Consider the following 57042-nt stretch of genomic DNA (forward strand, 5'->3'; position numbering starts at 1 on the left):
GGAGGCTGAGACGCCCAGAACGCCCGGCTCGGCCAGCGGGTTGCGCAACAGCCCCTGCATCAGCGCGCCCGACGCGCCCAAGGCCGCGCCCACGCCCAGCGCCGCCAGGGCGCGCGGCAGACGGATTTCCCACACGATGATGCGCGCAGTCTCGTCCCCCGCCCCGACCAGGGCGCCGAACGCCTGAGCCAGAGACAGTTCCGAACTGCCCAGAACTCCGGACAGGATCAGCACAAGACCGCCGCCCGCCAGCAGCGCTGCATTCACCCCCAGCCGGGTCATGGCATGGCCCCTTCAATCGCACCGAACAGGGCGTTCGCTTCCTGACGCGCGCGCAGTGCCTCATCAGCCATGAACCAGGCGCCGCACGACAGGGCCGCCGCATCGAGATAGATCACCGGCGTGGTCTCCATCATGCGCCGGAACACCGCGTGGCGACTGGCCGACCAGCTGTCGATCGGTGCGGTCTCGCCATCGAAGAAGGCCGCCAGAATGACATCGGGTTGCTGGGCGTGAAGCTGTTCCAGCGGCAAGGTCACCCAGCCGCTCTTGCCCTGGCTGGCGATGACATTGTCAAAGCCCGCAGCCGTCATGAAGGCGTCCATCAGGGTGCCCGACCCGGCCGTGAATCCGGACGGGGTCATGTAGAGCGCGTTGAGACGCGGCCCGTCCGCCGCGCGCGCCAGCTGGGTGCGCATATGGGAGATGCGGGCCTCCCCGCTCCCCGGCCGCCCCAGCGCCGCCGCCGTGCGCCGGATCATGGCTTCCACATCGTCAAAGTCCGACGCGTAGCCCAGCTCGAAGGTCTCAAGTCCCAGACGCTCGAAATAGGCGGCGGCGCGTCCGCCGGCGTCATAGCCGCGCACGATCAGATCGGGGTCGAGCGCCAGCACATCCTCCGCATCATCGCGGATCTGGGGCACGCCCTGCGCCTGGGCTCTGAGATAGGAATGCCGATCATCGGCATGATCGGACACCGCAAGCACGTGATCGGGATCCGCCAGTCCCAGCACATACTGATCGGCGCAATAGTCGAGCGAGACCACATGCGGCTCGGTCGCCGCCGCGTCAGACGCGATGGCGACGCCCAGCATCAGGGCGAGAAAACCGGGCGCCGCCCCGGCCATTACGGACGCAACCGCAGGCCGAAGGTCACCGCGCGGGGCGCCCCTGCGAATCCGGCGACCGGCTCATAGGTCTCATCGAGCAGGTTCCGAACACCCAGCACAAGCTGGAGCCGGTCGTGGACATCCAGCGTCCCGGTGAGGTCCACCGTGTCATAGGATGGGGTCTGGCCCGCCCCGCTGGCATAGAAGCCGGCATCGTCATAGGTGGCGTCCAGACGCTCGCCCACATAACGCCAGGTGGCGCTGAGCGACGCGATCTCGGTGGGTCGCCATGTCCCCGTCACGGCAAAACTGTCCTCGGGACGACGCAGCAATTGCGCGCCCGTCGTGGCGTTTTCAGCATCGGTATAGGTGTAATCCACCCGCAGGCTCGCCTGATCGACCGGGGTCCATTCCGCGAAGATTTCAAACCCCTGCAGGTCCGCTTCGCCGACATTGCGGTTCTGGCCGATGAACAATGCGCCGTCATAGACATACTCGATGAGGTCTTCGATCTCGCTGTCATACCAGACCGCGCCGAACCGCAGCGCCTTGTCACGCCCCGCGAGCGACACGGCGCTGTCAAAACCGATCTCAAAGGTCTCGCCCTGTTCCGGCTCCAGGTCGGGGTTCGCCGCGACAAAGGCCGAACTGGAATAGCGTTCGGACAGGCTCGGCGCCTTGAAGGACGTGCCATAGCTTGCGCGCAAGCGCGTGTTCAGCGCGTCCAGGCGATAGACCGCGCCCAGATTCCAGGTGGTCTGATCGCCAAAGGCTTCATAGTCATCCAGACGGATCGAGCCGGTGACGTCAAAGCGCGCCGTCAGGCCGGCCTGAACTGCGGCATAGGCCGACCACAGATCCTCGCTGACAGACAGGGGCGCGTTGAACGCCGTGTCGGTCTCGGCGGTCTCGTCCTGATACTCGACGCCAAAGCTGATGACCGGATCGATCAGGGATGTCAGGCGATCCGGCGTCCAGACATTGGACCACTGGACGAAATCGCGCGCACCGTCATACGTGTCGGTTCGCGCACCGTCATTGAAGCTGTCGAGCGCCATGTCCACGCGGCCCGCGCGCAGACGGCTCTCGAAATGGTCGGCCGGACGGGCATAGACGAGCCCGAGGCTCCACAGCGTATGGCTGTCTTCGCTGCGCAGATCCGGATCGTCTGCGCGTTGAAAGCCGGACGCACCGCCCGAAAAGGTGTCGAAGTCCACTTCGGATTCGCGGTGACGGATCAGGGCTTCGACGCTCAGAGCCTCGGTCAGCGCAAACCCGCCATTGGCGGACAGCACCGAGAATTGAGACGGATCGGGATCCCCGGTCGCCGTGGAGATGCGGTCAGGAGTGACGTCATAGCCGTCGCTTTCCTGGTATTCCGCCGTTGCGGCGACATGGAAGCGCCCTTCGCGCACCCCGCCGCCCAGAAGGGCGCGATAGGTGTTGAAATCGCCCACAGACGCTTCGCCATAAACCTCAGACCCGCTTTCCGGCGCCTGGCGCGGCAGGATGTTGATCACCCCGCCCACAGCGTCAGACCCGTAGAGCGATGAGAGCGGGCCGCGCACGATCTCGATCCGGCCGGCATCGCCCACAAGGTCGGAGCCGAAATTGAACGCCCCATTCGAGGCCGCCAGATCATTGATCCGGATGCCGTCATACAGGGCGAGCACGTGTTTGGAGTTCGTGCCACGCACAAAGACACTGGCGGTAGAGCCAGCGGGACCGGACTGGACCACGGCCAGCCCCGGCGTCGCGGCCAGCGCCTCTACCAGCGTATTCTGGTTCTTGAGATCAATCTCGGCGCGGTCGATCACGTCCAGCGTGCTCGGCAGGCGCTCTAGAAGGCTGGGTGCGCGCACACCGGTGACGACAATCGTGTCGTCGGTGGTTTCGGTTGCGTCTTGCGCCAGGGCGGGCGCGGCGGACAGGGCAGCGGCCAGCGCTGCGAGAGAAATCCGGGCTTTCATCTGAAGCCTCCGTTAGCGCCGGGACGCGAGCGGTCCAGGCGGCAGCGAGTGCAACGGCGCTTCGCCCCGACACAATCGGGACGACGCTCGACGCGCCGGACGTCGCTGCAAACGGAAGCATTCCGCGTTCAGATGGTGTGTTCCCGCACCGTGAACGAGCGACCGCGTCGGCAGGTCTCCTGGCTTGCGGGTCATTGCGGTGCGCCGCCTTCCCAGATCTGACGATCCAGTGGCCGTTGACGCCTCGCTCGCCGCTCACAGTTGCGGGTACAGCCCCGGACCAGACGCTTGCGCGTCGCACCGGTGTTCCCTCTTCGCTCCCTCGCGGGAGAACCGTCGCGTGTCAGGGTGTGTAGTCGGGGGACGCGCCCCCGGTCAAGCCAAGCTAGCCCTGCTCTTCGGGCAAGCGCACCACAAGGCCGTCCAGTTCGGCCGTGACCTTGATCTGGCAGGACAGGCGCGAGGTGTCTTCCACATCGCTGGCGAAGTCGAGCATGGACTCTTCCATGGAGGACCGTTCGCCCGTCTTGTCTGCCCAGGCGGGATCCACATAGACATGGCAGGTCGCACAGGCGCAGGCTCCGCCGCAATCGGCGTCGATGCCCGGCACCATGTTGCGGATCGCGCCTTCCATCACGGTCAGCCCGTCCTGCACATCCACTTCGTGGCTGGCGCCGTCATGCTCGATATAAGTGATCTTGGCCATGTCAGTCGTCTTCTCATTCGATGGGGTGCAGGCCGGGGCCCGCCTTCGGGCGCTATTTAGGACAGGAAGTCGCGCATCGCCACTCCCGGATCCCGCAAACGGTCCGGATCCGGCGTCGCGCCCTGGGCGATCATGCGCTGGGCGGCCATGTATTCAGGGCCGGAGTTGACCGCCTCGCAAGCCACGATGCGCCCGCCTTTGAGATGGAAAAGCGCGAACTTGCCCTCTTCGGGATCGCCCCGGCGCACCATTGTGTCCGCGCCTTCGATCAGGCCGGTGATCTGCAGCTTCATCTCGTACTGGTCCGACCAGAACCAGGGCACGGGATCGTAATCGACGTCCATTCCGCAAATGGCCTGGGCCGCCGCCTTGCCCTGATCAATGGCGTTCTGGACCGATTCCAGCCGGATCGAGCGGTCATAGCGCTTGGAGTGAAAGCGCGCGACATCGCCGATGGCGTAGATGCGTTCGTCCTCGGTGCGGGCGGTCTCATCCACCAGCACGCCGTCCTCGCACGCCAGACCCGCCGCACGCGCCAGATGATCGTTCACGGTCAGACCGGCGGCGACCAGCACCGTATCCGCCTCGACGCGTTCGCCGTCAGCCAGCTCGACGCCCGTGACCGCATCACCCTCTCCGAGAATAGCCTTTACGGGCGCATTGACGCGCAGATCGACGCCATAGCCGCGATGGATGGCGCCGAACCAGCCGCCCAACAAGGGGCTCGCCGTGCGGCACATCGGCCGTTCAGCGGCTTCCAGCACGGTCACGGCCATGCCGCGTTTGCGCGCGGAAGCGGCCACTTCCAGCCCGATATAGCCCGCGCCGATAATGGCGATGGATTTCGCAGTCTGAAAAGACGCTGACAGGTCTTCGGTCTCCGACAGGGTGCGCAGCACATGCACGCCGGTGAGCTCCGCCCCCGGCACGGGCAGGCGACGCGCCTCCCCGCCCGTGGCGAGGATCAACCGGTCATAGGCGATGCGCTCGCCGGTCTCGGTAATGACATTGGCCGCGCTGCGATCGATGGCGGTCACCCTGACGCCGGTACGCAGATCCACATCCGCCTTATCGTACCATTCGGCGGGCTTGAGCCAGAGCCGGTCCACCGGCAGTTCGCCCGCCAGATAGGTCTTGGACAGGGGCGGTCGCTGATACGGCGCCGCTGCCTCGCCCGCCAATATGGTGATGGGCTGATCATATTTGCGCTTGCGCAGCTCGGCGGCTGCGGACAAGGCGGCCTGGCCGCCCCCGATAATGACCGTTCCGGACACTGCGATCCGCGCTCCCTGTTGTCTCGTTCTTATCCCCGCATGGCGCCGCGCCCTCGGGTGCAAGTCAAGCGCCTGGCTGCGCAATCGTGGGCGCTGTGAAGTCTTGCCGCCCTGCGCAAGCCGTCCTATCAGCGTTCCCATGACCGTGCTGACCCTCTCCTTGCCAGACCCGGCCGCCAACGCCCGCCTCGGCGCGCGTCTGGCCCGGATGCTGAAGCGTGGAGATGCGGTCCTGCTCGAAGGCGGGCTGGGCGCGGGCAAGACCACGCTGGCGCGTGGCGTGATCGAGGCGCTGACCGGCATCGCCGATGCGCCCAGCCCCACCTACACCCTGGTGCAGCATTACGAGACCGCCGACGGCCTTGTTCTGCTGCATGCCGATCTGTACCGGCTCGAACACCCTGATGAGCTCGACGAGCTGGGTATCGATGAGGCGCTCGATCATGGCGCGGCCCTGATCGAATGGCCCGACCGCATGGGCGACTGGCGTCCTTCAGACCGGCTCGACATCATCCTTGAAGACAGCGAGGCGGGCGGCCGTACCGCACGCCTTCACGCCCATGGAAGCTGGGAGACGCGCCTTGGCGGACTTGCAGACTGATCCGCGCGCCCAGGCGCGCACCGATTTCATCACCGCCGCCGGCTGGGACGACGCCAAGGTCGAGCCCTTTCCCGGCGACGCCTCCACGCGCTCCTATTTCCGGCTCAGCCGGGGTCAGGAGACCGCCATCCTGATGGACGCGCCCGGCGCCAGCGAGGCCCCCGCTTGCCCGGTCGACGCCAGTGAAGAACAGCGCCAGTCGCTCGGCTACAACGCCGTGGCGCGGCTGGCGGGCAATAACACCACCGCCTTTGCGGCGCTGGCGGGCGCGCTGACGGCGCGCGGCTTTTCCGCGCCACGGGTGCTCGAAGCCGATCTTGATCAGGGCTTTCTCATCATCGAGGACCTGACCGACGCCCTGTTCGCGCGGCTCATTCCGTCTGTCGCCCATGAAGGCGCGCTTTACGCCACCGCCGTGGAAACACTGGGCGCGATCTACCGCTCGTCCTTCGAGCGTCAGCCCACCGCCTTCGGCAAGCGCTGGACGGTTCAGGACTATGACGCGCTGGCGCTACACGCTGAAACCGAACTGTTCACTGACTGGTACACGCCGCATCTGGGCAAGGCGCCCAGCGACACGGACAAAAGCGACTGGCGCACGGCCTGGTCCCAGGTCCTGCCGCTCTTGAAGGCGCACGCGCCCGGCCTGGTGCTGCGGGACTTTCATGCCGAGAACCTGATCTGGCTGCCCCAGCGCGAACACGAAGCCAAGGTGGGCCTGCTTGATTTCCAGGACGCGCTCTTTGGCCATCCGGCCTATGATCTGGTGTCGCTGATCGAGGATGCCCGCCGGGATGTGGCGAGCGATCTCGCCCAGCCCCTGACCGACCGCTTCTTCAAAGCGGCGGGCCTGGCGGACCGCGACGCCTTTGACGCGGCGGCGGCGGTGCTGGCCGCCCAGCGCAACGCCAAGATCCTCGGCATTTTCGTGCGCCTCGCCAAACGCGACGGCAAGCCGAAATATCTCGATCTGTTGCCGCGGGTGGAGCGCCATTTCATTCGCGATCTCGCCCATCCCGCGCTAGCGCCGGTCAGAAACGCCGTCATGGCGCTCACCCCCGCCCTGTTCGAAGAGGCCTGATCATGATGCACGCGCCCCAACGCGCCATGGTGATGGCGGCCGGGCTTGGGACCCGTATGCGCCCGCTCACCGATGATCGCTGCAAGGCGCTGGTGGAGCTGGGCGGCAAGACTCTGATCGACTGGATGCTGAATCGGCTGGCCGAGGCGGGCGTTGAAGAGGCCGTGGTCAATGTCCACCATTTCGCGGACCGATTGGAAACCCATCTCGAGCAACGCACCGCGCCAGCGATCCTGATTTCCGACGAGCGTGACGAACTTCTCGAAACCGGCGGCGGACTCGCCAAGGCGGCGCCCCTGCTGGGCAAGGATCCAATTTTCGTGGCCAATATCGATTCCGTCTGGCGTGAAGACGGCGCGGAAAGCGAACTGCGCAAGCTGGCGCGCGCCTTTGATCCTGAACGCATGGACGCGCTTTTGCTGATCACCCCCACGGCGAACACGCTGGGTTTTGACGGGCCGGGCGACTTCTTTCTCAAGCAGGACGGCCAGCTGGAACGTCGCGGCGAGCGGGCGAGCGCGCCCTATGCCTATACCGGCGTTCAGATCCTGCACCCACGCGTGCTCAAGGGCCTGCCGGTCGAGCCGTTTTCCACCAATCTGATCTGGAACACCGCGCTTGAGGCCGGCCGCATCTACGGCTGCGTGATGGACGCGTTCTGGATGCATGTGGGCGATCCTCAAGCGCGTGAAGCGGCTGAGAATCGGCTACGCTCCTCATCATGAGCGCTGATCGTCTGTTTTCGTTTCCTTCGCCGCGGGTCTTCACCCTGCCGCCGGCCGCCCCGTTCCTGACTGAGCTGGCGCGCGGGCTCACCGAGGCGTTTCCTGATCCCGAAGCGCTGAGCCGGGTCACGGTCCTGATTCCCACCCGCCGCGCCGGACGCGAACTGGCCGAAGCCTTCACCCGCCTGTCGCCGGGCGCCGCGCTCCTGCCGATGATCCGTCCGATCGGCGATGTGGACGCGGACGAGCCGCCATTTGAACCCGGTGAACTGGCGGAGATCGCCCCTGAAGCCGTCTCCCCCGCGCGTCGCCGTTTCGAGCTGGCGAGCCTGATCCTGCAGAAGGAAGAGGCGGTGGGCCGATCAATGGGCGCGGGCGGCGCTTTGGCGCTGGCGGATGATCTGGCGCGACTGCTCGACGATCTCGCCACCGAGGATGTGGACGATCTGGGCGCGCTGACCGAAGAGGTGCGCGCCAACCTGCCCGCCCACATGCAGGAAGCAGCGATGTTTCTCGACATCGTGCTGGTCGCCTGGCCCGAGCGCCTGAAAGAGATGCAGCGGGTTGATCCCGCCCGCCGGCGCTCCCTGCTCCTGAAAGCGCTGGCCAAGCGCTGGCGCGACAATCCGCCTGCTGATCCGGTGATCGCGGCGGGCTCGACCGGTTCCATTCCCGCGGCGGCGGAGCTTCTGGACACGGTCGCCAGCCTGCCCAAGGGCTGCATTGTCCTGCCCGGCTTTGCGCGCGACATGGATGAAGAAGGTTGGGCCGCGATTGATGACGGCCACCCCCAGCGCGCGATGAAGACGCTGATCGACACGATCGGCATGGCGCGTCACGACGTCCGGTTCTGGCCGGGCGCTGCGGAAGGCCGTCAGGATGCCCCCCGCGCCCGCGTGATCGCCGAGGCCTTGCGCCCGGCCGAGGCGACCGCGGACTGGCTGCGCCGGGTGGACGATCTGCGTGAAGCCTGGGGGCAGGACGTGTTCGAGACGGCCCTTGAAGGCCTTAGCGTCATTGATGCACCCGCCCCCGCCGAGGAAGCTCGCGCCATCGCCCTGATGCTGCGCGAAACCCTGGAGACGCCAGGCGCCAGGGGCATCCTCGTCACCCCCGACCGGAACCTGTCGCGCCGGGTCATCACCGAAATGGCGCGCTTTGGCGTGACGGTGGACGATTCCGCCGGTCAGCCCTTGTCCGACACGCCCTCGGGCGCCTTCCTGATTCGGGTGTTGCAAGCCGCGCTCGACCCGGGGTCCGCCCTGGCCTTTTCAGCGCTGGCGACCTCGCCGCTGTTTTCCCTGGGAGAAGAACGCGCCCCCTTGCGCGGGGTGCTGGGCACGATGGAGCGCCGCGCCCTGCGGGGCCGACGCCCCGGTCATGACTGGGACTCGCTGTACGAGCATGTGCGCGACGCGGCGGGCGATGACGAGGATCGGCGCCGGCGCTGGGGCGGGATCATCGAAGCCATGGCCCAGGCGCTCTCGCCCTTGAGCGCGCTTGAGGGTGACCAGCCCATGGCGGTCTGGACCCGCGCGCTGGTGGAAAGCGCCGAAGCGCTGGCGCGCAATGATGAAATGGCAGGCGCCGATCGGCTCTGGGCGACCGATGCTGGTGAGAACGCCGCCCAGCTGATGCGCGACTTCATTGAGGAGGCCGACGCCCTGCCGCCGGTCAGCCTGCATGATTTCACACGTGCAGTGCTCGAAACCGCCCGTTCGCGGCTGGTGCGCCCGCGCTATGGCGCCCATCCCCGGCTTCAGATCCTGGGCCCGCTCGAAGCCCGGCTCGCCGAGGCCGACCGGGTGATCCTGGCCGGGCTCAATGAAGGCGTCTGGCCCGCCGCACCCAAATCCGACCCGTTTCTCAGCCGCGGCATGCGCATGGCGGCGGGCCTGTCCGCGCCTGAAGAGCGCTTCGGCCTCGCCGCCCATGACTTCGCCCAGCTCGCCTGCGCCCGCAACGTCACGCTGACCCGGTCGGCCAAGGTCGATGGCGCGCCCACCGTGGCGTCGCGCTGGCTGTGGCGGTTGCAGACCCTGGCGCGCGGCGCGCTTGGGGATCGTGCGGAAACAGCCCTCGCGCCCACCCAGGACTATCTGGCCTTCGCCGATGCGCTGGACGCCACCGCCGAGCAGACCCTGATCCGTCCGCCCGAACCGGCCCCGCCGGTGGAGGCGCGACCGCGCCAGCTCAGCGTCACCCAGATCGAGACCTGGATTCGCGATCCCTATTCGATCTTCGCGCGCAAGATCCTCAAGCTCGACAAGCTTGATCCGCTGGATCGCCCGGCGGGCGCCCCCGAACGCGGCACCGCCTATCACGCGGCCCTGGAGCGTTGGGTGCGCAGCCTTGGGGACACCGAAATCCTGCCACGCGACGCCTTGCAAAGACTGCGCGCGCACGGCCAGACCGCCCTGTCCGAAGCCGGGTTCAGCGACAACGCCCTCGGGATCGAGATGAAGCGTTTTGAGCGGGTGGCCCAGTTCATGGTCGCCTTCGAGGAAGCGCGGCGCGAGGATGGCTTCACGCCAGCCGCGCTCGAAGCGCTCGGAGATATCAGCTTTGAAGCGCCCGGCGGCCTGTTCACGCTGACGGGCCGGGCGGACCGGATTGATCTGCGCCCCTCGGGCGCGCTCGACATTCTCGATTACAAGACCGGAATGCCGCCTTCGGCCAAGGAAGTTGCGGCCGGATTCGCCCCGCAATTGCCGCTCGAAGCGGCGATGGCCGCGCGCGGCGCCTTTGAGGACGCCCCCAGCCATGAGCCGGGCGATCTGATGTATGTGCGCCTGTCGGGCGGGCGTGTGCCGGGCGATCCCAAATCCATGGTCCGCAATCCCGACGGCGATGATGCGGGCATCCTGGCCGAACAGGCGCTGGAGCGCCTGGTCAAATGGGTCGCCGCGTTTGACGATCCGCGCCGCACCTATCCCAGCCAGCCGCGCGTCAAATTCATCAACAAATGGGGCGATTACGATCATCTGGCCCGCCGCAAGGAATGGGCGAGCGCGCCGGGCGATGACACAGGGGATGGAGGCGCGTCATGAGCCAGCCCGGATTTGATCCCGCCATCGTCGTTGGCGCCAGCGAAGCGCAGGCGACCGCCGCCGACCCGTCCGCCAGCGTCTTCGTCGAGGCCAATGCCGGGTCGGGCAAGACCCGCGTCCTGGTGGACCGCGTCGCGCGGCTTTTGCTGGCCGGCGCCAAGCCTGACCGCATTCTGTGCGTCACCTTCACCAAGGCGGCCGCGGGCGAGATGCAGGCGCGCCTGTTCAGAAAGCTCGGCGACTGGTCGACCCTGCCTGATGACGCGCTGACGAAAGAGCTCGACGCGCTTGTCACCGAAGGCCAGCGCCCGCCGCTCGATGAAGCGCGGCGTCTGTTCGCACGCGCGCTGGAAACCCCGGGCGGGTTGAAGATCCAGACCCTGCACGCTTTTTGTGAAAGCCTGCTCAGGCGCTTCCCGCTGGAAGCGGGCCTGCCGCCCGGCTTTGAGGTCCAGGACGATGCGTCCGGGCTGGCCCTGCAGGCCGAGGCGCTGGACGCCCTCTCCGGACAGGCCCATCGCGACCCTGAGGGCGAGATCGCCCAGTCCATCGCCGCCCTGATCGACGGCTCGGGCGCGGATGCGCTGAACAGGCTCTCCGCCTTTGTGATGAACAAGCGTCATGACCTGCTGGCGGCCCGCGCCCAGGCGGGCTCGCTGGACGCGCTGCTTGATCAGGCGAGCGCGCTGTTGGGCGTGGCGCCCGATCTGGATGTCGATCAGGTGCTGGCCCAAGCCTGGGGCGACACCGATGTGGGCGCGCTGGAGGCGGCCCTGAGCGCGCTTCAGACCGGCGGGACGAAAACCGATCAGGCCAGCGCCGAAATGCTGCTGGAGATCCTCGACGTGGCCGAGGAAGATTCGGCAGAGGCCTTTGACTATTACATCGATTTTCTGACCACCAAGACGGGGGCTCTCAAGAAGCCCAAATCCATCTTCTCCAAGAAGACGGGCGAGAATTACCGCATTCTGGTCACCCTGTTCGGCGATGAAGGTGCGGAAATCCACCGCGTGGGCGATGAAATCCTGCCCCGGCTCGCCGCCGCCACCGGCAACCGGATGACCCGCGCAGCGTTGCGGATCGCGGACGCCCTGCTCAACGACTATCAGGCACGGCTGAACCGGCTGCGCCGCGTCGACTTCTCCGATCTTGTCGAGCGGGCCCGCACCCTGCTGACCGATTCCGAAGCGCGCGGCTGGGCGCTCTACAAGCTTGATCAGGGGCTTGATCATGTCCTGGTCGATGAAGCCCAGGACACCGCGCCCGAGCAATGGTCGGTGATCAATGCGCTGACCGAGGAGTTCTTCGCGGGCGAGGGCGCCCATGAAACCGGCCATCCCGATGCGCTCAAACGGACCGTGTTCTGCGTCGGCGACGAGAAGCAATCGATCTACTCGTTCCAGAACGCCGACCCGCGTGAATTCCTGGCGCAACGCCAACGCCTTCAGACCGAGGCGCGACTGGCGCGCCTGCGCTTTGAAAGCCCGCCGCTCAATGTCTCCTTCCGCTCGAGCCCCGAAGTGCTGGCGGCGGTGGACGCCTGTTTCGCCGCTGAAGCCTCGGTCCTCAACTCCGAGCGCAAGGACATGGTGGAAGGGCTCGAGACCAAGCTGTTGATGAGCGATCCCGAAACCCTGCAGCGTCGCGATCCTCTGGCCTTCCATCGCTATGACGGCCATATCGCGGCGCGACGCGATGCGCCGGGATGCGTCGAGATCTGGCCGGCCGTGCCCAAGCCCGAAGGCGGGCAGGAGGACGAGCTGGAGCTGCGTCCTGTAGATGCCGAGCGCAAGGACTCCGCCCGCAACCAGCTCGCTGAAGCGGTGGCGAGCGAGATCGCCGACATCCTGACCCGGGGCGACGGCGTGTGGGAGGAAGGCAAGCCCTGGCGCCTGCGCCCCGCCCATGCGGGCGACATCCTGGTGCTGGTGCGCCGGCGCGGCGGGCTGTTTGAAGAGATCATCCGGCGGCTCAAGCTCAAGAATGTGCCTGTGGCGGGGGCAGACCGGATGACCCTGCCCGACCAGCTGGTGGTCGAGGATCTTCTGTCGCTGGCGCGCTTCGCGCTCTTGCCCGAAGACGACCTGTCTCTGGCCGAAGTGCTGAAAAGCCCGTTCTTCCATCCGGTGAAGGCCGCCGCGCCACCCATTGATGATGACGCCCTGTTTGACCTCAGCCGTCAGACGGGTGCGCGGCTCTGGGACAAGTTGCGCCGCTCGGACGACCCGCGCTTCCGCGATGCGAAGGCGGCGCTGGACACCGCCCGGGCAAGAGTGGAGACCGATGCGCCCTACGCCTTCTTTGCGCGCTTCCTGACCGAAGCCAGCCCCACCGGGGAAAGCCGTCTGGCCCGGCTCTATGCGCGCCTGGGCGAAGAAGCGCGCGACCCGGCGGAAGAGTTTCTCAATCGCGCCCTGGCCCATGAAGTGGAAGGCGCGCCTTCGCTGTCGCGTTTTGTCGCCGAAATGCAGGCCGATGAAGTGGCGATCAAGCGCGAGATGGAGGCCGGGCGCGGCGAAGTGCGGGTGATGACCGTGCACGGCGCGAAAGGCCTGGAAGCGCCCATCGTCTTCCTGCCCGACACGACCCAGCTGCCCAAGGATCGCTCAGGGGGGTTGTTCGCCCATGAAGAGGCGGGTCTTCTGTGGTCGCCGGACATGAAGATGCCGCCGCCGCTTCTGGCCTCGATCGCCGAGCGCAAGGAGCTGGATGCCGACGGCGAGTATCAGCGGCTTCTCTATGTGGCGATGACCCGCGCCCGCGACCGCCTGATCGTGTGCGGTCACACCCATGGCGTGGCGGGCAAGGTGGATGCGGGCAGCTGGTATGATCGCTGCCAGCACAGCTGGACCGGTGAGGACTGGCGCCCGGTGCGCACCGCGCTCGATCCGGTGTCGGAGGAAAATGGCTGGCGCGCCCAAAACGGCTGGCGCTATGGCGCCGATCCCAAACCGCTCAAGGCGAGCGCGGCGCCCGAAGCCGCGCCGGTCGTGCTGCCGGACTGGGCGGTCATGCCCCCGCCGGCGGACCCGGCGCCGGTGCGCTCTGTCGCGCCCTCGCATCTGCTGGGCGAAGAAGAGGGCGGCTTCGAGCCCGCCTCGCTCTCGCCGCTGGCCGAAGGCGGCCAGTTGCGCTTCCGCCGCGGCGAGCTGATCCACAAGCTGCTGCAGACCCTGCCCGACATTGAAGAGTCCCGGCGTGAAGCCTCGGCCCTGCGCTATCTGGAAAATCAGACCGATCTCAAAGACGCCCAAAGGCGCGAAATCGCGGCTGAAACCCTGCGCGTGATCGCCGATCCGAGCTTTGCGCCCCTGTTCCAACCAGGCTCGCGCGCCGAGGCGGCGGTGGCGGGTCAGGCGGCGGGCCTGCCCGGCGGCATGGTTATCAATGGTCAGATCGACCGGCTCGTGGTCACCGATCACGAAGTCCTGATCGTCGATTACAAGACCAACCGGCCGCCGCCCGTGAAGGTGGAGGATGTGCCCCGCGCCTACCTTGCCCAGATGGCGGCCTATCGCGCGCTATTGCAGGGACTTCACCCCGACAAGCCGGTGCGATGCGCCCTGTTGTGGACGGATGCGCCGCGCCTGATGGAACTTCCCCCCGACCAGCTGGACGCGGTGCTCAATCGCGCCCAGCGCCCTTCGGACGCTTGACCGATGCGCAATGGCTTCCTAGGTGTCCGATCAACTCAAGACCCGCAGCCGCGTCGATTCCGGGCGGTGGCGTGTTGTTTATAGGTAAGGAGCAAGGCTCATGGCGACCCAGGCGGTTACCGACGATACTTTTGAAACGGATGTGCTGAAGGCTGACGGCCCGGTGTTGGTGGACTTCTGGGCGGAATGGTGCGGCCCGTGCAAGCAGATCGGCCCGGCGCTCGAAGAGATCGCCAACGAGAAGGCTGGCGCGCTCACCATCGCCAAGGTCAATATCGATGAGAACCCGATGGCCCCCAGCAAGTATGGCGTGCGCGGCATCCCGACCCTTCTGATCTTCAAGAATGGCGAGGAAGTCAGCCGCAAGGTCGGCGCCATGGCCAAGTCCAAGATCGAGGAATGGATCAACGAAGCCGTCTAGGCTCTGATCTTTTCTGAAAATCAGAAAACCCCGGAAGCGATGCTTCCGGGGTTTTTCTTTTGCGACACACGTTCTCTTTTTATTCCGCCACACCTATCGCTTGTGCTAGCCTTAGCATGCACGTTCTGATTCTACCGAGAAGGTCGTTAAGGGGCGCGCGAGGAATGCGGACGGACATCGAAACCTCACCTTGAAGGCGGGCCCATGGAAGAGCTTTTAATCGATCCATGGCTTCATTTTCATCGTGTGCCCAGATCTCCAGCCCCCATTCCGCACCATCGTAGCGGTACTCAAACAGATACCGTTTCATTTTGTCTTCGGGCATAGGAGTTACTCCCCGATGTACTACGTTCTCTACAAAGATGTGCAGGGTTACTGGCGCTGGACCCTATACGCAGCAAACAATCGTAAGATCGCAAACTCAGGTGAGGGATACTTTAACAAACAAGATGCCTGCCATGCGATTGATTTAGTTGCATCATCTAAGGGCGTCCAAATTTTCGAACGCTAGGATAGCTTGGGCCTGACGATAAGATATTGAAGGAGGGCAGGCCCTCTATCTCGAATAGCCTGATCAGGCTTTCGCCATCTCGTCCGCGATGGCTTCTGCGGCGGTGTAGGGGTCATCAGCCTGGCTGATCGGACGTCCGATGACGAGATGGGACGCGCCCGCCTTGAGCGCGGCTTCGGGCGTCGCCACCCGCACCTGATCGCCCAGCGCCGCTCCGGCCGGACGCACGCCCGGCGTCACGATCAGGAAATCATCGGGCACACGGGCGCGAATGGCTTCGGCTTCCTGGGGCGAAGCGACAACGCCGTCCACGCCGCAATCGAGCGCCTGGTCCACACGCCGCATCACCAGATCGCGCGCGCCATAGGCATAGCCCATCTGGGTCAGCATGGCGTCGTCATAGGCGGTCAGAACCGTGACGCCGAGGATCTTGAGATCCGAGCCCTCACGCCCCTCCACCGCCGCACGCATCACCGGCGGCTCGGCATGCACGGTCAGAAGGTCCGCGCCCGCCTGGGTGATCGAGCGGGTCGCCTTCTCCACCGTGGCGGGGATGTCGTGGAGCTTGAAGTCGAGAAAGACGTCATGGCCGCGCGCCTTGAGCGAGCGCGCCAGATCCATGCCGCCAATCGGCAGGAGCTGGAGCCCGATCTTGTAGTGCGCGCACGCCTCGCCCAGCGTTTCCACCAGCGCTTCGGCATCGTTGATGGTGGGCAGGTCCAGCGCAGTGATCAGGCGGCGGTCGGTCATGGTCATCCCCGGAAGAGTAAAGCTCGCAGCGGCCTAGACCGGTGCGCACAAGCGATCAAGGCTCAGGATGCGGCGCTGGCCCGGGCCTTGGCGACCATCCGTTTTTCCTGCAGGCGCATGATCGCCTGTCCCACCGGATCGGGCAGGACACGCGACACCGCGACCAGGAATTTGTACCACGCCCCCGGCACGCGCAGCGGCACGCCGCGCTCCACCGCATCATAGCCGGACACGGCCACATCCTCGGCGGTGAGCATCCAGAAGGACGGCAGGTTGGACACCGTGGTGCGCGCCCCGTTCACGTCATGAAACTCCGACCAGGTATAGCCCGGCGCCACGGCGGTGACATGGACATTGCGATCCTTGAGCTCGAGCCCCAGCGCTTCGGACACCTTGATCAGAAGGCTTTTCGCGCCGGGATAGAGCGTGCCCGAATAGCGCGTATGGGCGTTAGCCGCCGGCAGGAGCGCGGAGACCGAGGCGATATTGATGATACGGCCATAGCCGCGCTCGGCCATGGGTTTGGCGACCAGATGCATGAGTTTGAGATAGCTTGTGACCATCAGCTCCATGAACTGGGCCTGATCCTCCCAGCTCAGATCGACAAAGGCGCCCGGACGGCCCACGCCTGCATTGTTCACGAGCCCGTCAATAATGCGGCCCTGGTCATGGATCGTCTTGACGATGGTCTCGGGCGCATCGGGCTCTGACAGGTCCGCCGCGATCACCAGGCTGTCCACGCCGAACTGGGCCTTGAGCTCCTCGGCCAGATCCTTGAGCCGGTCCTCGCGCCGGGCGACGAGCGCCAGATCCCATCCCCGGCGCGCGAATTCCCGCGCATAGGCGGCGCCGATGCCGGAGGATGCGCCAGTAACAAGAGCGAGACGCCGGGCCATGTGATCTCCAATCCTTTGATCTCTCAGAGTGCAAAGGGTGGCCGCATCGTCTCGCTCTGTCCAGAACTACCGCACGCGATTCACTCCGTGCACGCCTGGTCGATGAGGGCGCGGGTTTCCTCGACCAGAATGGCCTGGGCGGTGGGCGACAGGGCATGGCCCGCCAAGCCGTACTCGTTGGGCAATCCGGTCTCGCTGTCCTCGAAAATATGGTCCACGCCCGGCACGATCACGGTGCGGGTCGGATGGTCGCCCCGCGCCTCCATGAGCGCAGCCTGTGCGTTCTCGGGCAGGACCTGAAGATCATTTTCGCCAAACAACGCCAAAACCGGCGCGTCGAAGGCAGCGGCGGCCGCGGCGGGGTCGCTCGCGAACATGGCCACGGCATAGGGCTGCCCCCACATCGCGCCTTGTTGACGCGCCATGCGTTCTGGCATGCCGTTCTCGACCAGCACGGCTTCAATGGCGGCCGGCGCCTGCCCCGGTTCGGCGTTCGCAATCGCCTCGAACACCAGGCGCTGCAAGTCCCGGTTGGCCTCGACAGCCTCATCGCTCTGACCCGACGCGCGGATCATCGCTTCTGACTGGTCATAGAGCAGGGTTTCCATGTCCTGATGCTGGCCGGCCAGCGAAATCATGAAATCGGCCTCAGACTCGTTGGCGGCCATCAATCCGATAAACGCGCCTTCGGAATGCCCGAGATAGCCCACGCAGGACAGGCCGGTCTGCGCCTTGAGCACATCCATCGCCCTGACCGCGTCGTCGGCGAGCTCGGCCGGCGCCAGAGGCTCGGGCGCCTGGGAGCCGCCCACACCGCGATCATCATAGCGCAGGCTGGCCATGCCCGCCTCGGCCAGCGCATCGGCCATGGCGGCGTAGACCGGATGACCGGCGATATTGCCGTCCCGGTCCTGAGGTCCTGACCCGCTGATCATCACCAGACCGGCGCGCGGCGCGTCCGGGGCGGTGATCACGCCTTCCAGCAGTCCCTCCTCCAGCACCACCTGCACGACCTCGCCTTCACCATAGCGAGCGGCAGGCTCGGCAGAGGCCTCATCCATGGCGTCCTGGGGGCGCTCAAAGACCAGCGACGCACTCAACCCGCCCTGGTCAAATGTCCCAGTGATCACCCCGTCTTCCAGAACGCCGTCATACTGAAGCGCCATGCCGGGCGTTGAGAAATGCACGTTCGCGCCGTCAAACCGGACAATCGACATCGGCACGCGCGCGCCGCCCTGGTCCACGGAAATCAGGATGATGGACGGCGCATCGCCGGTCAGGTCGATCTCAAGCGCCAGCTCGAGCGTCTGCACGCCGGCATCCAGCTCCCCGGTCCAGCTTCCGGCGAATCCCGGATCGGCCGGGGCGGCGGCAACATCCTGGTCATCCGTTTGCATCTCGGCTTCCACACTGGAACCGGGCGGCTGTTGCGCATCACAGGACGCCATCATCAAAGCGAGGGGCAGCACGGCAAGGCCAGCGGTTTTCATAGCGGTCTCCATTCCAGCTCAGCCATGCTTAGCATTGACGCTAATTAGCGTCTAGGCTAAATACGAGATCATGAGTGACGCTTTCTCCGCCCTGGCCCATCCTGTCCGCCGCGAGGTTCTGCGTCTTCTGCGCGATGGTCCGATGACGGCGGGCGCGCTGGCGGACCGGTTCGATGTGGCCAAACCAACCATGTCACGCCATTTCGCCACCCTGCGCGAGGCGGGCCTGATCCAGTCGGAGAAAGCCGGTAACCAGATTCGCTACCGGCTCAATGTCAGCGTCGCCGAAGATCTGATGGCCCTGATGATGGACCTTCTGAATCCCTCCGGCTCTGAAAAAGGAGACCTGAAATGATCCGCAAAGGCTGGCTTTACGCGCTTCCGCCCTTGGTGTTGATGCTGGGTCTATCGCTCTGGGGCTGGATCGGCACGGGCCCTGACGCTGAAATTCCGGTGCATTTCGGCCTGGATGGCGCGCCGGACCGCATGGGCGGCAAGCTCGAAGGCTTTGTGCTCCTGCCCGGAATGGGCCTCTTCCTGTGCGCCCTGTTCAGCCTGATGCCCATGATTGATCCGCGCGGCGAAAACATCCGTCGCTCCGAACCGGCGGTCCTGACCGTCTGGGCGGGCGTGATCTGGGTTCTGGCCGCTGCTCAAGCGCTGATCACCCTGTCCGCGATGGGGCAGGTCGACAGCACCGACAATCCGGGCCCCTTCATCGGCTTCGCCTGCGCCGCCCTGTTTGTTCTGCTGGGCAATGTCCTGTCCAAGACCCGGCCCAACTGGCTCATCGGCATCCGCACGCCCTGGACCCTGTCATCGGACAAGTCCTGGGACGTGACCCATCGCTGGGGTGGTCGCCTGATGATGCTGGGCGGACTGGTTTCGGCTCTGGGCTTTGTGTTTACGCCGCCGCCGGTCGCCTTCACCGTGTTGGGCGTCAGCGTGACGGTCATGCTCGTTGTCAGCCTGGGGCTGTCCTACTGGGTCTGGAAAAACGATCCCGACCGGGACACCTATTCCGCTGCTTCCAGATGAGCGGGCGGGACCGCCGCGCCGAACAGGAGCCGCCGCGCCGTCTCGGTGGCCGCCTTCAGCGCTTCGCGGTCCTCGTCGGTGAAACGGAAGAAGGGCGCCGTGTCCACAATGGCGACAGCGCCAATATTCTGTCCGTCCGGCGACAACAGCGGCTGACCGCAATAGGCGCGCACATAGGGCGGGCCGACCGCCACCGGGTGATTGCACAGCTCGGGATCGGTGGACAGGTTCAGGATCTCGACCGGCCCCTCGCGACAGACGACCTGCGTGCACAGGGATTCATCCAGCGCCACTTCACAGGCATCAAGGCCGAACTTGCCGATAAACGTGACGGTGCTGTCACTGACCAGCGAAATCACGCAGATCGGCGCCTTGAAGGCGAACGCCGTCAACCGCGCCAGTGAGTCCAGATCCTCACGCTGATCGAGATCCTGGTCGAAGAGCGCCTTGACCGCTTCGAGCCGGTTCTGATCCGCGATGATGGAGCAACATGCTTTTGCGGGTGCGTCTGTCATACCCGGACTCCTTATTCTCCCGTCAATCTGCACAAATAGGTTTCTGAACCGGTAAAGCACCTGACGCTTTCGCTGCCCTGCAGCAGGGTCTAAGTTGCCGCCCGTTTGAAACCTTTCATGCCGGGACGCGCCATGAGCCAGAACATCAAGAAAATCGTGCTCGCCTATTCAGGCGGGCTGGACACCTCGGTCATTCTCAAATGGCTGCAAGACGCCTATCAGGCCGAAGTGGTGACCTTCACCGCAGACCTCGGTCAGGGCGAAGAGCTGGAGCCGGCGCGACGAAAGGCGGAAAAGGCGGGCATCAAGGACATCTATATCGATGACCTGCGCGAGGAATTCGTGCGCGACTATGTCTATCCCATGGTGCGCGCCAACGCCGTGTATGAAGGCCAGTATCTGCTGGGCACCTCCATCGCGCGTCCGCTGATCTCCAAGCGGCTGGTCGAGATCGCCCATGAAACCGGCGCGGACGCCGTCGCCCACGGCGCCACCGGCAAGGGCAATGACCAGGTCCGCTTCGAGCTGGGCGTGGCGGCGCTGGATCCCAGCCTGAAAGTGATCGCGCCCTGGCGCGAATGGGATCTCAATTCCCGCACCAAGCTGATCGCCTATGCCGAAGAGAACGGCATCGAGGTGCCATCCGACAAGCGCGGAGAGGCGCCCTTCTCGGTGGATGCGAACCTGTGGCACACCTCGTCCGAGGGCAAGATGCTCGAAGACCCGGCCGAAGAGGCCTTCAACGAGGTCTGCCTGCGCACCCAGCATCCCGAAGATGCGCCCGACCAGCCTGAATACGTCACCATCGGCTTTGAACGCGGCGATGCGGTCAGCCTGAATGGCAAGGCGCTGAGCCCGGCCACCATCCTGACCGATCTCAATGATCTGGGCGCCAAGCACGGCATCGGCCGTCTGGACCTGGTGGAGAACCGGTTTGTCGGCATGAAGTCGCGCGGCATCTACGAGACGCCGGGGGGCACGATCCTGATGACCGCCCATCGCGGCATCGAACAGCTCACCCTGGATGGCGGCGCCATGCACCTCAAGGACGAGCTGATGCCGAAATACGCCAAGCTCGTCTATAACGGCTTCTGGTTCAGCCCGGAGCGCGAAATGCTCCAGGCCGCGATCGACCACTCCCAGCGCCATGTGAACGGGGAAGTGCGGCTGAAGCTGTACAAGGGCAATGTGCTGGTCGTGGGCCGGTCCTCGCCCAATTCGCTGTACTCGCTCGAACACGTCACCTTTGAAGAGGACGATGTGTACGACCAGAAGGACGCCGAGGGCTTCATCCGCCTGAACGCCCTGCGTCTCAAGCTGATCGCCCAGCGCAAGCATCGCCTTGGCGAGAACGACTAGGCTTCAGGCAAGGCCTGGAATCGATGCGTCCCCGGCACCCAGAAGCCGGGGACGCACGCGCCAGCGAGGTCAGAACGATGCGACGGGGCGCCCCTCAACGCCCGGCCAGGCATCTACTCCGCCGGCAGGGTCTGGTTGCGGGGTTTGATCAGCGGCGCGATCAGCGCCGTCCCGCTATCGATAAAGACACGCAGCGCCTTCTCCAGCGGCCCCTGCTTGAAGCGGGAGAGCCAGAGATTGCTGAAGATGATCACGACGGCGCTCGCCGGGATCATCAGCCCCCACAGGGCGACACGGTCGAACTGGCCGTAGAGATTCAGGCCAAAACCGGTGAACAGCCACAGCATCATCAGCGAGCTGCCCATATAACCGGTCAGCGCCATCTTCCCGACCGGCTCGAAGATCACCTTGCTGACCTGGGCGAACATCGGCGCGCGCATGGCGAGCACGAACCCGGCCAGCATGAAGATCACGATGAAGGGTTTGGAAAAGCGCATCACCGGATGCAGGCTGACATCAAAGACAAAGCCCGACAGCGCGCCATGGATCGCGGTGCCCAGCGCCAGCGAGACGCCGATCAGCCCCGAGCCCAGCACCACGCGTTGCAGCGTCTGGCCTGAAAGGTTCAACGCACCCGCGCGCATCAGCCCCAGCCCCAGCAGCATATAGCCGCCCGCTTCGGCGATACGGCCCAGCACCGACGCATTGGTCATCATCATGATCCAGGTCTCGACGGAGGCTTGGACATGCGGCCAATACCCCTCGGCATGGGCGGCCTGGACGGCCATCATCTCGGCATAGCTGGGGGTTTCGGTCCCGATCTCGCGATAGCCGGCATAAAAGACGACCACGGCCCAGCCCACAGCGGCGCAAGCGAACAGATAGCGCGGGGGCAGCCAGGACAGGATCAGAACGCCCATGCCGGCCACGGCATAGATCGCCAGAATGTCCGATGACCAGGCCAGAAGGCTCATATGCAAAAGGCCAAGGATGAACAGGCCGATACAGCGGATCACAAAGCCCGCCCGGCGGGTCAGAGGATCGCCCGATCCAAACAGCAGGATGGACATGGAGGCGCCGAACAGCGCCGCGAACACGCCGCGCATCACCGCGTCAATGAACACAGCCTGCGTCGCCCACAACCCCATCGCCATCGGGCCTTCACCCAAAAGACGCGGATCGGAAAACGCAAAGTTCGTCCCGCCGGTCGAGGGGAAATGGGCAATTAGCAAACCCAGCACGGCAAAACCGCGCAGCGCGTCCAGAACCCGGATCCGATCTCGCATTGGCACACCTCCATAAACGTCTTCACGAATTTGCAAGGTGTGGGCCAGCTCTCTCAAAGGCGGCCCGGCCAAAGAAAACCCCCGGACCAGGCCGGGGGTTGGATCAAAAGGTCAAAGGTGACAGAGCCCCTACGCCACACCGCGCTGGTGCTGGTGATAGAGGGGCATGTCGTCGTCGAGATCGCGGGCGATGTCGCCGGCGAGATCGGGCAGGAGGGTTGTCGCCACTTCGTGGCGGATAATCCCCTCTCCCCGCTGTTTGCGCCAGTAATCCCAATAGGTGGTGAGGTGGGTCAATGAGCCCACATCATCGCCGATCCGGCTAAAGAGGTTCGGCGCCTTCAAAAGCAGCATGCGCATGGCGATGGGGTCGCCGTCATCGAGGAAGGCCGAGACCACGCGATAATAGTTTTCCCGCCCGGCCTTGAGGTCTTCCCAACGCAGACGCACCGACCGGCGAATGCGCTGGATGGGCGCCGCCAGGGGCCGGAAAGGCGCCGAATTGTCTTCTTTTTCCAATCGCGCCAGATCGCGCAGGAAACCCGCCAGCCCTTCGGTGATGACATTCATGCGCCAGAAATAATACAGCAGCCCCTTCCACCCGAAGACGCCGACCGTGAAGTCTTCGGGATCCATGCGCAAGGCGTTGCGCAGGTCTTCGCGCTGGGCGTGGCTTTTGGCGTTGAACAGGACTGCCGCCAGACGTTCGGGCCGCTTGCGAGTGGTGGTTTCACCCAGCGCCTTGGCGGAAATATCGGCCATATGGCGGGCGGCGAACATCTTGAACTCGGCCTCATCGGCCTTGGCCATGGTGAAGTAGCGCGGATCAAGCTCGCGTTCGGGGAAAAGCGCTTCGAGCAGGAACGGGTCGAACGCCGGGGCCGATTTAAGCCGCGACAGCGTGCGCACATCCTCGGAAAACTCTTCTTCGTAGAGATTGCGGTCGCGGCCCAGCGCCTCTTCCAGCCAAGCCTCGAGATTGGGCGCCTCGATGAAAGTCCAGAACGCGCCAGCGCCCGGATCACGCGGGTCGATCGGCAGAACAAGCTTGGTGACGATATTGCGCCCTGACCGCACCAGCGAGCGCTCATTGCGGCGCAGATTGTGCTTGATCAGGAAACAGCGGTTCAGGCCGCGATGGCGGAACAGCGGGTTCGGGGTCTGGGCCAGATCGGGATAGCGCCTGTGCAGGCCGTAAAGATCGAGAACCCGGGGCGAAGCGCCGCCGCGCATGAGGTTTTTCAGATCATATGGACGGCGACTGAACATATCAGAGCCCGGCTCCTATCCCACTCAGCAGTCCAGACTGGGGGAAAGCGCCATGCTGCGCCAGCGAAAGCGGGCAAGAGGGTTAACGACGCGATAACCCGGATCTAATCCCCATGTTCGGGCAGGAAGATCTCGCGTTTGCCGGCATGGTCGGCGGGGCCGATCATGCCCTCATCCTCCATCCGCTCAATCAGGGTCGCGGCGCGGTTATAGCCAATCTGCAAACGGCGCTGGATATAGCTTGTGGAGGCTTTGCGATCGCGCGCGACCACGGCCACGGCCTGGTCAAACAGATCATCGCCCGACCCGCCGCCCGGCAGGTCCAGGCCGCCTTCGCCGCCCTCTTCGTCGAGATCCTCGGTCACCGCGTCGAGATATTCCGGCGTGCCCTGGGATTTGAGGTAGTTGGCCACATCCTCGACTTCGCGGTCGGAGACGAACGGGCCGTGCAGGCGCCGGATCCGGCCGCCCCCCGCCATGTACAGAAGGTCGCCCATGCCCAGAAGCTGTTCAGCGCCCTGCTCGCCCAGAATCGTGCGGGAGTCGATCTTGGAGGTGACCTGATAGCTGATCCGGGTGGGGAAATTCGCCTTGATGGTGCCGGTGATCACATCCACGGACGGCCGCTGGGTCGCCATGATCAGATGGATGCCCGCCGCGCGCGCCATTTGCGCCAGACGCTGGATGGCGCCCTCGATCTCCTTGCCCGCGACCATCATCAGGTCGGCCATCTCGTCGATCACCACGACGATATAGGGCATGGGATCGGGCTCGATCGTCTCGGTCTCGTAGACGGGCTCGCCACTCTCCTTGTCAAACCCGGTCTGGACGGTGCGCGACAGCACATCGCCGGCCTCGCGCGCTTCCCGGGCCTTCTCGTTGAAGCCCTTCATGTTGCGCACGCCGACCTTGGACATTTTCAGATAGCGCGACTCCATTTCGCGCACGGTCCATTTGAGCGCTGCGACCGCCTTTTTCGGATCGATCACCACCGGGCTGAGAAGATGCGGAATGCCGTCATAGACCGACAATTCCAGCATTTTCGGGTCGATCATGATCATCCGGCATTCTTCCGGCGGCAGCCGGTACAGAAGCGAGAGGATCATCGCATTCACGCCCACCGATTTACCCGAACCGGTCGTACCCGCGATCAGAAGGTGGGGCATCTTGGCGAGATCCGCCGTGAACGGCTCGCCGCCAATGGTTTCACCCAGCGCCATGGGCAGTTCGGCCTTGGCCGTCTCGAAATGGCGCGACGCCAGCAGCGCGCGCAGGAACACGGTTTCACGATGCTGGTTAGGCAGTTCGATGCCGATGGCGTTGCGCCCCGGCACGACCGACACCCGGCACGCCACCGCCGCCATGGAGCGGGCGATATCGTCGGCGAGATTGATCACCCGGCTGGTTTTCACGCCCGGCGCGGGCTCCAGCTCATAGAGCGTCACGACCGGGCCGGGGCGGACCTGGACCACTTCGCCCTTCACGCCGAAATCGGCCAGCACGCCGGTCAGAAGCTCGGCGTTCTGGGCCAGCGCCTCGGCGTCCACGGTGTCCGCGCGCGGGGGCGCGGGCGACAAGAGATCCAGACGCGGCAGTTCAAACCCGGAGCCATTGTCGCTGAAGGGCAAAGCGCCCTGCATCTCGCGCGCTTCGCGATCTGATTCCTTCACGCTCTTCTTGCGCGCCACTTTCACAGGGCTCGGACGGGCTGGCGCGCCCGTATCGGGCATGGCCTCGTCATCTTCATCATTCTCGACCGGTTCAGGATCACGGTTGATGCGCGGCGGCGTGCGTGGCCGGTCTTCGGATTTGCGCTCGCGCTTGAGGAAGGCGGGCGCGGTTTCAGCGCGACCGTCAGGCTCGGGCGGGGTCTGGACCTCGATCTCGCCCCGACCCCAGGCGCGCGGAATCGCGCCGATGAGCTGATCAATCCAGACGCGCACCGTCGCCCAGACAAGTTCCGCCGCATCCCGCGCCGCGGTCAGGTCGCGCACGGTCAGGCCAAAGCAGAAGAAGACGCCGAACACCGCAAAGACCAGACCCAATGCACCGGCGACCACCCGGCCGCCCGGCGCGCTCACCTCATCGGTCAGCGCCTGAATGCCCCCCAGCAGCGCATCGCCGATCAGGCCGCCCAGCCCGGTGGCGAACGGCCAGTTGGCTGGCATGGGCAAGGCGGAGACCGCCATTGCGAACCCGCAAATACCGATGACGCCGGACAGAATGCGAAATGTGGACACGGTCTTGGAGCGCCCGCGCGGGCCGCGCGCCAACAAGATCAGCCCCCAGGCCAGGATCGCCAGCGCCGCCGCTGCGCCCGCCCAGCCCATCACTTGCAACAGAAGGTCGGAGGCTATGGCGCCAGGCCCGCCCATCCAGTTGGTCGCAGCGCGGCCGGTGGCGGCGTTCAGGCTGGGGTCCAGAGGATTATGGGTCAGTGCGGACAGGATCAGGAACACGCCCAGCGCGCACATCACAGCGCCGATCAGCGCTGTGCGCACACGGGCGATCAGGCCGGGCTTGCGTCGCACCGGCGCCTCGGAATCAGCAGAAGGGTCCGCAGCCAGGGTCATGGCCACAGACTGCCTCAAAGAGTCTTCCCGACGGGTTAATCCCCGTTAACCGACCGCAGTGTCTACGGGATCGGAACGGCCAGAATTTGCGGCGTGCGACGAGGCCCCTCCGGCGCTGTCCCATCCTCGGGGAACTGGTCCCAGGGCGCATCCGCATTGACGAACAGGCGGCCATCGGACACGCGCACCGTGGTCGGCTCACCGATCCGCTCATCCCCGATCAGCACAGGCTCCATGCCCACCAACTGGTTCTGATCATCAAAGACCAGTTCGAATACGCCCGTTGGCGCAGCGCCATTGCGCACCACGAACAGTCGCCCCAGGCGGTCCGCGATCAACCCATCCAGCCCGATCAGGCTGGCGCTCGCCGGGCTGGGCTGAAGATGGGCATTCCGGGTCACGGGATCGATCCGCCACAGGCCCAGCGCATAGTCCACAACCCAGAGCGCGCCGCGCGCCTGGGCCAGCCCCTGCAAGGAGGCGAAGCGTGTATCCTCAGCGTACAGTTCCAGCTCGCCCCGCGGGCCATCGAGACGGTAAATCCGGCCTGCATCGGCGTCGGAGACGAACACAATTCCGTCCCGCACGGTCAGATCGCCCATGCGCTCGGCGCCTTCAATTGTGTAGCGCTCGATCAGCTCGCCGGTTTCAAGGTCCAGCGCCAGCAGAGCCGTACCCGGCGTTTCGCCCTCGGCCACAGGGGTTTGGGGGACCACGCCCTCCACCGCATAGAGGCGTCCATGACGCCGGTCCGCCGCCAGACCAAAGATCGAGCCGATGGGATCATCCTCACCTGCGAAGACCTCAAACTCGGTCGGCGCAAAGGGTTCCACCCGATAGATCCGGCGCTCGGCCACGCCGCCCAGATAAAGCCGCTCGGTCTCGTTATCGACCGCCAGCGCCTCGATCAGCGCATCCCCCAGAGGCGGCGAACCCACCAGTCGTGCTTGCCCCACTGGCGCGGCATTGGCGACAAACAGCGCGCGCAGACTTTCAACGCGTTCAGGGTCGGCGGCTTCCAGCTCTGGCAGGTTGCGCACATAGCGGTCGAGGTCATAGGTCAGACCCGCCTGCGCAAGGCGCTCGAGCGCCTCGAACTGCCCGTCGGTATCACCTGCGAAGCCGGCCAGCAGCACGGCATTGTTCATCAGCGACAGATGGCCGGGCTGGATCGACAGGGCCGCATGGTTCAGGCGGCGCGCCGTCTCGAAATCCTCGATCTGCGCAGCGGCGCGCATCTCTTCACGCAAAGCGCGGGAGGTGTCGAGCAGGGACGGGCTCTGGGCCAAAGCGGGAAGCGCAACGCCGAGCGAGAGAGCGGCCGCGCAAACAACTGTGATACGTGCATTCATGAGATCAGTTTGACCAAGAGCTGAAGGCGCGAGCAAGGCGCGAACGCGGCAAGGTCGTGCAAAATCGCACGATGTGGCGCCTAGGCCGTCTTGATCATCAGGGCGGTGAGCGACTTGCGCCCTTCCTCGGGGATCGGCGCCGGCTTCTGGCCATCTGTGTTCACAAGCACCGCTTCGCTGGTCCCGATGCACCGCCCATCCTGAAACAGGCCCTGGGCAATGGTGTAGCTCGATCCGCCAATGCGCAGAATGCCAGAACCCACGACCAGGTCGGACGGATAGAAGGCTTCATCCAGATAGGCGATATGCACGTCCGCAATGACCATGCGCATGCCGTGCGCCTTCCTCAGGTCAAGCGAGAAGGCCTTGCGGTTGAGATTGCCCCGGCCCTCTTCGTAAAACGCTCCGATCGCCACATTGTTGATATGGCCAAGCGGATCGAGATCCTGGAACCGGCTCGGAACCGTATGGGTCAGCGGATAGGTCTCAAGCGTCAGGCGATGGGCTTCGGGCTTCATGCGGTCTTCCGGAAACTGAGTTTGCTGCACTGCGTTATGCCGTCCGGCGCGGCTGTTGAAAAGCCGCAGGCTTCAGATGACGCCTTTCATCGGCCAAGTTCGACTTGCGCCACAACACTCTGGCGGCTATCGCCAGCCCATGACCCAGACGCCCAAACCGAAAAAGACCAAGAGCAAACGTCGCCCGCCCGGACTCAACAAGGAGCAGGCCGAGGAGCTCTATGCCCGCCTGGCCGAAGACCGGCCCGAGCCGGAGACCGAGCTCAATTACTCCAGCCCCTACACGCTGGTGGTGGCGGTCGCCCTGTCCGCGCAAGCGACCGATGTCGGCGTGAACAAGGCCACGGACAAGCTCTTCAAGGCGGCGGACACGCCCGAAAAGATGCTGGCCCTGGGTGAGGACGGCGTGCGCGAGCACATCAAGACAATCGGCCTGTTCCGCAACAAGGCCAAGAATGTCATCGCGCTCTCACAGATGATCCTGGAGGAGTTTTACGGCGAAGTCCCCCAGACGCGCGATGAGCTGGTGCGTCTGCCCGGCGTGGGCCGCAAGACCGCGAATGTCGTGCTCAACGAGGCGTTCGGCCAGCACACCATCGCGGTGGACACCCATATCTTTCGCGTCAGCAACCGCACGAAACTCGCCCCCGGCAAGACGCCCGACGAGGTGGAGGCGCGGCTCGAACAGATCACCCCGCCCCAATATCTCAAAGGCGCGCACCACTGGCTGATCCTGCACGGCCGGTATGTGTGCAAGGCGCGCAAGCCCGAATGCTGGCATTGCGCCATCGCCGACATCTGCAAGTTCAAGGACAAGACGCCCGCGGCGAAGTGAGTGGGAAGCCTGTCGGCTTCCGATCCTCGCTATCGCTGCGGGCGCGCTTGCGAGCCTGCCAAAGTCAGTACCCTCGAGCCTGCAAGGCTCGCAAGGCCGAAGGCCGTCCGCAGCGAAGCGAGGATCGACCGAGCGGAGCGAGAGAGACCAGTAAAAAGACGCTTATCACTCCGCCGCCATGGCTTCAGGCTTGGCGCGACCGCCGCTCCAGCTTTCATGGCGCAAGGCGCGCCCCAGAGGCGTGCGGCCCGCCGCCGGGGTGAAGTCGCCGTCATCAAACACCGGCTCTCCGGCGACCAGAACGGTTTTCACCACGCCGTCAGACCGGTTGACCATCTGCTCATGGCCGTAGTCCTCGCGCCAGATAAAGGTGCTCTCCGCTTCTGAATCATAGGTTTTCAGGGCGTCGGGGTTGATCACGGCGATATCGGCGCAATCACCGATCTCGATGCGCCCGGCCTTGACCCCCAGAAAGTCAGCCGGCTCACGCGTCAAACGGCGGATCTGGCTTGTCACCCGCTCCAGCCCCTCTTCCTGCGCCAGTTTCAACGCACGCAGATTGCCGTCATAGAAGGCCATGTTGGTGATATGCGCGCCGGAATCGTTGAAGCCCGGCAGCGTCAGCGGATGATTGATCAGTTCGCGGATCACCTCCGGGTCGCGATTGGCGGAGATCGTCCACCAGCGAAGACCCAGATCAAATTCGGAAAACAGCGCCAGCATGAAGCCGGGCTCGGTTGCGGCGCTCTCAGGAAGCCGTTCGAAAACGCCCTTTTCCTGCGAAGTCCGGGCGAAAGCGGGATCGGCGCGCCAGGCGCGATACCGGTCAAACACCTGCTGGAAACTTTCACCCGTCCAGATATCCGGCCCGCCGGAATGGAAGATCATCTGCTCGAAATCCCGGTCAAAGGCGAGCGTCTCCATCCGCATCATGCGCTTGAGGCGCGCCAGTCCGAACCCGGACTTGCCCGTCATCCACATCTTGGAGAACCGCGCCCTGAAGCCCGGATCCGCCAACAGGGCCTTTCGCCCCTCGATATCTTCAAGATCCAGCTCATTCAGCTCGCGCAGGGCGGGGACTTCCTCGGCCAACGGATTGATCGGCCCGTCCCAGAAGACCTTGAACGGGGCGGCCAGCGCCTGAAACCTGAAATGCCCCTTCAGAAGCGGCGAGTTGAACAGATGAGACAGGATCATCGCCAGCCTCTTGAGCGACCGGTTCGCCGCCACATCGAGCGCGGCCACCGCCGTCACCTTGAGCGGCTTGCCATGCAAGCGCCCCGAGGTCAGCAGGAAGTTCCGGAACACCGCCAGCGGCTTGTCCTTGGGCGGGGTCGCTTGCCAGATGCGGTCATGCTTGCGCAGGATCGCCGTCAGGCGCTTGAGTTCCTTGTACTGGCCGAACTGGGAGGGAATCTTCACCCGGCGGTTCGGGTCTTCTGACAGGAAGTGGAAAGGCAGGGCATCGGTGGAGAAGCCGGCATAGCCCTCGGCCATGGCCTGCTCGAGCAGCGACTCCATTTCTCGCAAATCCGCTTCACCGGCCGTTCGACTGACGGAGCCGTTCAGCCCCATCACCTGGGCGCGCAACATGGAATGGGGGATGAGCGGGATGACGTTCGCGCCCAGCGGCAAGTCATCGAGGTGGGAGAAATATCCCGCCGAACTGGTCCAGCTCGCCTTCTCGGCAATCTTGCGCAAGACCGGCTTGGGCATATTCTCGACCCGGGCGAAGCAATCGACCAGCGGGTCCTCGCCATTTCGCCGTTGATTGCCATAAGCGAGCCCGAGCGAACAGTTCGACATCAGCACGGTCGTGGTGCCGTGGCGCACCGCCTCCTTGAGCGCCGGGTCAAACTCCACTTCGAGATCGAGATGGGTGTGTATGTCCAGAAGCCCCGGCATGACCCAGGCTCCGCTGGCGTCGATCACGCTGGCGGCCTGCGCCTTGTCCAGATCCACGCCGCGTTCGGCGATACGGCCATCCTTGATGGCGATGTCTTCCAGCCGCGGCGGCGCTCCGGTGCCGTCAAACACAAGCCCGCCTGCAATCACCTTGTCCCATTGATGGGCCATCGGCGCCTCCCAATCGTTGGCCCTGTTATCGGGCCTTGGGAATACCGGACTGGAATTTCACAAATCCGTCAAGCACCGCCTTGGGGTCTTCCCAATGCGGATAATGACCGACATGAGGCAAAACCAGAGTGTCCGGGTTCGGAACAAGCTCGCGATAGCGTTCGACCATGTGCGCGCCAGAGACCGGGTCCAGACCGCCATCAATGACACACATGGGCAGCGTGGACTTCACCAGGGCGCCGACCCAACGGTCGCGATGCTCTCGCCGATCATCAATATAACCCAATAGCTTGTGCCCGATCCGGGGCATGCCGCCCTTTTCCTTGGCCAGGGTCCAGAAGGCATCCATCTCCGCCGCATCAGGCTGGGTGTCCGGACCGAACACTTCGCCAAAGCCCTTCGCAAAGCGATGCCGGTTCATCAGACGGGACACGAGCGGTCCGAGCGGAGAGTGAAGCAATTTCTGGGTCGCCGTCGCGCGATGCTGTTCGGGGAACAGGCCGCCATTGAGAAAGCAGACCGACTCAAGCGTCACCGTCGCCTGCTCGCCCTGTTCCAGAAAACGCGCCAGCAATTCCTGTCCGACGGTATCGCCATAATCGTGGACGAAGAGATGGCAGGCGGAAACGCCCAGATGAGCCAGAAAGGCGTCATGCAGATCCGCCTGGTCCATGATGGAATAGGCATAGCGAGCCGGTTTGTCGGAAAAGCCGAAGCCGATCATGTCCAGCGCCGCCACGCGATAGGTCTGGCACAGATCATCCCAGAGCCGGACCCAGTCCCAGCTCGCGGTCGGGAAGCCGTGGATCAGGATCAGGACCGGCTTGTCCGCATCCTCCCACTCGCCGCCCGTGCGGTAGAAAATCTCGTATCCGCGATAGTCGAAATACGCGCCTGCCGCGCGCCAGGCTTCTAGACTGGCCTGCGCATCCATCTACGCCTCCCCATAAAACGCCGCGCTTTGATGGCGGTCTGCGGCCAGCATGGAGCGGCGCCGCGCGGGGTTCAATCTCAAACCGCGCGCACAAAAAACCCCGCTGCACAAGGCGCAGCGGGGTTCATGTCACGGTGTGTGCGCCTTAGCGCAGTACGGCCAGGGTCGCCTGGGTCGACGCCGTATTCAGCTCGGCCCGGTTGACCGGATAGCTGTCCTGCGGCTCGGCGCTCGGATATGCGTCAGCCAGCATGGCCAGCGCTTCACGCAGACGCGCAGCGCCTTCGGGCAGCTCGTCCTCGATCATGGCTTCATGCTCTTCAAAGGCCGTTTTGCCGGCCTTGTAAAAGCCATATCCATCGAGATACGGGCCATAGGCCGGGTTGTCCTGGGCGATCCGGTACATGTCCACGGCCCGGTCGATCTGATCCGCCGCAATACCGGCCGCGATGCGGGCGTCTGACATGCCGTTGTCCGGCGCATAGGTCATCGCCTCGCGCAAGGTGGCGATGATGGCGTCGGTGCGCTCGACGATTTCCTCATGGCTGGCATCATTGAAGACCGCCGCCGAGGCATCCAGGAATTGCCCCTCGAAAGGCTCGACGCCCAGTTCGCGGAAGGTCTCTTCCATATCAAAGAGGACTTCACTGGCCGGGTGCGCGAACATCTCGCCCGCAGCATCCAACTCTCCGACAGCATGCGCGTCACGCGCGGCGATCACATGGGCTTCGGCCACTGCGAGCGCAGCCCCATAGACGACCGGGTCTTCGGACGCGTCTTCGACAGCCACGCCGCCCTCACCTTCCCCGGTCAAGCCCGGAGGCGGAGCCGCCTGTTCGGTCGCCGGCGCTGCCGTTTGAGTGTCAGCCGATGCGACTTCAGACGTCTGTTCGGTCGTGGTGTCGGACGCCGGGCTGCAAGCGGAGGCCAGCCCCCCGGTGAGCACGAGGCCCAGCCCCATGGCCGTGACGCGTTTGAACTGCTGTTTCATGCGAACCCCTGTTCACCCAGATATTGGAAGGATACAGTAGAAACTGCAAATCGTTCGCAGGAAGTCAACATGCATCTGACAATCGGTAGCATTCTGAACGCAGACAGCCTCACCGAGGCGCAAACCCTGCTCGATCAGCTCAGCTGGCGAGACGGCGCAAAGACCGCCGGGCCCGTGGCGCGCCAGGTCAAACGCAACCGGCAGGCGGATCTGAGCTCAGTTGCGGGCAAGAAACTGCGCACCCTGATTGAGACCACGCTGCAAAGCCATGCGGTCTTCAACGCCACGGCCCGCCCCCGGCGCTATTCCAAGCTGCTGATCAGCGAAACCTCAGGCGGCGGCGAATACGGCGCACACGTGGACAATCCCTTCATGGGCCGGGGCGAAGACCGCATTCGCACCGATGTCTCCTTCACCCTCTTCCTGTCCGACCCGGAGAGCTATGAAGGCGGGGAGCTGGTCATCGACCAGGCCGGCTCGACCCAGTCGGTAAAGGGACAGGCGGGCGACATTTTCGTCTATCCCTCCACCTATCTGCATGCCGTGGCGCCGGTGACCAAAGGCGTGCGCCGGGTCTGTGTGGGCTGGGTGGAAAGCGACATCCCCGACGCGGGAGATCGCGAATTGCTGTTTGATCTGGAGAATCTGCACGCCAGTCTCAGCGCGCAATACAGCCCGCATTCACCTGAAATGCTGACTGTTTCCAAACTCTACGCCAATTTGACACGGCGTCTGTCGCGTTGATCAGGCCGGCACCGGGAACCGGCGCAAACCCTCGACGGCCTCGGGCAAGCGCCCGCAACACGGTTCCGGGTTCAGCGTTTCGGCCAGCAGCCGCGCATCTTCGAGCGCCGCCGCCATGAGCGCGCGCCCGCCCGTGTGCGCGGCCAGCCCCATGGCCTGCGTCTGCCTGCGCATGCGCCAGGCTCCGGTCGCCGCGTTGAAATCATATAGCGGCAGCAATTTCGGGCCCTGCTCGGCGACGAACAAGACCGCCTCGATCAGATAATCGATCTCCGCCTCATCCATGACCCAGTGCAGGCTCAAACGGCACCAGCCCGGCCGCATCCCGGCATATCCGGACAGGACGGCGTCGCGATGCGCGCCGGTCGTTGCGTCATCGAGACCGAGCAGATGGTGGGCATAGGGCCCGGCGCAGGAACACCCGGCACGCGCCTGCACGCCGAACACATCATTGAGCAAGGTCGCGACAAAGCGCGGATGCAGAATGCCCTGCGCACCCGCTCGTATGTTGAACGAGACAATACCGATACGACGCTCAGGATCCTGCGGCCCGAGGATCTCGATCCCGTCACAGGCGCGCCAGCGTTCAAAAGCCCGGTCGAGCGCAGCCTGTTCACGCGCCTCGATCTCTTCATAGCCGATTGTCGCAAGCGCCTTCAGAGCAAAGGCCGCCCGCATCATCTGCATGACGCCGGGCGTGCCCGCGCGCTCACGCGCAGTGATGTCGCCGATGAAGTCGTGACTGTCCGGGGTCACATAGGTCACGGTTCCGCCCCCCGGCAAGGTCGGCGGCAGGTCAGTACGGTACAGCGCGCTCTTGAACGCCAGTATCCCGCAGGCGCCGGGCCCGCCGATAAATTTGTGAGGGGAGAAATACAGCGCGTCCGGCGCACTCTCCGGCCCTTCGGCAGGGTTCATGTCCATGCGCAGATAGGGGGCGCTGGCGGCGCAATCGAGACACAGAATAGCGTCATGCGCGTGAAGCAGCCGCGCCAGGCGCGGCACATCGGTTCTGACGCCGGTGACGTTTGACGCGGCCGAGAACGCCCCGATCTTGCGACGCGCCCGGTAGGCCGGGTCCGACAGCGCCTGCTCGAGCTCAACCAGATCAATACCGCCCGCCTCATCCAGACCGATCCGGACGATCTCCGCCCGGCTCTCGCGCCAGGTCAGTTCGTTGGAATGATGCTCATAAGGCCCGATGAAGACGACCTGCGTGCGGGCGCGCATCTCTTCGCGCACCCGAACCGCTTCCGCCTCTCCCAGAACAGCTTCCAGGTCCTCGCTTAGACGCGCGCGCGTCGCAGGGGCTTCGTACACGCCGAGGATCTGCTGCAGATGCGACACCGCCCCCGTCGCGCCGGACCCGCACGCCAGCACCACATCGTCCTCACCCGCGTTCAGGGCTTGCTTGATCATGGCTTCCGCACGATGCAGCCAGCCCGTGGCTTCTCGGCCCGTGGCGCTATCATCCGTGTGCGGATTGGCATACATGGCCTGGAAGCGTTCAAGCTCGGTTTCAATGCGGCGATCCCCGCGCCCCGATGCCGCGTAATCGGCGTAGACCAGGGGCTTGAGACCAAACGGCGTACGCAACACCCCATCCCCGCCCATCAGGGCGGAGCGGGTTTCGGCGATGCAGTCACTGTGGGGCGCTTGTGTCATTCGGGAAGCCTTTCAACTGCCCCCATGAAACGCCAATTTTCGGAGTGATAATCGCCAAATTCGCTCCTATTATCTCGGACAACTAGTGAATTTCACCACAGGAGTCGATTATGGCGACGCTTGATGACTACGATCGGAAACTCCTGCGCCTGATGCAGGATGATGCGAACCGGACGGTGCAGGACTATGCCGACGCCATCGGGCTCAGCCCCACGCCTACGGCCCGGCGCATCAAGCGCCTGAGCGAGGATGGGGTGATCAACAAGCAGGTGACGCTGCTCGATCCCGAGGCTCTGGGTCTGAAGACCACCCTGTTCGTCTTCATCAAGACCAGCCGCCATGACGCAGACTGGCTGGACGCGTTTTCAAAAGGGGTTCGGCGCATGCCTGAAGTGGTCGAGTTCTATCGCATGGGCGGGGATGTGGATTATCTTCTGAAGATCATCCTGCCGGAAATCGCCGACTATGACGCCGTCTACAAGCGCCTGATTTCCATCGCGCCCCTGTCCGACGTCTCAGCTTCTTTCGCCATGGAGGCCCTGAAGAACACGACGGAGTTGCCGGTCTGAGCGGGTAAGGACACAAAGCAAAAGGGCGGGCCGATGGCCCGCCCTTTCGTTTCGTCTGCGCCAAAGCTAGTGGCCGAGGCTCAGCGGATAGCGCAACTGGAAGCGCGCCGTATTGGCCTCGAAATCATCCTGGCCAATGCCGGACATGCCGACCGACAGTTCGAACACAGCCCCGTTCTGCAAGGTCGCGGCGATGCCGATCTCACCGTCTGCGCGCACATCGGATTCGCCGTTCATGAACGTCCCGGTCTCGCTGAGCAGGTCAGCCGGCTGGTAATCCCAGACCGCCCGCAGTTTGGAGCGCAGTTCCCAACGGGCGCCGGACGCACTGTCCTGTCGCCAGATCAGTTCCGGACCCGCGGCCAGACGGCCCAGCGCAATGCTCTGACTGGGAATGGCGATGCCCAGGCTATCGGTATACCCGTCCTGCGTTTCCTCGAAATGCGTCAGCGTGGCTTGCGGACGCACCACGAAGGCGCCCCGGCCATACTCACCCGTGAGGTTGGCCTGGAGCATCCAGCGGTCCGTGTCGAACTCGTCCTCGTAAAGGCCGAGCGGATTGACCGTGTTCGAGCTCGTGCCATAGAGCGCCATGCTGTCCAGGATGACGCCATCCGCCACACGCCAGACCATGTAGGGACCGGCCATCCAGCCCTCCCCGTCCACGCGGGCGCCGGCAATCGCCCCGGCTTCCGCGAAGACCTCGCGTGCGGTTTCATCCATCCAATCGAGCTGCACCATGCCGCCGATCAGAAGGTCGTCGGAGACGGCCCAGTCAACGCCCAGCTGGGCAACGCCGAAATCGCTTTCGGCGCGTTCACCGGCCCGGTTGTCGGTCACGCCCGACAGCTCGGCAGAAAGCCAGACATCCAGACGGCCCACATCGTCACGCATGTGCGACGGCATGCCCGGCGCATCGGAATGACGCGCCTTGGCCTGGTTGCGCGCCCCGGCCAGAGACGCGGTCAGGGACATGGAGTAACGACCGTCATCCATATTGGCCGAATACTCGCCGGCCCCCATGCCCTCGCGTGCGCTCAGGCGGGTGGACAGGTCCGGAGCGGAATCGATCAGACGGTCCGCGCGACGCAGCATGAAGTTGCGGATCGCCCGCTGGGTCGCCAGCTGGACCAAGTCCTCATCACGCACATTCTCGAAGGTGCAGACCAGGTTCTCATTGGGATCAAGGTCAATCTGAATGGACCCGGTCTCCGCATTCACCTGTGAGCCGCCATCAAGATCACCCGTGCAGCTGATCGTCTCGACGCGCCAGCCCGCGGGCAGGTTTTGCGTCACGTCGACACGTCCGGATTCCAGTTCCTCGACGCGCGTCTGCGCCAGTCCGCTGACGGTCGTCAGAGCGAGATCATTGAACACGTCGACATTGGAACTGAAGCTGACATCCACATCTCCGGATATGCCCGACGGGGTGGTTGAAACCAGCTGAACCGTTCCGTTCTGCGTGGTCACGGTCAAGGTCACGGGGATGATGGCGATCACGACCTCTTCGGTCGCCATCGGCGCGGACAGGCCCGAGCGCGATGCGCTTGAACTGCCCGATACCGTTGTAAAGACAGTCACGTCGCCCTGATAGAGGCCCGGATCGAGCTCTAGGGCCTTTTCGGTGACCCGAACCTGATAGTCAAAAGACCCCAGGCTGGGAATGACCCCATCGGAAACGACAGGTTCAAGCCAGCCAACCGACACCCGCGATTGGAAAGGCAGTCGCGCCCTCCCCGGATTGGTGAGTGGCAAGGTGACGATCTGGCCGTTCGGATTGCTATCGGACAGGTCGACGGTCACCGCGACCTCCTGAACCTCGCTGACCGCCTGGACGCTCAGGGTCGCTTCCGAACTTGGATTGCCCAACCCGTCCTGAACAGCGCCTTCGGCGACCGTCATCGTGATCTCGCCAACGGCTTCAGGCTGGATAGAGACCGTATACGTCTGGGAATCCACCCGGGTCAGACCCGTTGCCGTACCGTTTTCCACGGTCAAGGCGCTCGCCGACAGGTCCGAGACATCCTCATCAAAGGCGATGGTGAGGGTGAAGGCGCCCACCACCTCTTCTTCAGGGGTGGAGAGCGTTGGCGTCGGACCGGAATTGTCGAGTTCGATCCGGGACTCATCCGTGTTGGTCGGGCCTTCGCCGGCGAAGGCGTTATCCCAGACATCAACGATATCCGATGGCAGGACCAGCTGGAGCTGAACCTCACCGTCCAGATTCGCAAGGTCGCCGCCGCTGGCGGTCACCTCATAAGACGCTTCGGATCCGGTCACGGCAATGCTGACGCCGCTTGCCCCTTCAAGCGTGAAATCGGAGGCATCCACGCCAGTCACAGTCTCACTGAACTCAACCGTCCAGCTCAGTGCATCGGCCTTGGTCACAGGGTCCGTGCCCGCGACAATGTTTTCGATCACCGGAGCGATGGCGTCGGTGGCGACGGTCAGGGTATTGCTTTGCGCATTGGTCAGCCCCGCCGCATCCCGAACCGCATCCGCTTTCACCTTCAGCGTCACAGCATCGTTTGACCGAGGCGACACCGGCACGGTGTACTCTCGCGAAGACACCACGACCGGATCGCCAATTCGGGCATTTGTCGCCTCGATATCGTTCCGGGTGAAGCCGTTCACATCCTCGTTGAACTCGACCGTCACATTGAAGGTGGCGCCGACCGTATCCACGTCCGTGCTGAGCGTGGCGACAGGGGCCGTGTTATCAAGGCGGATCTCGGACTCATTCGCGCCGGTCGGCGCGCCGCCTTCATAGGTGTTGCCAGCCGCATCCTCGATGGCGCTGGCGTCCGAAATCGACAGAGCGATCACGCCTTCGAAATCGGCCAAGGCGCCGCCAGACGCCGTGATCTGATAGCTGGCGCCCGATCCCGACACGGACAGGTTCGCACCGACCCCGCCCGACAGGGCGAAAGCGGACCGGCTGACCCCCGTCACGGGTTCGGAGAACGTCACGGTCCAGAACACGGTATCCAAGCTGGTCACAGCGGCCACGCCGCGCTGAATGCTGGACAGGGACGGCGCAGTTGAGTCGGTCTCAAACGTCAGGGTTTCGCTTTCAAGGTTTGCGTTGCCCAGGCTGTCGGTGACAGCATCGGCGGCCAAGGCCACAGTCAGCGTTCCGCTGGATCCCGGGGTCACGAGCACGGTGAATTCGTTCTCACCCGCCGTTTGAAGCGCACTCACACTGGCGTTGGTCAGCGTGAAATCGGACAATTCAAGCCCTGTCACCGCCTCGTCAAAGGCCACGCGTACAGTAAACGGATCCGTGGCGTCGCCGGTGAGATCAGACGTCAGGGACGCTACCGGGCCAGTATTGTCGAGCAGATAGGTTTCGGCGCTCGAGGGCAGCCCGCCCGCAAGGTCATTGCCCGCCAGGTCTGCAATGGTGGGGTTCGACAATTGAAGCGCTACGACACCGTCATATTCGGCCAGATCGCCGCCAGATACAGTCACCTGGAACAGCTCGCCCGATCCGGCCACGCCACTGACGACAGCGGTCGTCCCAGACACGGCGAAGTCGGACGCATCCAGGTCCACGACTGCTTCACTGAAGTCCAGAAGCCAGGTCAGGGAATCCGCATCTGTGCGTTCATCCGCCGGGGTGGCCCGGCTGACCACGTCCAGGGTCGGCGCCGTCGTGTCCGCCGGCTGCACATCATCAGTCGTGATGGTGCCGGTCCCCGTCGCGTCGCCGATCGCTGCATTGGAGGGGTTGGACAAGGTCAGGGTAACCGTCTCATCAGGCTCGATCACGCCATCGCCGGACACAACCACGGAAACAGTCTGGGTCGTCACCGACGGATTGAAGGTCAGGGTGCCAGTGGCGGCCGTATAGTCGCTCCCGGCCGTGGCGGTGCCATCGGAGGTGGCGTAATCCACCGTCACGGTTTGCGAGGAGGCCGGCGCGAGCGTCACCGTAAAGGTCAGGTTCGCTGTCCCTGCATCGCCCTCGGTCACGCTGGGATCATCCACGGTCAGGGAGGGCTGGGTGGCCGTCAGCGTCGCGGATGCCGTTCCCGAATTGCCTACGCTGGACGTCAGGGCGCCCGACGTGTTCGCCAGAGAGCCTGCCGAACTCGGGGTCACGTCGGCGGACACCGTACAGCTCGCTCCTGTAGTGACCGACCCGCCTGTGTAAGTAATCGCGCCAGCGCCGCCGGTCGCGGTCAGCGTGCCGCCGGTGCAGGTGGTGCTGGCGTTCGGTGTTGTCGCAACCGTCAGGCCCGCAGGCAGATTATTGGTGAAATCAAGCGAGGTTGCAGTCAGAGACACAGCGCTGTTGTCGATGGTGAAAGTCATCGTCGACGTGCCGCCCGTCAGCACGGAGGACGGTGAAAACGCCACCGAGAACGCCGGCACATCCGTCTCCTTGACGACCGTGTCCGGCGAGCTCTGGTTCGTCACATTGCCTGCATCATCGGTCAGCGTCGCCGTAAGGGTGAGAGTCCCGTCGCCGAGGCTCGACACGTTCACGGTCACATCCTGGGTCGCTGTGGTAATCGCCGCCGTGCCCGTTACCGGAGCGCCGCCGCCTGAAGAGCTGATGGAATAGGCGTAGGTCGTTCCCACTTCCGCGGTGGTGAAGCGGATGTCGGTAGACGTCTCATTGGCCTGTATGATCTGTGAATCCACAAACGCCACGTTAAAGGCGGGTGGCGCGGTGTTATCCACCGTATGGGCGGCGCCGGACGTATAGGCGTTCGGTCCGGAGTTGCCCGACGCATCCTGAATATTGGTGGCCGCATCAAGATCCAGCCGGATCGTGCCGTCGCCGCTGATGGTGTTCACGGTCACGGTGATCGTGGTTCCGGTCGCGGACGAGACGGACGCAATGCTGCCCGAAGCGGTGCCCGTCGTGGTCAGCGAAAAGTCATCGGTCGAGATGTTCTGGGCGGCCTCGGAAAAGGTCACCGTGAAATCGACACTCGTCGCATTACCAGCGGGAGAGCCGGAAATGGCGATCGAGTTGACCTGCGGCGGCTGGGATTCCTTGGTGGTGGTGTCCGTCGCGGCAGAGCCGGCATTGCCGGCGCCATCGGTCAGGGTGACAGACAGGGTCAGCGTGCCATCGCCCAGACCGCTGACATCAATGCCGGTGATCTGGTCTGTCGCCCCCGAGATCGTCCCCGACCCGGTGACGTTCGTGCCGCCGCCCGAAGAGGAAATGGTGTAGTTATAAGCCGCGCTTACTTCGGCGCCGGCGAAGGTGAAGGAGGCCGCGCCTTCATTGCCCGAGTTCACCGGATCCTGGTCGAGGGTGACCGAATAGCCCGACGGGGCGGTGTTATCGAGGGTGTAGGTCTCGTCGGTCGACGGTTCGGTATTGGGCAGGGCGTTGCCCGCCGAGTCCGCGATCGAGGGCGAGGCGGCATAATTCAGACCGACCGTGCCGTTATAAGAGGCGAGATCGCCGCCCGACACCGTGATGTCGATGCTCGTCCCGCTGGCTGCTGACACGCTCTGAACGGTTGCGCTCGTGCCCGTCACGACGAAATCGGACGTATCCACGCCGCTCACCGTCTCGGAGTAATTGGCGGTGAAGACCAGCGTGTCGGCTGATGTCAGGGCGCCAGCCGGCGTATCGCGCACGAACGATGTGGTGGAAGGCGCCGTGCCGTCACGCGTGAACACTTCACGCACGCCGGTCGGCGTCGTGCTGGAAAGCGCGTTGCCGGCCGTGTCGGTGATGCCATGCCCGCCATTGAGGCTGATGGAGAAATCCCCTTCGCCTGACAAGGCGCCAAGTTGCACATTGATCTGGGTCGCACTGCTGGTTCCGTAGCTGGACACAGAGCCCGCCGCCGTCCCCGACACATTCTGGAAGGCATAGTCCGCCTGGTTGGACCCGGCGACCGCCTCTGAATACGTCACCCGGAAAGCGGCATTGGCCGTGGCGGTTCCGATTGTCTGCCCTGTGGGCGTCAGCCGGGTGATGGAATTGATGTCCGGCGCTGTGGTGTCGAGGGTGATCGACAGCCCGCTGGAGGCGGAAGACACATTGCCGACCGAATCTGTCGCTGTCGCCGTGATCGTGTGCGTCCCTTCCGTCAGGGCGCTGCCCGCCGTCACGCTCCAATTGCCCGAACCATCCGCCGTCGCCGAACCGATGGCGCCATCAACGCTGGAACTCACATTGATGGTCGCATTGGCTTCCGACGTCCCGGTGAAAGTCGGCGTGGTGTCATTGGTGATATCGTCCGCAGAGCTGGCGCCCGTATCAGACCCGGCCGCCAGGTCGGGCGTGGACGGCGCCGCCGGTGCGGTATTGTCGACCGTATAGCTCTCATTGGCGCCCGTGGGCGTGGTGTTGGTCAGGGCGTTGGGAGAGGTCGCCTGGTCTGTAATGTTCTGCCCGCCAGCGAAGCCGAGGCTCACCGTACCCGTATAACCAGCCAGATCACCGCCGGAGATGGTTACGTCATAGCTTGAGGACGTCACCGTGCTGACATTGCTGGGCCCACCCGTGGTGCCGCTGGCGGTGAAATCGGTCGTGTCCACATTCTGCACGGGTTCGTCGAAGGTCACGCGGAACACGAGCGAGTCAGCGGCCGTCGTCGCGCCTGCCGGCGTCTGACGCACGACGGATGTCACACGCGGCGCCGTTGTGTCCGCTGCGGTAGGCGCATCAAAGGCGAAGGTATCGAAAAACGCGCTGTCAAAGCCGTTCGCCGATGTGCCGGTGATGATGACGTAATTGACATCGTTAAAGCCGGTATCGGTCAGCGTGAGGGTCTGGGTGCCGATGCTTGTAGTGAATGCCTGATACGCGACCTGGACATCGCTGACGTCATAGCCCCGAACCTCCAGGTTGATGCTGGCGATATTGTTGGCGAAATAAAAGGAATTGAAATCAAACTCATCGCCGGAATAGTCGATTCTCACGGTCTCGTTTTGGTTAGCGCCAAGGCTGGCGACCGCATCGGAGGATCCGCTGCCTTCGTCACCATCGCCGATAAGCGGCGCCCCGCTGAAGGTGAAGGTAAACCCTGAATCCGTCAGGGGAGGCGTGATCAGCTCACCACCGGTGTTGTAGTTGTTGGCATCGAAGGTCGCTGTCGTCGGCGACCCCAGATCCTGCGCCAGCGCGTTAGCGTTGAAGAGGGCGGCCCCTGCGATAAACACAAGTCCGCTGATGAGCCGCTTTGTAAAATTAATCATGTCCCCCAACGCGCCCGAGCGCGCCCTTCGCTAGTGCTGGCCCGCGCACCATAAATAGACTTACGGGACTTGAAAATCCCCTATTAGCCGAAACCCCCGACACCACCGCAGGCCGGAACCCACTGAATTTTATAAATTCTTAATGATTTTGGCGCGGTCACGCGCAACCAACCGCCTCAAATAATTCAACAGTGAGTTGAAACGGGGATGCATTACAAGAACCGTTCAAGCGGCTCAGTCCAGATCAAGATCGGCATCATCATCGCGACGCTGACGCTCATGCTCGAGCCCCATGCCGACAGCGATCCCGGCCCCGGCCGCATCGCGTGGGGTCACATTCGGGCGGGTGCCGCGCATGAGAAACTTGTAAAGCGCGACGGGGGCCAGAACGGCGCCGACGGCAAAGAGCGCAAACACGCCCCAGCCCATCAGCCCCACCGGCTCGATCTGCAAGAGCACGGCCAGCAGAACAACCAGAAGCGCGCCCGACAGGACCAGCGCCAGTATGCGGGTGAAAAATCGCGTCATGAGGCCAGACTAACGCGGTTAACGCGAATTGGCTTCAATTTTCAGGTGGTCGAATTGCAGATCAGGCGCTTTTCTGCGCATCCGCCTGATAGGTCAGCGCCAGGAAGACATCCTCGAGATCCGGCTCTTCGGTGCGCAGATCGGCGATGCGCTGACCCGAAGCGCGATAGGTCTCGATCATGTCCGCCACCGAGGCTTCGCCGAATGTGAAGGTGATGGCGAGCGAGCCGTCCGGACGGATCACCGCTTCCTGCTGTTCGAACCCGGCGGGGACCGCCTTGAGCGGTTCGACCGGCTCGATCACCAGCGTCTTGCGATCCATGCGTTTAAGCAGGTCCGCCTTGGGTTCGCACGCAACGACTTCGCCGTGATTGACGATGGCGATCTGGTCGCACAGTTCCTGAGCTTCCTCGAGATAGTGCGTCGTCAGCACGATCGTCACGCCCAGCTTGTTGAGCTCCAGCACATATTCCCAGAGCTGGCGGCGCAATTCGATATCCACGCCCGCCGTCGGCTCGTCGAGCACCAGCACGGGCGGATTGTGCACCAGCGCCTTGCCCACCAGCAGGCGGCGCTTCATCCCGCCCGACAGCTGGCGCACATAGGCATCGCGCTTGTCTTCCAGCCCCAGCGCTTTGAGGATCTCTTCAGAGCGCCGCTCGGCCTTGGGCACGCCGTAAAAGCCCGCCATCAGCTCCAGCGTTTCATAGGGCGTGAAGAACACGTCCATGTTCAGCTCTTGCGGCACCACGCCGATGGCGGCGCGGGCCTGGCGCGGATTCTTGTCGATATCCAGCCCCCAGATCTTCGCCGTGCCTTCAGACTTGGTCACAAGGCCCGCAAAGATATTGATGAAGGTGGATTTGCCCGCCCCGTTCGGCCCCAGAAGCCCGAAGATCGAGCCGCGCGGGATTTGCAGGTCCACACCCTTGAGCGCCTCCTTGGCGGGCGCGCCCTTGCCGCCGGGATAGGTCTTCTTCAGACCATAGGCTTCAAGGGCGAATTCGGGTTGGGCGTGTGACATGGGCGAGCTCACGATCTGCAAGCGGAACGGGAGGATCACGCGTGCGCAATTGACGCCTGCACACAGCGCGTCTTAAGACGGTGCGGACCCTAGCGGCGTGCGCGGGCCTCGTCCATGTCGCAACGCCGTCTATCTTCTTCAACCGGACCTTCTTTACAGACCGGCAGAGCGCACCATGACCGACACCAACGCCTCCTCCCTGCCCGCCCCCGAAGTGATCGTGGTCGACCAGAAGCGCGTGATGTGCGACGGCGGCGGCGGCGCTCTGGGCCATCCGCGCACCTGGTATGAAATGGGCGACGAGGATTTCGTCGAGTGCGGCTATTGCGACCGCCGTTTCGTGCTGCGCGGTTCGAAAGCCGACCCCAAGGCGTAAGCCTGCCCCGAATGTCATATTCGAATTCCGGTTTCGATTGATCCCGGAGACGGCCTCCCTATACCTGTGAGGACCACAGCAAGGGGGGAGCGCAATGAGCCAGGCGAACACGTCGGTTATGCGTCATCGGATCGGACTGATCACCGGCATCGTGATCGCGGTGGGGTTACAACTCCTGCCCGTGCCCGAAGGGCTGGACCGGTCCGCCTGGCTGCTGGCCAGTCTGGCGCTGATGATGGCGGCCTGGTGGGCCAGCGAAGCCATTCCGATCGCCGCCACCGCGCTGGTCCCGCTGGCGCTGTTTCCCGTGTTCGACATCCTGTCCATGCGCGCCGCCTCGGCGCCCTATGCCGACCCGATTGTCATGCTCTTGCTGGGCGGCTTCATCGTGGCGCTGGCGATCGAGAAATGGAATCTGCACGCCCGGATCGCGCTTAACATCGTGGCCGCCTTCGGCTCGCGGCCGGCGCTGATGATGCTGGGCTTCATGACGGCCACCGCCGTCCTGTCCATGTGGATCTCCAATACCGCGACCACGCTGATGATGATCCCCATTGCGCTCAAGGTGGCCGACGCGCTCAAGGATGAGGGCGTGGACGCCAGCCAGTTCGCCCCGGCGCTGGCGCTCGCGGTCGCCTATTCGGCCTCTGTCGGCGGGATCATGACGCCTGTGGGCACGCCCACCAACCTGATCGCCATGGGCTTCATGCAGCGCGAATACGACGCCATGATCAGCTTTCCCCAATGGATGATGCTCGGCCTGCCCGCCGCCCTTTTGATCATCCCGTCCATGTGGCTGATCCTCACCAAATGGGTGTTCCGGGTCGATGGCCACGCCCCCAATGAGGCCGGGCGCGAGATCATCCTCCAGCACAAGGCGGAACTGGGCCGCATGACGACGCCCGAGCTGCGGGTCGCGCTGGCCTTTGGCGTGGTGGCGATCCTGTGGATGGGGCGGGTGCTGCCCGGCTTCCTGATCGGTCAGCCCGATATCAGCTTTGGCTGGAATCCCCTGCTCGCCTGGATCAGCACGCAGCTTGAACTGCCGATCACGCTGAGCCTGGGCAATGCCCAGATCGCCATGGCGGGCGCGCTCGCCATGTTCCTGATCCCCGCTGGCGGCAAGACCGGTCAGGCGCTGATGGATTGGGAGAGCGCCAAGCGCCTGCCCTGGGAAGTCATCCTGCTCTTCGGCGGCGGCCTCTCGCTCGCCGCCGCCATTCAGGCGACCGGGCTTGCCGAATGGATCGGCTCTCACCTTCAATGGGTCGCCAGCCTACCCCTGCCGCTGACCGTCCTGATCCTCGCCTTCATCGTGGTCTTCCTGACCGAGCTGACCTCGAACGTCGCCACCATCTCGGGCTTCCTGCCGGTGCTGGGCGCGGTCGCCATCTCAGCCGGCGTGCCGCCCGAACATCTCATCGTGCCCGTGGCCCTGTCGGCGAGCTGCGCCTTCATGCTGCCCGTCGCCACCGCGCCCAACGCCATCGTCTACGCGTCTGGCGCGGCCAGCATGACCCAGATGATCAAGGCCGGCTTCCGCATCAATCTCGTCGCCGCGCCGCTGATTGCGCTGGTGTCGAGCCTGATCAGCGGCTGGGCGTTTCCGGGGTGAAATGAAAACGGGGCACCACAAGGGCACCCCGTCTTTTTTACGATCCTAACCCCAGAAGCCAGCGAAGAGCCATCTTCAGGTCAAAGATCGCACACAGGCGGAATTCAAATTCGCCTGCACTGGCTTCGAGAACAAAAGCTGCGCGCATACGCATACCCTTTCATCTCGTGAGCGGGGGTCCCTTGGTGTGGAAGTCACCACTCATTAGGCCAGATCGCCAGCGTCTAAGCTTTGAAGGGGAGGCTTGGGAGCTGGCGAGCCACTTCCCCCTTTCCCTGAAATGGGGAGTGCAGTTTCCACGCACAAGTAGTGTTATCACTTTTCCCAACGCACCCGCCCGATTGCCCCCTCCCCCAACGCCGCCTAGGTTAGCGCTCCCTCGCTGAACTGCCGCCGGAGCGCTGTCATGGCCGTCACTCGTCCCGTTGATTCTTCCAGCCATGTCTATCTGGTGGACGGGTCGGGCTATATCTTCCGCGCCTATCACGCCCTGCCGCCGCTGACCCGCTCTGACGGCACGCCCGTGGGCGCGGTTCAGGGCTTCTGCAACATGCTGTGGAAGCTCTTGGAAGACCTGAAGGGCGAGGACCAGCCAACCCATCTGGCCGTGATTTTCGACCATTCGTCGAAGACCTTCCGCAACGAGATCTATGACCAGTACAAGGCGCACCGGCCCGAGCCGCCCGAAGACCTGGTCCCGCAGTTTTCCCTGATCCGCGAAGCCACCCAGGCGTTCGAATTGCCCTGCATCGAGATGGAAGGGTATGAGGCGGACGACCTGATCGCGACCTATGCCCGGCTCGCCGCCGAACAGGGCGCGCGCGTCACCGTGGCGAGCTCTGACAAGGATCTGATGCAACTGGTCAATGACCAGGTGACGCTGCTCGATCCGATGAAGTCCAAGCGCATCGGCCATGATGAGGTGGTCGAGAAGTTCGGCGTGGCGCCCGACAAGGTGATCGAGGTGCAGGCGCTGGCCGGCGACAGCGTGGACAATGTGCCCGGCGTGCCCGGCATCGGCATCAAGACCGCCGCCCAGCTGATCACCGAGTATGGCGATCTCGAAGCGCTGCTGGAGCGCGCCGAGGAGATCAAGCAGCCCAAGCGCCGTGAAAAGCTGATCGAGAACGCCGAGAATGCCCGGATCTCGCGCCAGCTGGTCACGCTGAAACCCGATGTTCCGATCACGGATGAGCTCGATGTGTTCGGCACGGCCGAACCCGACGCCGACAAGCTGGTGGGGTTCCTCAAATCCATGGAATTTCGCACCCTGACCCGCCGGGTCGAGGAAGGGCTGGGCGGCCCGGTCGCGGATGAAACCGGCGACGCCACCGCCCCCGTGGACCGCTCCAAATACGAAACCGTCCAGACCGTCGAGGCGCTGGATAACTGGATCGAGAAGGCGAAACGCGCCCGCGTCATCGCGGTCGATGTGGAGACGGACGCCCTGTCCGCCGTCGCCTCGCGGCTAGTGGGCGTTTCGCTCGCCACGGCGCCCAACGAGGCCTGCTATATCCCGCTCGGTCATGAAGGCGGCGATCTCGCTGATGGCGGCGCCAAGCCTGACCAGATCGAAGAGGGCGAGGCGCTCGGCCGCCTGAAGGCGATCCTGGAGAATGACGCCATCCTGAAGGTGGGTCAGAACTTCAAATACGACCTGGCGGTGTTCCAGCGTTATGGCGTCCGTGTCGCGCCCTATGACGACACCATGCTGATCAGCTATGTTCAGGCCGCCGGTCTGCACAATCATGGCATGGACGAGCTGGCCGAGCGCCATCTGGGCCATAAGTGCATCGCCTTCAAAGAGGTGTGCGGCTCGGGCAAGTCCCAGAAACGTTTCTCTGAAATCGATCTCAAGACCGCCACCGAATACGCCGCCGAGGACGCGGACATCACCTTGCGCCTGTGGGAGCTGTTGAAGCCCGGCGTCGCCGGCAAGGGCCTCGCCACGGTCTATGAAACGCTTGAGCGCCCGCTGCCGCAGGTTCTGACCGATATGGAGCTGGCCGGGGTCAAGGTGGATGTCGCCCAGCTTTCTCGCCTGTCCTCAGACTTCGCGCAGAAAATGGCCGAAGCCGAGGAAACCGCCCATGAACTGGCGGGGCACACGTTCAATCTGGGCAGCCCCAAGCAGATCGGGGAAATCCTGTTTGGCGAAATGGAGCTGCCCGGCGGCAAGAAGACCAAGTCCGGCGCCTGGTCCACCGACGCCGCGGTGCTCGACGAGCTCGCCGAGAAGGGTCATGAGCTGCCCAAGGCGCTGTTGACCTGGCGTCAGTTCTCCAAGCTCAAATCGACCTATTCGGACGCCCTCAAGGAGGCCATCAATCCCGACACCGGTCGGGTGCACACCAGCTTTTCTCTGGCCGCCACCACCACGGGACGCCTGTCGAGTTCGGAGCCCAATCTTCAGAACATCCCCATACGGACAGAAGCCGGCCGCAAGATCCGCGAGGCCTTCACCGCCGAGCCCGGCCATGTAATCGTCGCGGCGGACTATTCCCAGATCGAACTGCGCCTTCTGGCCCATATCGCCGATGTGGCAGCCCTCAAGCAGGCCTTCCGCGAAGGACAGGACATTCATGCCCTGACGGCGTCGGAAATGTTCGGCGTTTCGCTTGAGGACATGGACCCGACGACGCGCCGGAACGCCAAGGCGATCAATTTCGGCATCATCTACGGCATCTCCGCCTTCGGCCTCGCCAACAATCTGGGCATCGGTCGTGATGAGGCGAAGAGCTATATCGACAGCTATTTCAAGAAATTCCCGGGTATCAAGGACTATATGGACGCCATGAAGGAAGAGGCGAAGGCGAAGGGGTGCGTGACCACCATCTTCGGGCGCCGCATCCATCTGCCCGGGATCAAGGACAAGAACCCGTCCGTTCGTCAGTTTACGGAGCGTCAGGCGATTAACGCGCCGATCCAGGGCGCGGCCGCCGACATCATCCGACGCGCCATGGTGCGCATGCCCGGCGCCCTGGCCGAGGCCGGTCTGAAGACCCGCATGCTGCTGCAAGTGCATGACGAACTGGTCTTTGAAGCCCCCGAGGGTGAGGCCGAGCAGGTCATCAAGCTGGTCACCGACGTGATGAGCAACGCCGCCCTGCCCGCCCAGAATCTCAGCGTGCCGCTGGAAGTGGAAGCCAAGGCCGCCGACACCTGGGGCCAGGCGCACTAGCGCCTAGCGCAGCGGATCGAGCGCGCCGCCCACGCTGGCGTTGACGCGGAACCAGCCGGGGATGGCGTATCGCGTGGCGTACGACAGGCGCACTTCATGCGGGATGGATTCTGACAGCATCAGCACCAGCCCGCCGCCTTCGGGCTCCACTTCCGCGACGGGCGGCACGTCATCCAGACGGCTCATATCCGGGCGGCCGTGTTCGTCCAGAGGCGCGCTGTCCCACAAAGCCAGCTGGCCGCCATCCGCGCTCGTCCAGTCCTCGTTCAGATACGCCACCATGGACACCACCCGCCCCCGTTCGGCACGGCGGCCCGAAAAGGCGCCCGCCCCCGCCGTCGGCAGGGTGAAGGCGTCCATGTGCCGGGCATAAAAGCCGCCGGGCGGATAGACCGCATAATGCGCCTCGAACTCGAAGAGGCCCAGAAACAGGCGCCGGTTCATCTCGATCCGCAGGGCGTCCGCGCCTTGCATGAACCGCGTCTGCGCCGCGCTGGCGCCATTAAGCCAGGCGATATGGGTCTTGCGGATGGACAGCGCCTTCGTCTCGTTCTGGGCCCGGCCCACGCGGCCCATATGGGTTTCCCCCGCCGCTTCCAGCGCTTGTGCTTCAAGACGCAAAGCGGCGACCAGCTCGGCGTCCAGAGCGCCCGGCGCATGGGCCCAGCCGCGCGTTTCCAGATCCGCAATCAGGCTGGCGGTCAGATTGTCAGAGAAGAAAGGGCGAGGGCAGACGTCAGCGTCCAAGTCCGGGGCTCCAATCAAAAGGTGCGCGCTTTTGTACCCGAAGCCCGGTCTTGGCAAGTCAATTCTTGGAAGATGCGCGCTAGCCCAGAAGCAGGGTCTTCAGCTCGGCGACGCTGTTGGCGAAGGCGGGCGCCTTGAGGCGCACCGGTTCACGGCTTGCGACGCCGCCAAAGCCGATGAAACTGTCCGCCGCGCCTTTGTCGAACGCTTCGTAATCGGTCATCCCGTCGCCCACCATGATGGCGAGCGGCTTGCCGAACAGGCTTTTGAGCGAGGCGATGACCGGCGCCTTGCCGCCCGAGCGCGACAGCGGGTTCTGGCGATCAAAACCGGTGACGGAGTCGCCGTCGAACACAAAACGGTTCGCGCGGATCTCGCCATTGGCGAAGCCCAGATCAAACAGCGCCGGCTCCACAAGGTCTGCGAACCCGCCTGACACCGCCGCCACATCATTGCCGCGCTTGCGCAGGCCGGACAGCAAATCAGCCATGCCGTCCGTCAGATGGGCGCGCAGATGCTCACGCGCATGCTCCACCGCAGGCCGGGTCAGCCCGGCGATCGCCAGACGCTTCTCCAGCGAGGTCCTGAAATCAAGCTGTCCGGCCATGCCCTGGTCGGTCAACGCCTTGAGCTGGGCGGTCCGCTCCGCGCCATCGTCTGCTGATGACAGCGCATGCTCGACGGCGAAGTCGAGGCTTTCGACCTTCAACAGCGTGGAGTCCACATCAAAGACAATCAGCCGGCTCATCGGGCCCTCGTGCTTGCAAGACAAGCGATGTACGGCAAGCGCGCCGGGCTGACCAGAGCCGCACGCCAGAATCCAGTGGAAGACTGCGGTGCAATCCCGTCGCCATGGGTCGGCACATGGCCTATGAAGGCGCGATGACACAAGACCGCTTTGACATTTTCCTTGCCTGCCCGCCCGGGCTTGAAACCGCCCTCGCCAGTGAGCTGGCCGAGAACGGCTTCGCCAAATGCCATCCCGGACAGGGCGGCGTGACGATCAAGGGCGGCTGGGCCGAGGTCTGGCGCGCAAACCTTCAAATCCGCGGCGCCACCCGGGTGCTGGCCGTGCTCGACCAGTTCAAGTGCCAGCATCTCAACCAGCTCGAACAGCTGGCCCGGCAAACGCCCTGGCCGGATCTCTTCCATGCCGGCACGCCGGTGAAGGTGGAGGCGAGCTGTCGCAAGTCGCGCATCTATCACAACGGCGCCGCTGCCGAACGCGTGGCCAACGCCATCGCCCGCACCGCGCTGGTCGCCATTCGCGATGACGCCGCCATCACGGTTCGCGTGCGCATCGACCATGACACGGTCACTCTCAGCGTCGACACCTCCGGCGAGCCCTTGCACAAGCGCGGTTACAAGCCCGCGGTCGCCAAGGCGCCGGTGCGCGAAACCCTCGCCGCCCTGCTCCTGCGCGAGATGGGCTATGACGGGCGCGCGCCGCTGCTCGATCCGCTATGCGGCTCGGGAACCTTCGTCATCGAAGCCGCTCAGCTGGCGGCGGGGCTGGCGCCGGGGCGGTTACGGGGCTTCGCGTTCGAGCGCCTCGCCAATTTTGATCGCGACGCCTTCATGGCATTGCGCAGTCGCCCGCCCCATGCCCGGTCGGACGCGCCGTGTTTCGGCCTGGATCGTGACCCGGGCGCCGTGCGCATGGCGACAGAGAACGCCGAGCGCGCCGAAGTGGCTGATCGCGTCCAGTTCAGCGAAGGCGTCATCAAAAACTTGCAACGCCCCGATTGCGCGCCTGGCTGGGTGGTCGCCAATCCGCCCTATGGCGCAAGAATTGGCGACAAGTCCGCCGTGTTCGGCGTCTACAAGACGTTTGGCGCGGTCATGCGCGAGCGCTTCAGCGGCTGGCGAGCCGCCTTCATCACGACGGATGAGAAAATGGCCAAAGCCACCGGCCTTGCCTTTGACCACACGAGCGCGCCCATCGATCATGGCGGCTTGAAAATCCGCCTTTATGTCACTGGTGAGCTGAGATAGCGCTATTGCGCGGCGTAGACCGCGCGCGCAAGGGCGCTCTCCACGATCGGACGCAGGGCCTGCGCCAGCGCCGCATAGCCATCTGCGGATTCCGGCTTCTGGATCAGGCAGGCCACATTTGTGAAGGTGTCGAGATCGAGATGATCGGACCGGTCCCCGCTGAACACAATGACCGGGATTTCACGCAGTTCCGCCTCCGACAGCATCCATTCGATCAGGGCTGCGCCCGAACCATCCGCCAGCTTGAGATCGACAATAACGCAAGCAATGTCAGGGCTTTGTTCTATCTGTGCGCGTGCATTGCGCACGCTGTCCACCTGATCAACCTGACCACCATAGGGCAGATCAGACAGATAGCGACGGACCAGAAATGCGTCCTGAGGATCGTCTTCAACCAGCAAGAGCCGGGGCGTGTAATGCGTCATCCCATCACCCCTTTTCAATCCCGAGACGGGTTTTACAGGACAATACAAGCCATCCGCGCACGCCTATGCTTGTGTGTCAACCTTTGATTAATCATTACAATTCGGATTCAGTTTTCATGCTCACCCAAGCGCAACACGCGCTGCGTCGACCTGATTGAACTTGATCCCGGACCGAGCTACACAGAACGCTCTGTACGCACCCATAGCTCAGCTGGATAGAGCGCTGCCCTCCGAAGGCAGAGGTCAAAGGTTCGAATCCTTTTGGGTGCGCCATCTTCCCCTCATCTTGCAAACGCCTGTCGTCTCGTCTTCCAGAGAGAAAAGACAAGCCACAATATCAAGACGAGCTCACCAGGCGTCATTGCCGACAGAAGGCTGAGATCGACGTGCGGCGCCAGGTAGCTGGCGCTGATCGGAACCGTGTACGCCAGACCGGCCAGCAAGACGGGAAGGCCTATCCAGAACGGCACAAGAGACGACTTGAAGATTGTGACGCTCAGGATGATGAGGTGGACGCCAAAGAAGGCCCAGGCCACGGACATGATCGCCCCCGCAGTCTCATGATTGAGCGTGACCGCCAAGCGCAGGCTCTCCGGCGATGCAGACGCCGCCATTTGAGCCGAGTTCGCAACCTCGTAGGCAGACAGGCTGAAGGAGAGCGAAACGAAGGCCAGTGCGGCGTAAACCAGCCTGCTCCAGGCGGCGAGGCGCCCGAAGCCCTTCCTGTCGCCGTCGAAATATCCGTAAAGCCCCCAGGCTACCAGAACGTCCAGAACATAGACGCAAAACAGAAGTGCGATGCCGATCAGATACGGGCGCCCGCGGGTTTGAAGCGCTGACGCCAGCGCTTCAACGCCTTCACCACCAAGCGCCATCGGCAAGTAGTGGTAATAGGCCGGCGGCGCGATCACGAGCATTGCCAGTAGCGCGAGGCTCGTGATCAAGGCTGACGAGAACGGCGTCAAGGCGCTGGTCGTCGCGCTGTCTGGAGTGGGCTGTGTCCGTGACATCAAGCTATTTCGACTCGTCGACGTCGGCCGGCATGGTCAGCAGCCATTGAGCCCCGCGAATGAGGCCTTGCGGAAACACCGTTTCGTGGAGCGCTCCGTCAATGACCTCGTGCTCAAGCTGAAGGCCCTGATAGCCCCGTCCTTGAAGCTGTTGGACGAACGCGTCATGCGTCTCGACCCAGGGGAAAGGCGAGTAAGGCGGCCGCTCGTCAGAGCCGACGGCAATGTAGACATTGGCCTGAAGGTCTTCGTGATCGTTGGCATAAGCCTGTTCCTGCGCAAGCATGAGCGCGTCATCCCAGAACCAGGCCGAGCTAATGAGGATATAGTTCTGGAAAAGGTCTGATCGGTTGAGCAGGATCCAGCTGCCGAACAGGGCGCCCGCCGAGTGGCCGACCAATGTCCGGCTGGACGGGTCAACCCTGTAAGTGGCCTCCAGGAAGGGAAGGACATCCTTTGCAATGAAGTCCGCGTAGGCGTCAGCCTCGCCGAGCTCAAAAGCACTCCACGCCTCGTCGACGGTGGGGGTGTAATCGCGCATCCGGCTGACCATCTGGTCGTCACCTTCCGCATACCCGATCGCGACGACGATTGCTGGCTCCAGGGCTCCCGTGTTCATCGGAACGCTAAGCGATTGAGCGGCGATCGGGAAGGCATAGGGCCCGTCATTCGCGATCAAGACCGGAAACAGAGTCTCGTCTTCGGCCTCATAACCAGGCGGCAAAGCGACATGGACTGGATAGGTCCGACCCGTGTCCGACGAAACCAGTGTATGCGTCGCGCTACCCGGCATCATGAAGGGCGCCGGCGGACCCTGGTCGGCGCTGGCAGGCGCGCCAATCACATAAAGCGCTGCCAGACTCATCAAAAGACGCGTGATCATGAAACCTGCTCCTTGACCGTTCGATTGTTCACGTGCCGCTGGTCTGCGTATTTGCGTGTGAGGCGGCAAACGAAGTGTCTGCGTCAGCTCTGGCGCGCTACGCTCGAACGGTCTTGCTGATTTGCAAATCAGCAGCATTTTTATGGTTCGTTACGCGATATGCGCCTGTTTTTGAGCGCGGTGTCGCATCGATGTGGGGGCTATGACTACTGGATGAGCAGGTTGTCACACGCCGTACGCTGGATGCCCCGGCAGGCCTCACGCATGCATGCAGTGCTGTTGCTGTTTGTCGTGTCCTGCGTGTGTTTCTGCCTGGCTCAAATTGAGCTCACACATTCGAGCTTCGCGATACACATACTTGCGGTCCTGGGGGCCGGAACCTGTGGCGTATCCTGGATGCTGGCGCGCCTGCTCTTTCGCGGAGACGAGGCCGATCTGAAATGGGCCTGGAGGCTCCTGTCCCTGCTGTACCTGTCATATGCCGTCTTCACCATCTCGGATCAGACAGGAACGGACTCCCCGTTCATTGAGCTGGCAGGCGTGGCGGCCAGCAACCTCTATGCGTTCGTCGGCACCGTCACTCTCGCTTTGGGATTCGTAGAAGCCTTTTCGAGCTCAGGGCACAACTTCCTGAAACGAGAGCAATATTTTCGATACATCTACATTTCGGTCTATGGAGCACTGGTGTTGGCGACGGCCATACTCGCACCAATGATCAGCAACACCCTGCCCATTGATGTCTTCGTATTATGTTGTCTTGCCGGCATGATCGTGGGGATCGCTGCCGTCTGGCACCGCCAGCGGAACAGCCTCAGCAATGCCATCTTGCCCAAACCATCCGCCCCTCTGCATCCGCAGGCCAGCTCAGCGGCCAGGAAGGTGCACGAGCTATTTCAAACAAGCGAAATTTATACGGACCCCGAGATTAGCGTTTCACGATTAGCCCAGCTGGTTGGGGAGCCTAAACATCGCGTCAGCCAGGGGATCAAGAGTCAGCTCGGATTCGCGAACTTCAACCAGCTGGTCAACAGCTACAGGGTAAAGAAGGTCGCGACAGTTCTGGAGAGCCCGGACTCTCGATCAATCCCCATCCTCACGATCGCTCTCGATAGCGGGTTTTCATCCCTGGGCCCCTTCAATCAAGCGTTCAAGGAGACTTACGGCGTGACTCCAAGCGAGTACCGCAAGGCGCTCATGAAAGGAACAAGGAACTGAAGCCTTCGCATTCGACTTCACCTTGTTCGCTGCGGATGGGACGCTTACCACTTGCAGTGCAGACCGCGTCATCCAATTGCGTCCTCCAGGTTTATGAAATGAACGATTTCAAAGTACTACTTCGCTCATCGATTACAGCGCTCGCCCTTTCATTCACCGGTGCAAGCTTGGCCGACACGCCCCCGAGTGACGATATCGCGCTCATTGAACGCTATTTTGACCGCTTGACGACGGTTTACGAGAGCGGCTCTGACGCAGACGATGTCGACGCACTTTTGTCCCTAATGCACCCTGAAGTTCGCTATCTCCATTCGCGCTATGGCGCCGACTTGACTCGGCAGAGCTGGCGCGCGGCCTTTGTGCGCAATATGGATCGCGGTGCGTATGACGATGCGCCGGGACTCTGTGTCGAGATTGCGGCTTCGATCGCTGGCTACGAACACACAGCCATATCGTACCGATATGGACGAGAGGATTCGCACGGCATTTGCCAGCCTGACAACGAGCCCGGCATGTTGGCCGTGTTCTGGGTCGAAGGCGGGCTAATCCGCCAGATTGAGGAGCTCTGGTAGCCCATTATCAAGCGTGACAGGCGAGCCGGACAAATCGCCTCTCGCCAATGCGAGGATGCAAGGCGGCAGGCATCATCGTGCTCCGATACGAAGGGGGCTGACGTGCGATACAGCCGGTTACCGGGAAAGCGTCCAACCAGTCCAGCCTGAAATGCTGCAGCGCAAAACGAATTATGCGTCATCCAGCCTGCTTGTAGTTGTTGAAGTATTGCGCTTGCGTTAGGGTCGCCCTGGTCTGGCGTGTGGGGGATATGATGCGCGTAGCAATGATCGGCACTGGATATGTGGGTCTTGTGTCGGGGGCGTGTTTTGCCGATTTCGGCCATCACGT

General features: G+C 63.8%; 46 protein-coding genes, 1 tRNA gene and 1 riboswitch (1 of these 48 cut by a window edge). Of the genes, 21 read left to right on the top strand and 26 right to left on the bottom strand.

What is annotated here, in order from left to right; translation table 11 throughout:
• The 5 genes from RBA95_RS07030 to RBA95_RS07050 all read right to left on the bottom strand — a co-directional run.
• Positions 1 to 282, bottom strand: partial view of an iron ABC transporter permease gene (locus tag RBA95_RS07030; protein WP_306016142.1) — the 5' end (the start) only. 708 nt of this gene lie to the left of the window's left edge; only the first 282 of its 990 coding nucleotides appear in the window; its start codon is at positions 280 to 282; its stop codon lies off the left edge, out of view.
• On the bottom strand, positions 279 to 1127 hold the full coding sequence (locus RBA95_RS07035; RefSeq protein WP_306016143.1) for an ABC transporter substrate-binding protein: 849 nt from the start codon (positions 1125 to 1127) through the stop codon (positions 279 to 281). Before RBA95_RS07035 ends, RBA95_RS07030 begins: the two co-directional genes overlap by 4 nt.
• Complete coding sequence (locus RBA95_RS07040; protein WP_306016144.1) at positions 1127 to 3079, bottom strand: TonB-dependent siderophore receptor; 1953 nt, start codon at positions 3077 to 3079, stop codon at positions 1127 to 1129. Before RBA95_RS07040 ends, RBA95_RS07035 begins: the two co-directional genes overlap by 1 nt.
• A 151-nt stretch (positions 3080 to 3230) precedes the next feature.
• Positions 3231 to 3432, bottom strand: a riboswitch (cobalamin riboswitch).
• A 32-nt stretch (positions 3433 to 3464) separates the two neighbouring features.
• Positions 3465 to 3785, bottom strand: coding sequence for a 2Fe-2S iron-sulfur cluster-binding protein (locus RBA95_RS07045; protein ID WP_306016146.1), 321 nt, complete (start codon positions 3783 to 3785; stop codon positions 3465 to 3467).
• A gap of 56 nt (positions 3786 to 3841) precedes the next feature.
• Positions 3842 to 5059 carry an NAD(P)/FAD-dependent oxidoreductase gene (locus RBA95_RS07050; RefSeq protein WP_306016147.1) on the bottom strand — a complete coding sequence of 406 codons (1218 nt, stop codon included), beginning with the start codon at positions 5057 to 5059 and terminating at the stop codon, positions 3842 to 3844.
• A gap of 139 nt (positions 5060 to 5198) precedes the next feature.
• On the opposite strand from RBA95_RS07050, the gene tsaE reads away from it, so the two are divergent.
• From tsaE to RBA95_RS07085, 7 genes are all read left to right on the top strand, one after another.
• Complete coding sequence (gene tsaE, locus RBA95_RS07055; protein ID WP_306016148.1) at positions 5199 to 5660, top strand: tRNA (adenosine(37)-N6)-threonylcarbamoyltransferase complex ATPase subunit type 1 TsaE; 462 nt, start codon at positions 5199 to 5201, stop codon at positions 5658 to 5660.
• Entirely contained in the window at positions 5641 to 6741 is a 1101-nt protein-coding gene (locus RBA95_RS07060; protein ID WP_306016150.1) for an aminoglycoside phosphotransferase family protein, read from the top strand. The genes tsaE and RBA95_RS07060 overlap by 20 nt, the downstream gene beginning before the upstream one ends.
• Before the next feature lie 2 nt (positions 6742 to 6743).
• Positions 6744 to 7466 carry a nucleotidyltransferase family protein gene (locus tag RBA95_RS07065; RefSeq protein WP_306016151.1) on the top strand — a complete coding sequence of 241 codons (723 nt, stop codon included), beginning with the start codon at positions 6744 to 6746 and terminating at the stop codon, positions 7464 to 7466.
• Positions 7463 to 10516, top strand: coding sequence for a double-strand break repair protein AddB (addB, locus tag RBA95_RS07070; protein WP_306016153.1), 3054 nt, complete (start codon positions 7463 to 7465; stop codon positions 10514 to 10516). Before RBA95_RS07065 ends, addB begins: the two co-directional genes overlap by 4 nt.
• Positions 10513 to 14172 carry a double-strand break repair helicase AddA gene (gene addA, locus RBA95_RS07075; RefSeq protein ID WP_306016154.1) on the top strand — a complete coding sequence of 1220 codons (3660 nt, stop codon included), beginning with the start codon at positions 10513 to 10515 and terminating at the stop codon, positions 14170 to 14172. The genes addB and addA overlap by 4 nt, the downstream gene beginning before the upstream one ends.
• Positions 14173 to 14272: 100 nt before the next feature.
• Positions 14273 to 14593 carry a thioredoxin TrxA gene (gene trxA, locus RBA95_RS07080; protein WP_306016155.1) on the top strand — a complete coding sequence of 107 codons (321 nt, stop codon included), beginning with the start codon at positions 14273 to 14275 and terminating at the stop codon, positions 14591 to 14593.
• A 340-nt stretch (positions 14594 to 14933) separates the two neighbouring features.
• A complete protein-coding gene (locus tag RBA95_RS07085; protein WP_306016156.1) occupies positions 14934 to 15104 on the top strand; it encodes a DUF1508 domain-containing protein in 171 nt (56 codons plus the stop codon).
• Between the two features lie 63 nt (positions 15105 to 15167).
• On the opposite strand, the gene pyrF is transcribed toward RBA95_RS07085, so the two are convergent.
• The 3 genes from pyrF to RBA95_RS07100 form a co-directional block, all read right to left on the bottom strand.
• Complete coding sequence (pyrF, locus tag RBA95_RS07090) at positions 15168 to 15854, bottom strand: orotidine-5'-phosphate decarboxylase (RefSeq protein ID WP_306016158.1); 687 nt, start codon at positions 15852 to 15854, stop codon at positions 15168 to 15170.
• A gap of 62 nt (positions 15855 to 15916) precedes the next feature.
• Positions 15917 to 16750, bottom strand: a complete 834-nt coding sequence (locus RBA95_RS07095) for an SDR family oxidoreductase (RefSeq protein ID WP_306016159.1) — start codon at positions 16748 to 16750, stop codon at positions 15917 to 15919.
• 80 nt (positions 16751 to 16830) lie between these two features.
• Positions 16831 to 18240, bottom strand: coding sequence for an alpha/beta fold hydrolase (locus tag RBA95_RS07100; RefSeq protein WP_306016160.1), 1410 nt, complete (start codon positions 18238 to 18240; stop codon positions 16831 to 16833).
• A 70-nt stretch (positions 18241 to 18310) separates the two neighbouring features.
• Here RBA95_RS07100 and RBA95_RS07105 point away from each other — a divergent pair, with 70 nt between their 5' ends.
• On the top strand, positions 18311 to 18595 hold the full coding sequence (locus RBA95_RS07105) for an autorepressor SdpR family transcription factor (RefSeq protein WP_306016161.1): 285 nt from the start codon (positions 18311 to 18313) through the stop codon (positions 18593 to 18595).
• A complete protein-coding gene (locus tag RBA95_RS07110) occupies positions 18592 to 19278 on the top strand; it encodes an SdpI family protein (protein ID WP_306016162.1) in 687 nt (228 codons plus the stop codon). The genes RBA95_RS07105 and RBA95_RS07110 overlap by 4 nt, the downstream gene beginning before the upstream one ends.
• On the opposite strand, the gene RBA95_RS07115 is transcribed toward RBA95_RS07110, so the two are convergent.
• Complete coding sequence (locus tag RBA95_RS07115; protein WP_306016163.1) at positions 19257 to 19793, bottom strand: GAF domain-containing protein; 537 nt, start codon at positions 19791 to 19793, stop codon at positions 19257 to 19259. The two genes, RBA95_RS07110 and RBA95_RS07115, sit on opposite strands and share 22 nt — an antisense overlap.
• Positions 19794 to 19925: 132 nt before the next feature.
• Between RBA95_RS07115 and RBA95_RS07120 the strand changes: the two genes are divergently transcribed.
• Positions 19926 to 21152: an argininosuccinate synthase gene (locus RBA95_RS07120; protein ID WP_306016164.1), complete on the top strand. Its 1227-nt coding sequence runs from the start codon at positions 19926 to 19928 to the stop codon at positions 21150 to 21152.
• 113 nt (positions 21153 to 21265) lie between these two features.
• On the opposite strand, the gene RBA95_RS07125 is transcribed toward RBA95_RS07120, so the two are convergent.
• The 5 genes from RBA95_RS07125 to RBA95_RS07145 all read right to left on the bottom strand — a co-directional run bounded on the left by RBA95_RS07125 (position 21266) and on the right by RBA95_RS07145 (position 28150).
• Entirely contained in the window at positions 21266 to 22438 is a 1173-nt protein-coding gene (locus RBA95_RS07125; RefSeq protein WP_306016165.1) for a DUF418 domain-containing protein, read from the bottom strand.
• A gap of 129 nt (positions 22439 to 22567) precedes the next feature.
• Positions 22568 to 23707 (bottom strand): hypothetical protein, encoded by a 1140-nt coding sequence (locus tag RBA95_RS07130; protein ID WP_306016166.1) that lies wholly within the window; start codon positions 23705 to 23707, stop codon positions 22568 to 22570.
• Between the two features lie 104 nt (positions 23708 to 23811).
• Positions 23812 to 26280, bottom strand: coding sequence for a DNA translocase FtsK 4TM domain-containing protein (locus RBA95_RS07135; RefSeq protein ID WP_306016167.1), 2469 nt, complete (start codon positions 26278 to 26280; stop codon positions 23812 to 23814).
• A gap of 62 nt (positions 26281 to 26342) precedes the next feature.
• On the bottom strand, positions 26343 to 27632 hold the full coding sequence (locus RBA95_RS07140) for a hypothetical protein (protein WP_306016168.1): 1290 nt from the start codon (positions 27630 to 27632) through the stop codon (positions 26343 to 26345).
• A gap of 80 nt (positions 27633 to 27712) precedes the next feature.
• A complete protein-coding gene (locus RBA95_RS07145) occupies positions 27713 to 28150 on the bottom strand; it encodes a thioesterase family protein (protein ID WP_306016169.1) in 438 nt (145 codons plus the stop codon).
• A 139-nt stretch (positions 28151 to 28289) separates the two neighbouring features.
• On the opposite strand from RBA95_RS07145, the gene nth reads away from it, so the two are divergent.
• Complete coding sequence (gene nth / locus RBA95_RS07150) at positions 28290 to 28985, top strand: endonuclease III (protein ID WP_371933598.1); 696 nt, start codon at positions 28290 to 28292, stop codon at positions 28983 to 28985.
• Between the two features lie 165 nt (positions 28986 to 29150).
• Here nth and RBA95_RS07155 read toward each other — a convergent pair whose 3' ends face one another.
• The 3 genes from RBA95_RS07155 to RBA95_RS07165 form a co-directional block, all read right to left on the bottom strand.
• The gene (locus RBA95_RS07155; protein WP_306016171.1) at positions 29151 to 31061 is read right to left on the bottom strand and encodes an amidohydrolase family protein; all 1911 of its coding nucleotides are present in this window, start codon (positions 31059 to 31061) and stop codon (positions 29151 to 29153) included.
• A 25-nt stretch (positions 31062 to 31086) separates the two neighbouring features.
• The gene (locus RBA95_RS07160) at positions 31087 to 31995 is read right to left on the bottom strand and encodes an alpha/beta fold hydrolase (RefSeq protein ID WP_306016172.1); all 909 of its coding nucleotides are present in this window, start codon (positions 31993 to 31995) and stop codon (positions 31087 to 31089) included.
• A gap of 145 nt (positions 31996 to 32140) precedes the next feature.
• Positions 32141 to 32986: a hypothetical protein gene (locus RBA95_RS07165; protein ID WP_306016174.1), complete on the bottom strand. Its 846-nt coding sequence runs from the start codon at positions 32984 to 32986 to the stop codon at positions 32141 to 32143.
• A gap of 69 nt (positions 32987 to 33055) precedes the next feature.
• Here RBA95_RS07165 and RBA95_RS07170 point away from each other — a divergent pair, with 69 nt between their 5' ends.
• Positions 33056 to 33730 (top strand): Fe2+-dependent dioxygenase, encoded by a 675-nt coding sequence (locus tag RBA95_RS07170; protein ID WP_306016175.1) that lies wholly within the window; start codon positions 33056 to 33058, stop codon positions 33728 to 33730.
• On the opposite strand, the gene RBA95_RS07175 is transcribed toward RBA95_RS07170, so the two are convergent.
• Positions 33731 to 35395 (bottom strand): aminotransferase class V-fold PLP-dependent enzyme, encoded by a 1665-nt coding sequence (locus tag RBA95_RS07175; protein WP_306016176.1) that lies wholly within the window; start codon positions 35393 to 35395, stop codon positions 33731 to 33733.
• Positions 35396 to 35505: 110 nt separating this feature from the next.
• On the opposite strand from RBA95_RS07175, the gene RBA95_RS07180 reads away from it, so the two are divergent.
• The gene (locus RBA95_RS07180; protein ID WP_306016177.1) at positions 35506 to 35964 is read left to right on the top strand and encodes an Lrp/AsnC family transcriptional regulator; all 459 of its coding nucleotides are present in this window, start codon (positions 35506 to 35508) and stop codon (positions 35962 to 35964) included.
• A gap of 66 nt (positions 35965 to 36030) precedes the next feature.
• Here the strand turns inward: RBA95_RS07180 and RBA95_RS07185 are convergent, their stop codons facing one another.
• The 3 genes from RBA95_RS07185 to RBA95_RS07195 all read right to left on the bottom strand — a co-directional run bounded on the left by RBA95_RS07185 (position 36031) and on the right by RBA95_RS07195 (position 44692).
• Complete coding sequence (locus tag RBA95_RS07185) at positions 36031 to 43140, bottom strand: Ig-like domain-containing protein (RefSeq protein ID WP_306016178.1); 7110 nt, start codon at positions 43138 to 43140, stop codon at positions 36031 to 36033.
• 234 nt (positions 43141 to 43374) lie between these two features.
• Entirely contained in the window at positions 43375 to 43668 is a 294-nt protein-coding gene (locus RBA95_RS07190) for a hypothetical protein (protein WP_306016179.1), read from the bottom strand.
• A gap of 61 nt (positions 43669 to 43729) precedes the next feature.
• Positions 43730 to 44692, bottom strand: coding sequence for an ABC transporter ATP-binding protein (locus RBA95_RS07195; RefSeq protein ID WP_306016180.1), 963 nt, complete (start codon positions 44690 to 44692; stop codon positions 43730 to 43732).
• Positions 44693 to 44867: 175 nt separating this feature from the next.
• Between RBA95_RS07195 and RBA95_RS07200 the strand changes: the two genes are divergently transcribed.
• The 3 genes from RBA95_RS07200 (at position 44868) to polA (ending at position 49864) form a co-directional block, all read left to right on the top strand.
• On the top strand, positions 44868 to 45068 hold the full coding sequence (locus RBA95_RS07200) for a zinc-finger domain-containing protein (protein WP_009802701.1): 201 nt from the start codon (positions 44868 to 44870) through the stop codon (positions 45066 to 45068).
• Positions 45069 to 45162: 94 nt separating this feature from the next.
• A complete protein-coding gene (locus tag RBA95_RS07205; RefSeq protein ID WP_306016181.1) occupies positions 45163 to 46683 on the top strand; it encodes an SLC13 family permease in 1521 nt (506 codons plus the stop codon).
• 406 nt (positions 46684 to 47089) lie between these two features.
• Positions 47090 to 49864 carry a DNA polymerase I gene (gene polA, locus RBA95_RS07210; protein WP_306016182.1) on the top strand — a complete coding sequence of 925 codons (2775 nt, stop codon included), beginning with the start codon at positions 47090 to 47092 and terminating at the stop codon, positions 49862 to 49864.
• A 3-nt stretch (positions 49865 to 49867) separates the two neighbouring features.
• Here the strand turns inward: polA and RBA95_RS07215 are convergent, their stop codons facing one another.
• Positions 49868 to 50611, bottom strand: a complete 744-nt coding sequence (locus RBA95_RS07215) for a 2OG-Fe(II) oxygenase (RefSeq protein ID WP_306016183.1) — start codon at positions 50609 to 50611, stop codon at positions 49868 to 49870.
• Between the two features lie 79 nt (positions 50612 to 50690).
• Complete coding sequence (locus RBA95_RS07220) at positions 50691 to 51359, bottom strand: HAD-IB family phosphatase (protein ID WP_306016184.1); 669 nt, start codon at positions 51357 to 51359, stop codon at positions 50691 to 50693.
• Positions 51360 to 51475: 116 nt separating this feature from the next.
• Between RBA95_RS07220 and RBA95_RS07225 the strand changes: the two genes are divergently transcribed.
• On the top strand, positions 51476 to 52606 hold the full coding sequence (locus tag RBA95_RS07225; RefSeq protein WP_306016185.1) for a class I SAM-dependent RNA methyltransferase: 1131 nt from the start codon (positions 51476 to 51478) through the stop codon (positions 52604 to 52606).
• A 2-nt stretch (positions 52607 to 52608) separates the two neighbouring features.
• Here the strand turns inward: RBA95_RS07225 and RBA95_RS07230 are convergent, their stop codons facing one another.
• Positions 52609 to 53031, bottom strand: a complete 423-nt coding sequence (locus tag RBA95_RS07230; protein WP_306016186.1) for a response regulator — start codon at positions 53029 to 53031, stop codon at positions 52609 to 52611.
• Between the two features lie 196 nt (positions 53032 to 53227).
• Between RBA95_RS07230 and RBA95_RS07235 the strand changes: the two genes are divergently transcribed.
• Positions 53228 to 53304: transfer RNA gene (locus RBA95_RS07235), tRNA-Arg, on the top strand.
• A gap of 8 nt (positions 53305 to 53312) precedes the next feature.
• Here the strand turns inward: RBA95_RS07235 and RBA95_RS07240 are convergent.
• Positions 53313 to 53996 (bottom strand): DUF4386 domain-containing protein, encoded by a 684-nt coding sequence (locus tag RBA95_RS07240; protein ID WP_306016187.1) that lies wholly within the window; start codon positions 53994 to 53996, stop codon positions 53313 to 53315.
• Between the two features lie 49 nt (positions 53997 to 54045).
• Positions 54046 to 54924: an alpha/beta hydrolase gene (locus RBA95_RS07245; protein WP_306016188.1), complete on the bottom strand. Its 879-nt coding sequence runs from the start codon at positions 54922 to 54924 to the stop codon at positions 54046 to 54048.
• A gap of 264 nt (positions 54925 to 55188) precedes the next feature.
• Between RBA95_RS07245 and RBA95_RS07250 the strand changes: the two genes are divergently transcribed.
• The 3 genes from RBA95_RS07250 to RBA95_RS07260 all read left to right on the top strand — a co-directional run.
• Positions 55189 to 56139 (top strand): AraC family transcriptional regulator, encoded by a 951-nt coding sequence (locus RBA95_RS07250; RefSeq protein ID WP_306016189.1) that lies wholly within the window; start codon positions 55189 to 55191, stop codon positions 56137 to 56139.
• 98 nt (positions 56140 to 56237) lie between these two features.
• Positions 56238 to 56711 (top strand): hypothetical protein, encoded by a 474-nt coding sequence (locus RBA95_RS07255; protein WP_306016190.1) that lies wholly within the window; start codon positions 56238 to 56240, stop codon positions 56709 to 56711.
• Between the two features lie 254 nt (positions 56712 to 56965).
• Positions 56966 to 57042, top strand: a 77-nt coding sequence (locus RBA95_RS07260; RefSeq protein ID WP_306015376.1) for a hypothetical protein, incomplete at its 3' end; no start/stop codon positions are given.

It is taken from the genome of Oceanicaulis sp. MMSF_3324 (assembly GCF_030733545.1).
GTDB lineage: Bacteria > Pseudomonadota > Alphaproteobacteria > Caulobacterales > Maricaulaceae > Oceanicaulis.

What these genes read in the sequence shown, in the direction of transcription:
- RBA95_RS07035 (WP_306016143.1), bottom strand. Translation starts at nt 1,127, where the DNA reads ATGGCCGGGGCGGCGCCCGGTTTTCTCGCCCTGATGCTGGGCGTCGCC.
- RBA95_RS07040 (WP_306016144.1), bottom strand. Translation starts at nt 3,079, where the DNA reads ATGAAAGCCCGGATTTCTCTCGCAGCGCTGGCCGCTGCCCTGTCCGCC.
- RBA95_RS07045 (WP_306016146.1), bottom strand. Translation starts at nt 3,785, where the DNA reads ATGGCCAAGATCACTTATATCGAGCATGACGGCGCCAGCCACGAAGTG.
- tsaE (WP_306016148.1), top strand. Translation starts at nt 5,199, where the DNA reads ATGACCGTGCTGACCCTCTCCTTGCCAGACCCGGCCGCCAACGCCCGC.
- RBA95_RS07065 (WP_306016151.1), top strand. Translation starts at nt 6,744, where the DNA reads ATGATGCACGCGCCCCAACGCGCCATGGTGATGGCGGCCGGGCTTGGG.
- addB (WP_306016153.1), top strand. Translation starts at nt 7,463, where the DNA reads ATGAGCGCTGATCGTCTGTTTTCGTTTCCTTCGCCGCGGGTCTTCACC.
- addA (WP_306016154.1), top strand. Translation starts at nt 10,513, where the DNA reads ATGAGCCAGCCCGGATTTGATCCCGCCATCGTCGTTGGCGCCAGCGAA.
- trxA (WP_306016155.1), top strand. Translation starts at nt 14,273, where the DNA reads ATGGCGACCCAGGCGGTTACCGACGATACTTTTGAAACGGATGTGCTG.
- RBA95_RS07085 (WP_306016156.1), top strand. Translation starts at nt 14,934, where the DNA reads ATGTACTACGTTCTCTACAAAGATGTGCAGGGTTACTGGCGCTGGACC.
- pyrF (WP_306016158.1), bottom strand. Translation starts at nt 15,854, where the DNA reads ATGACCGACCGCCGCCTGATCACTGCGCTGGACCTGCCCACCATCAAC.
- RBA95_RS07095 (WP_306016159.1), bottom strand. Translation starts at nt 16,750, where the DNA reads ATGGCCCGGCGTCTCGCTCTTGTTACTGGCGCATCCTCCGGCATCGGC.
- RBA95_RS07100 (WP_306016160.1), bottom strand. Translation starts at nt 18,240, where the DNA reads ATGAAAACCGCTGGCCTTGCCGTGCTGCCCCTCGCTTTGATGATGGCG.
- RBA95_RS07105 (WP_306016161.1), top strand. Translation starts at nt 18,311, where the DNA reads ATGAGTGACGCTTTCTCCGCCCTGGCCCATCCTGTCCGCCGCGAGGTT.
- RBA95_RS07110 (WP_306016162.1), top strand. Translation starts at nt 18,592, where the DNA reads ATGATCCGCAAAGGCTGGCTTTACGCGCTTCCGCCCTTGGTGTTGATG.
- RBA95_RS07115 (WP_306016163.1), bottom strand. Translation starts at nt 19,793, where the DNA reads ATGACAGACGCACCCGCAAAAGCATGTTGCTCCATCATCGCGGATCAG.
- RBA95_RS07120 (WP_306016164.1), top strand. Translation starts at nt 19,926, where the DNA reads ATGAGCCAGAACATCAAGAAAATCGTGCTCGCCTATTCAGGCGGGCTG.
- RBA95_RS07125 (WP_306016165.1), bottom strand. Translation starts at nt 22,438, where the DNA reads ATGCGAGATCGGATCCGGGTTCTGGACGCGCTGCGCGGTTTTGCCGTG.
- RBA95_RS07130 (WP_306016166.1), bottom strand. Translation starts at nt 23,707, where the DNA reads ATGTTCAGTCGCCGTCCATATGATCTGAAAAACCTCATGCGCGGCGGC.
- RBA95_RS07135 (WP_306016167.1), bottom strand. Translation starts at nt 26,280, where the DNA reads ATGACCCTGGCTGCGGACCCTTCTGCTGATTCCGAGGCGCCGGTGCGA.
- RBA95_RS07140 (WP_306016168.1), bottom strand. Translation starts at nt 27,632, where the DNA reads ATGAATGCACGTATCACAGTTGTTTGCGCGGCCGCTCTCTCGCTCGGC.
- RBA95_RS07145 (WP_306016169.1), bottom strand. Translation starts at nt 28,150, where the DNA reads ATGAAGCCCGAAGCCCATCGCCTGACGCTTGAGACCTATCCGCTGACC.
- nth (WP_371933598.1), top strand. Translation starts at nt 28,290, where the DNA reads ATGACCCAGACGCCCAAACCGAAAAAGACCAAGAGCAAACGTCGCCCG.
- RBA95_RS07155 (WP_306016171.1), bottom strand. Translation starts at nt 31,061, where the DNA reads ATGGCCCATCAATGGGACAAGGTGATTGCAGGCGGGCTTGTGTTTGAC.
- RBA95_RS07160 (WP_306016172.1), bottom strand. Translation starts at nt 31,995, where the DNA reads ATGGATGCGCAGGCCAGTCTAGAAGCCTGGCGCGCGGCAGGCGCGTAT.
- RBA95_RS07165 (WP_306016174.1), bottom strand. Translation starts at nt 32,986, where the DNA reads ATGAAACAGCAGTTCAAACGCGTCACGGCCATGGGGCTGGGCCTCGTG.
- RBA95_RS07170 (WP_306016175.1), top strand. Translation starts at nt 33,056, where the DNA reads ATGCATCTGACAATCGGTAGCATTCTGAACGCAGACAGCCTCACCGAG.
- RBA95_RS07175 (WP_306016176.1), bottom strand. Translation starts at nt 35,395, where the DNA reads ATGACACAAGCGCCCCACAGTGACTGCATCGCCGAAACCCGCTCCGCC.
- RBA95_RS07180 (WP_306016177.1), top strand. Translation starts at nt 35,506, where the DNA reads ATGGCGACGCTTGATGACTACGATCGGAAACTCCTGCGCCTGATGCAG.
- RBA95_RS07185 (WP_306016178.1), bottom strand. Translation starts at nt 43,140, where the DNA reads ATGATTAATTTTACAAAGCGGCTCATCAGCGGACTTGTGTTTATCGCA.
- RBA95_RS07190 (WP_306016179.1), bottom strand. Translation starts at nt 43,668, where the DNA reads ATGACGCGATTTTTCACCCGCATACTGGCGCTGGTCCTGTCGGGCGCG.
- RBA95_RS07195 (WP_306016180.1), bottom strand. Translation starts at nt 44,692, where the DNA reads ATGTCACACGCCCAACCCGAATTCGCCCTTGAAGCCTATGGTCTGAAG.
- RBA95_RS07200 (WP_009802701.1), top strand. Translation starts at nt 44,868, where the DNA reads ATGACCGACACCAACGCCTCCTCCCTGCCCGCCCCCGAAGTGATCGTG.
- RBA95_RS07205 (WP_306016181.1), top strand. Translation starts at nt 45,163, where the DNA reads ATGAGCCAGGCGAACACGTCGGTTATGCGTCATCGGATCGGACTGATC.
- polA (WP_306016182.1), top strand. Translation starts at nt 47,090, where the DNA reads ATGGCCGTCACTCGTCCCGTTGATTCTTCCAGCCATGTCTATCTGGTG.
- RBA95_RS07220 (WP_306016184.1), bottom strand. Translation starts at nt 51,359, where the DNA reads ATGAGCCGGCTGATTGTCTTTGATGTGGACTCCACGCTGTTGAAGGTC.
- RBA95_RS07225 (WP_306016185.1), top strand. Translation starts at nt 51,476, where the DNA reads ATGGCCTATGAAGGCGCGATGACACAAGACCGCTTTGACATTTTCCTT.
- RBA95_RS07230 (WP_306016186.1), bottom strand. Translation starts at nt 53,031, where the DNA reads ATGACGCATTACACGCCCCGGCTCTTGCTGGTTGAAGACGATCCTCAG.
- RBA95_RS07245 (WP_306016188.1), bottom strand. Translation starts at nt 54,924, where the DNA reads ATGATCACGCGTCTTTTGATGAGTCTGGCAGCGCTTTATGTGATTGGC.
- RBA95_RS07250 (WP_306016189.1), top strand. Translation starts at nt 55,189, where the DNA reads ATGCATGCAGTGCTGTTGCTGTTTGTCGTGTCCTGCGTGTGTTTCTGC.
- RBA95_RS07255 (WP_306016190.1), top strand. Translation starts at nt 56,238, where the DNA reads ATGAACGATTTCAAAGTACTACTTCGCTCATCGATTACAGCGCTCGCC.